Here is a 54405-nt window from a genome sequence, read left to right as displayed (position 1 = left end):
GGGTACTTGTCCAGGGCGTGGCCGAGGCCGACCTTGTGCAGCAGCGCGGCAGCCTGTTCGCGGGCGTCCTTCCTGGCTTTACCGAACAGCCGGCCCAGCAGGCGAGAATGTGGCAGTTCCAGGCCGAGGGCGACGTTGTCGAGCACAGTCAGATGTGGGAACACCGAATAGCGCTGGAACACCACGCCACGGCTGGCATCCGGCTCGGCGGCGAGGGCCTGGCCGTCCAGCAGGATCTGCCCCTTGCTCGCGGTTTCCTGGCCCAGCAGCAGGCGCAGGAAGGTCGACTTGCCACACCCGGACGTACCCACCAGCGTGCAAAACTCACCCTCGGCGACGTGCAGGTTGAGGCCTTCGAGCACCACCTGATCGCCATAGCGCTGCCACACATTATTGACGCTGATAAAGCTCATGCCCGCGCTCCTTCGTACCAGGGGAACGCACGCCGGGTCAGGGCCTTGAGGCCCCAGTCCATCAGCCACGCCAGCAGCGTGATCCACACCACGTAAGGCAGGATCACGTCCATCGCCAGGTAGCGTCGTACCAGGAAGATCCGGTAGCCCAAACCGTCGGTGGAGGCGATGGCTTCGGCGGCGATCAAAAACAACCACGCCGAGCCGAGCATCAGCCGCAGCGAGATCAACAGGCGCGGCAGCAATTGCGGCAATACCACACGCAGCATCAGGGTCCAGGTGGAGGCGCCGAGGGTCTGCGCCTTCACCAGCAGCTCGAGCGGAATTTCCCGCGCGCGCTGTTCCAGGTCTCGGGCCAGGCAGGGGGTGACGCCGATGACGATCAGCATCACCTTGGACAATTCCCCCAGCCCGAACACGATGAACAGAATCGGCAGGATCGCCAGCGGCGGCACCATCGACAGCACCGTCAGCAACGGTGACAACGGCGCGCCAAACAGCGGCAGCGTGCCGGCGGCGATCCCCAGGCACAGGCCGGCGAGGGCGCTGATCCCCAGACCGATGGCGAGGCGCCGCAGGCTGGCAGCGCTGTCCTGCCACAGCACGTATTCGCCGGTGCGGGTGTCGGCGTTGAAGGCCAGGCGCTTTACCGCGTCAAGCATTTGCCCGGCACCGGGCAGCAGCTTGTCGTTGGGGTTGTCCGCCAGGCGCTCGGCCGAGCCCACGAAGTAGGCGAACAGCAGCAGGGCGAACGGCAGCAGCACCAGCAACAGGCGGCTGGAACGGTCCGGGTGACGGTTGATCAGGCGCATGGCCGGGTCCTCTTACAGCTTGCCGTCGGCGGCCATCTGTACGTAGCTGGGGTCGAACTGCAGCTTGAGGTTGGCCTTGTCGCCGCTGGTCACACCGTTGGCGAAGCGCATGCCCACGGCGCTGCTGTCCTTGGCGCCTTCACCCAGCAGGCCGTGTTTAAACGAGAACTCGGCGACTTTGCCCATGGTGGCGGGCAACTGTGGGCTGGTGGCGAAGGCCAGGGCTTCCTGGGGCGTGGCGAACAACTGGGTGGTGTCCAGTTGCGACTGGAAGCCCGCAAGGTCAGTGCCAGAGGCCTTGGCCATATGTTCGAGGGCTGCGGTGCTGGCGGGGCCCTTGGCGTTCATCAGCGCGACCACTTCGAACCAGGCGCCGGTCAGCGCTTTGCCCAGCTTGGGGTTGTCTTTGAGGACCTGGGTGTTGACCACCATCATGTCCATGATTTCGCCGGGTACTTTGCTCGAGTCGAACACTTGGCTCACCCCAGGCTTGGCCTTGATCTCCGAGAGCATCGGGTTCCAGGTGGTGACGGCCTGGACCTGGTCGGTGTTGAAGGCCGCCGCGATGTCGGCATCGGAGGTGTTGACCACCTTCAGGTCTTTTTCCGTCAAGTCCGCCGACTCCAGCGCGCGGGCCAGCAGGTAGTGAGACACCGAGAGTTCCACCAGGTTGACGTTCATGCCCTTGAGGTCGGCCACGGTCTTGCCGGTGCCCTTGATTACCACGCCGTCGTTGCCGTTGGAGAAGTCGCTGACCACCAGCGCGGTGCTGTCCACGCCACCGGCGGCGGGGATGGTCAGGGCGTCCATGTTGGTCATGGTGCAGCCGTCGAACTGGCCGGCGGTGTACTGGTTGATGGATTCGACGTAGTCATTGAGCTGCACCATGTCGATGGTGATGCCGTACTTCTTCGCCCACTTGTCGAGGATGCCTTGGCTGCCGGCGTACTCCCATGGCATCCAGCCGGCGTAGATCGTCCAGCACACGCTGAAGTGGTTTTTCGTGGCGGCTTGGGCCTGGACGCTCAGCACGGCGGCAAAGACGGCGGCGAGCAGGGCGGGTAAACGGATTGAGGGCATGGGGCTTCTCCAGTTGATCAAGGGCGAGCAGGAGCAACGCGGCACCGTGAACGGTGGCTTGTCTCCCGGGCTTTTATCCCGCCGTGTAACCTCAACTGGAGGTCGCCAACTCTCGGACCAGCCACTCGCTTTCGGCGAGCCGGAACCCTAGTCGGCCATTGCAAATTGTGGTGCCGCGAACCTGTTATCAATCCTGCACGCAATAGACGAAGCGAGAGTCGTGCCAAGTGGCTTCGATGCCCGGCGGTTCAGCCGGGCGAGCGGGAGAGGAGGGTGTAGACGAGGGCGGTGTGCGCCACGCAGGTGCGCCGGCGCACTGTGATGAGGCGCTTACAGCTGGAACTTGCTGACCAGCATAGTGAACGAGGTGGCCAGGCGCGACAGGTCCTGGCTGGAGGCGTTGGTCTGGTGGGCACCGGCGGCGGTCTGGGTCGACAGGTCCTGAATGTTGAGCAGGTTGCGATCCACTTCGCGGGCCACCTGGGCCTGTTCCTCGGACGCCGAGGCGATCACCAGGTTGCGCTCGTTGATACTGGCCACGCTGGCGGTGATGCGCTCCAGCGCCTGGCCGGCGTTTTGCGCCAGGGTCTGGGTGTTGTTGGCCCAGTTCAGGCTCTTGTTCATGGCGGCCACGGCGCCATCGGCGCCTGCCTGCACTTCACCGATCATTTTCTCGATGTCGACCGTGGAGGTCTGGGTGCGATGGGCCAGCGCGCGCACCTCATCGGCCACCACCGCAAAACCGCGACCTTGCTCACCGGCACGGGCGGCTTCGATGGCGGCATTGAGGGCCAGCAGGTTGGTCTGGTCGGCAATGCCGCGGATCACATCAATCACCTTGCCGATTTCGCGCACCTGGTTGGCGAGGTCAGCGACCGATTGGGTCGAATCGTTGATCTCCACCACCATCGACGACATGCCCGACACTGCCTGCTCCACCTGCTGGCGGCCGTCCTCGGCTTCGGCGGTGGCCTGGCGCGACGCCTCGGAGGTCGACACGGCGTTGCTCGCCACTTCGTCGACCGCTGCGGTCATCTGGTTGACGGCGGTGGCCGCTTGCTGGATTTCGTCGTTCTGGCGGGTCAGGCCACGGGTGCTTTCATCGGTGACCGCGCTCAGCTCTTCGGCTGCCGACGCGAGCTGGTCGGAGGCATTGGCGATCTCCATCAGCGTGCTTTTCAGGCCGCCCTGCATATCGGACAACGCCATCAGCAGTTGCCCGGCTTCGTCGGTGCGGTCGGTCGTGATGGCTTGGGTCAGGTCACCCTTGGCAATGCGCTGTGCGTTCTCAACCGCTTGTGCGATAGGACGGGTGATCAGGCGCGTGATCAGCACACCGATGATAATCGCAATGATGAAGGCCAGGACAATGCCGCTGATCATCCAGGTCAATGCGCTGCTGCGAAGGTCCTCGGCGGCGAGGGCGCCTTCCTTGATCTGGCGGTTATTGGACTCGATCATCACACGGATCAACTCGCGCGCCTGGCGGAACAGTTCATTGTTGGTGCTGTTGAGCTGGGCACGGGCCTGCTCGACCTGGCCACTGTCGAGCATCGACATGATGCGTTCGGAGCTGCTGGTGTAAGTTGGCCAGATCTGGTCGAGCTTGTCGCCTGCTGCCCGTTCGTCGTCTTCCTGAGGCGTGGCGCGGTAGGTGGCGTAGGCGCTCTGGCTGCGTTTGAGTTCGTTGGCGATGTCCTGGCGTACACGGTCGCGGTCTTGTTGGGATACGTCGCCGTTGCTCGCATCCATCAAACGGTACAAACCACGGTTGTGGGCGACCAGGCTGTTGAGGGTGGCGGCCGTGGTGCTGACGGACACCAGGTTATTGGAGAACGTCAGTTCCAATGCATTGGCGAGGCGGACCACGCTTTTGATACCCAGCAGGCCGACCCCGAGGGTGACCAGTGCACACAATAGAAATGAAAGCAGCAGTTTGGTTGAGATTTTCATGGCTCGGATCCGGCGAAAGTGGCGAAGGGCGCACGTTAGAGCCTCCCTGGCTTATGCGATGTCATAGTGACATCATCGCAATCGGGAAAGTTTCGAGCCAGAAAAATTTACTGAATCGATAAACCTGGGGGTTGTTAAGTGCTATACCGCAGTGCGTCTGACGGGATGTGGCTGCCCTTGGCATTGATGTATCAAGTTGTTACCAAAACGCACCAGATTCGGTTTTTGATGTCAGATGTTTCGTCATTCAGTGAAAGCTGAATGCCGCCCCCCAGCGTCGCTGGAGGTGCTCTTCCGCGGTCCAGGAGGCCGCCATGTATCGACGACTGCTGCTCAGCGCTTTACTCGGTCTGACCCTTTGCGCTTGTGTGCCCTACTACGATGGAGGCCAGAGCTACTACCGTTCCGAGGTCTACACCTCACCGGCGCCGGCTTATTACTATGGCGGCGGCACGGCGTATCAATATCGCCGTGATTACTACCCGTCGCCGCGTTACTACGCTCCGGCACCGCGTTACTACTCGGCACCGCGTTATTACCAGCCGGCGCCTCGCTATTACCCGTCAGGGCCAAGGGCCGGTTACCGGCCTTACCCGAACCAGGGCTGGGGGGATCGTTGGAACAATGGCGGGCATGGACGCGGTGGTGATCATGACCGTGGAGGTGGCCGTGGCGGTCACCGTTGACCGGCCTGTATGACAAGCGGCGCATGAAGCGCCGCTTTTTTATGGGCGCAAAACCTCAGTAATCGGACAAGTCCGCCAGCGGGTGCCGGCCTTCCCACGCCTTGGTGAAGTGCGCCTGCACCACGGCGTCCGGGACCGTATTGATGTCTGGCCAATGCCAATGGGGCTTCTGGTCCTTGTCGATCAACCGCGCGCGCACCCCCTCGCTGAATTCCGGATGGCGGCAGCAGTTCAGGCTCAGGGTGTATTCCATCTGGAACACCTCGGCCAGGGACAGGTGGCGGGCCCGCTGGATCTGTTCCCACACCAGGTGCGCGGTCAGCGGGCAGCCTTCGCTCAATGTCTTGCCGGCGCGATTGAACAGTGGGTCCGCGTGGTCACGCAGCGGGCTCAAGGCGCGCCAGGCGCTGCGCACATCGCCGACGTCCAGCCATTCGTCGATCTGTGCCCGGCGCGGCAGCCATTGCGCCTCGGGTTGCTGGGCCACGGCTTCCTGGGCCATGGCCTTGAGCAGGCTGTTGAGCTGTATCGCGGTCTGCTCCTGCCAGTTCAGTTGCAGCAGGCCATCGAGCAACTCGTCTTGTTGATCGTCACGCAGGAAACGGTCGGCCAGGCCCAGGTCCAGGGCGTCACGGCCGTTGATATGGGCGCCGGTGAGGCCAAGGAATAAGCCCAGCTTGCCGGGCAGGCGCGACAGGAACCAGCTGGCGCCCACGTCCGGGTACAGCCCGATGCTGATCTCGGGCATGGCCAGGCGGCTGCTCGGCGTGACAATCCGTATGGCCGCGCTTTGCAGCAGGCCCATGCCTCCGCCCAGCACGTAACCGTGGCCCCAGCAGATCAGCGGCTTAGGGTAAGTGTGCAAGCGGTAGTCGAGGCGGTATTCCGCGGCAAAAAACTGTGCGGCCAGGGCCGGCACTTCACCCGGCTGCTCGCGGCAGGCTTGGGCCAGGCTGCGCACTTCGCCGCCGGCGCAAAAGGCCTTGGGCCCGTTGCCACGCAGCAGCACACAGACGATGGCCGGGTCTTTGGCCCAGGCCTCCAGGCGATCTGTCAGGGCCAGGATCATCGGCAAAGAGAGGGCGTTGAGGGACTTTTCAGCGTCGAGGCTGGCGATGCCGACGCGGGCGCCGCCACTGCCGGTCAGTTCTTCGAAGTGCAGATTCATCGTGACCTCAATCGAGAAGGTGAAGGATCAGTATGATCGCTTCGTGGGAAAGTGCCGGTGGTGTGTCAGATCAATTGACAAGCAGGGCCGGCTTTCCTAGGGTTCGCCTCATTCTTTTCTACAAGACATTTCAACTATGACCGAAGGCGACCGTATCAAACTCGAACCCAGCTGGAAACACGCCCTGCGTGATGAGTTCGATAAGCCCTACATGGGCCAGTTACGCGAGTTCCTGCGCCAGGAACATGCCGCCGGCAAAGAGATCTACCCGCCCGGCCCGCTGATCTTCAATGCGCTTAACTCAACGCCGCTGGACAAGGTCAAGGTGGTGATCCTCGGCCAGGACCCGTACCACGGCCCCGGCCAGGCCCACGGCCTGTGCTTCTCGGTACAACCGGGCGTGCCGGCGCCGCCGTCCCTGGTCAATATCTACAAAGAGCTCAAGCGCGACCTGAACATCGACATCCCCAACCACGGCTGCCTGCAGAGCTGGGCCGACCAGGGCGTATTGCTGCTCAACACCACCATGACCGTGGAACGCGCCAACGCCAATGCCCATGCGGGCAAGGGCTGGCAATTCTTTACCGATCGGATTATCGAAGTGGTCAGCGAACACCAGCCGCATTTGGTGTTCCTGTTGTGGGGCGCCCATGCCCAGGGCAAGCAGAAGCTGGTCGATGCCACCAAGCATTTGGTGCTGACGTCGGTGCATCCGTCGCCGTTGTCGGCGTATCGCGGGTTCCTGGGGTGCGGGCATTTCAGCCGCACCAACAAGTTTCTTGAGCAGAACGGCGAGACGCCGATTGAGTGGCGGTTGCCGCCGCTCTAAGGCCAGGCACATTCAAATGTGGGAGGGACAAGCCCCCCACAGGTTGAACTGTGCCGAAGGTTTAGATTTTTTCCGGCTGACGGTTCCAATGCCGAAACAACGGCTCCGCCAGAAACAGCACAAACAACAAGCGCATCACCTGCATCGCCGTCACCAACGGCACCGACAGTTGCAGGGTCTCGGCCGTAAGGCTCATCTCGGCAATCCCGCCGGGCATCATGCCCAGGGTCAGCGAGCGCAGGTCCAGGTGGGTGAGGGCGCTCAAGCCCACCGCCGCCAACGTTGCCAACGCCATGGTCAAGGCCGTGCCGATCAAGGTGCGGCCCATGAACGACGGTGCTCGACGAAAGAACTGCCGGTTGAAGTGGCAGCCCAACCCGCTGCCGATCAACCACTGGCCGATCTGGCTGCCGCCTTCGGGCAGGCCGATATGCAGGTCCCACACCACGCTGGCCGTCGCACTGACCAGCAAGGGGCCGAACAACCACGGGTTAGGCTGGCGCAAGCGCTGCCAGCCCCAGGCCACCAGTGCACCGAGTGGAAACAGCAGCGCCAGCCACGCCCAACTGACAGGCGCCGGATGAAACTGCGGCGCACCGCCGCCCAACAGATACTTGAAGATCGCCGGCACACACAGCACCACCACCAGCACGCGCAGACTTTGCCCAGCCGCGACACGGCTGAGTACCGCGCCATTGCGCGAGCCGAGGTTGACCATTTCCCCGGAACCGCCCGGCATGCTCGAGAAGAACGCGGTGGCGCGGTCTTCACCACTGCGGCGCATCAACCACACGCCCACCACGCTCGACAGGCTGGTGACCAGCGCCCCGAAGAAAATCAGGCCGAAGTGGCTCATCACCTGTTCGATCACCACCGGGGTGAAGTGCAGGCCGATGCCGATGCCCACCACCCATTGGCCGCATTTGCGCCCGCCGGGAATCTCCGCTAACTGCCAGGGCGTTAGGCAACGCACGAGGATGATCGCCAGTAAGGAGCCGACCATGTACGGCAAAGGCCAGCCAACCAGGCTGGCCAGGTAACCGCCGGCCAGGCCGACCAGCGGTGTTCCCCACCAATGTTTAAAGATGACCTCAGACATCGGCCACGGCACGACGCTGTTGGGCACGTTTACGCCAGATACGCAGCAACGGTACAAACAGCATGATGGCGGTCAGCACCCAGACGCCAAAGGTAATCGGGCTCGACCACAGGATTTCCAGCGCACCGTTGGAGATCGACAGCGCACGGCGCAGGTTTTGTTCCATCAGCCCACCGAGGATAAAGCCCAGCAGCACCGGCGACAGCGGGAAGTCCAGCTTGCGCAGGATGTAGCCGAAGATGCCGATACCGACCATCAGGAACAGGTCGAAGGTGGTGGCGTGCACCGCGTACACACCGATCGCGGTGATGATCGCGATCACCGGCACCAGCGCCCAGTTCGGCACGGCGAGGATGCGCGTGAAGATGCGGATCATCGGGATGTTGAGGATCACCAGCATGATGTTGGCGATAAACAACGAGGCGATCAGGCCCCAGACGATGTCCGGTTGCTGTTGGAACAGCAGCGGGCCGGGGGTGATGTTGTACAGCGACAGGGCGCCGATCATCACGGCGGTGGTGCCCGACCCGGGAACGCCGAGGGTCAGCATCGGTACCAGGGCACCGCAGGCGGACGCGCCGATGGCGGTTTCCGGTGCAGCCAGGCCGCGCATGTCGCCCTGGCCGAATTTGCCGCTGGCACCGGCCAGGCGTTTCTCGGTCATGTAGGCCACGGCCGAGGCCAGGGTCGCGCCCGCGCCGGGCAGCACGCCCATGATGAAACCGAGCAGGCCGCAACGAATGTTCACCACGAACACCGAACCTGCTTCCTTCAGGTTGAACATCATCCGCCCGGTGGCCTTTACCGCTTCCTGGCCACGGTGGGTTTTTTCCAGCAGCAACAGGATCTCGCTGATGGAGAACAAGCCCAGCACCAACACCACAAACTGGATGCCGTCGGTGAGGTGGATGTTATCGCCGGTGAACCGGTACACGCCGCTGTTGGCGTCGATGCCCACGGCGGAAAGGAACAGGCCGATCAGCGCCGCCACAAAGGTCTTCAACGGTTTGTCACCGGCCATGCCGCCCAGGCAGACAATCGCGAACACCATCAGCACGAAATATTCCGCCGGGCCGAAGGCAATCGCCCATTTGGCCAGCAGCGGCGCGAACAGCACCATGCCGCAGGTGGCGATAAACGCGCCGATGAACGAACTCCACGCGGACAACGACAGCGCCACACCGGCCAGGCCTTTGCGGGCCATCGGGTAGCCGTCGAGGGTGGTCATCACGGTGGAGGCTTCGCCCGGGATATTCAGCAGGATCGAGCTGATACGCCCGCCGTATTCGCAGCCCAGGTACACGGCGGCCAGCAGGATCAGCGCCGATTCCGGCGGCAGGCCCAGGGCGAACGCGATGGGGATCAACAGCGCCACGCCGTTGATCGGGCCCAGGCCCGGCAACAGCCCGACCACGGTGCCGATCAAGGTGCCGCACAGGGCGGTCACCAGGTTGTAGGGGGACAGTGCAACGCCGAAGCCCTGGCCCAAATAGCCGAAAGTATCCATATCAGTTCTCCAGAACGTCGAGCAGGCCGAGGGGCAGCGGAACATCCATGACTTTATCGAACAGCAGATAAAGACCGATGGCCATCAGGCTGACGATCACCACACTGGGCACCCAGCGGCCGCCATACAGGCGCGCCATGGGGATGCCGATCAGCATGCTGCTGAGGATGAAACCCAGGGGCTCGAAGGTGCCGGCAAACACGATCAACAGCGCCACGCAGATGCTGATCTTGACCAGTGTCTGGCGGTCGAGCGCGGGTTCTTCTTCGGTGTGCTTGGTGGGTTGCGGGCGGAACAGCATGTAGATCAGCGCCAGGCTCATCAGCCCGAGCATCAGCAATGGGTAGGCCCGAGGCCCCACGGGCTCGTAGGAAAACGCCGCCTGATACGGCCAGGCCATCAGTGCCAGGCCGGCGCAGGCCAGCAACAGCACAGCGGCAAAAACGCGTTGTAAGAGCATAGGAAACTCCAAGGCCCCTCTTGTAGGAGCGAGCTTGCTCGCGAAAAACGTCAACGATAACGCGTGCTGTCTGGATGCACGTGGATGTCCTTGGGTTCTTCGCGAGCAAGCTCGCTCCTACAGGGGCATTACACAAAAGAGGGGCGATTACTGGATCAGGCCGAACTCTTTGGCCAGCACTTTGTAGTCAGCCACCTGTTTCTTCACGTAGGTGTCCAGCTCCGGGCCAGTCATGGCGAACGGGAACAGCTCGCGCTGGTCACGCAGCTTGGCGAACTCGTCGGAGGCCAGCAGTTTATCGAAGGCCTCCTTCCACCAGGCGTAGTCGGCATCGCTGACTTTTGGCCCGAGGTAGAAGCCACGCACCACCGGCCAGACGATGTCGTAGCCTTGCTCTTTGGCGGTCGGAATATTCTTCATTTCCGGCTCGTCCAGGCGCTCCTCGGAGAACACCGCCAGCAGGCGCATGTCACCGCTGAGGATGTGCGGCATGGAGTCGGAGATGTCGGTACTGCCGACCTGGATATGCCCGCCGAGCAGGGCGGTGGCGATTTCACCTCCGCCTTCGAGCGCCACATAGCGCAGCTCGCGCGGGTTGATCCCGGCGGCCTTGGCGATCAGGGCGGTTTGCATCCAGTCCTGGCTGCCCACGGTGCCGCCGGAACCGATCACCACGCTGCCCGGATCTTTCTTCAGGGCTTTAACCAGGTCGTCGAGGGTCTTGTAGGGCGAATCGGCTTTAACGGCGATGGCACCGTAGCTGGTACCCACGGCGGCCAGCCAGCGTACGGCGCTCTCATCGAAGCGCCCGAACTTGCCCTGGGCCAGGTTCAGCAGCGAACCGCTGGACCAGGCCACCAACGTACCGCCGTCCGCAGGACGCTGGGCCACCACGGCGTTATAGGCCACCGCGCCCACGCCGCCCGGCATGTAGGTCACGCGCATTGGTTTGCTCAGCAGTTTCTCGTTGACCAGCGCGCTTTGCGCCAGTTTGCAGGTCAGGTCAAAACCACCGCCGGGGGAGGCCGGGGCGATGCATTCCGGGCGCTTGGGTTCGTCGGCGGCCAGCAGTTGGCCGGCGAACAGCATGCAGCCGGCGGCGAGGGCCAATTTACGCAATGAAGGGGTCATGGTGATCTCCGTCTTTGTTGTTATGAGTGGCTTACCAGAGCGCAACGCTGTAGCTGACCAGCAGGCGCATTTCATCCGCATCACGGGCTGAATAGTTGGAACGGTAGGTGGCATTGCGCAGACGCACGGCGACATTCTTGAATGTGCCGCTTTGCACCACGTACTTGATCTCGCTGTTGCGCTCCCATTCCTTGCCGGTGTCGCCGTTCCTGAGCTTGATATTGTCACCCGAGAGGTAACGGCTCATGAAACTCAGGCCGGGAATGCCCAGCTTGGCGAAGTCGTAGTCGTAGCGCGCCTGCCAGGAGCGCTCTTCGGCGCCGGCAAAGTCGTTGATCTGCACGAAGTTGACCAGGTACGGGTCGCTGCCATCCACATAGGGAAAGGCGCTGTCGCCGGACATATGCTGGTAGCCGGCGCTGAGCTTATGGCCATTGAGGGCATAGCTGAACAGGCCGTTGAGGGAGGTGTTGTCGATCTTGCCGCCACGGGCTGCGCCTGCGTCATCGCTGATCGCCAGGCGCAGGTCGGTGGCGAAGGTGCCGGGGCCCATCGGGCGTGCGGCGACCAGGCCGAGGAAGTGCTGGCGGTACACGTCGTCGAGTTGGGCGAAGTGGTAGCTGCCGGTGATCTTGTCGGCGAACTTGTAGTCGACCCCGCCGAAGTTGAAATGCTTGCCGGTGGCACCGCTGAGGAAGCGGCTGTTCTTGTTATTGAGGGCGATGTCTTCGTAGTTGCTGTCGTCGCGGTCCTTGGCTTTGTCGAGACGGCCGCCGGTGAAGACCAGGTTCTTGAATTCCTTGGAGGTGATCAGGCCACCGTTGAAGGTCTGCGGCAGGATACGACCGTCGTTGGGCTTGAGGATCGGCAGCTCGGGCATCAGCGAACCGATCTTCAGCTCGGTAGCGGAAATCTTCACTTTGCCGGTCAGGCCCAGCTTGGAGTACTCGTTGGCGGCGCGGCCATCGTCGTGGGTAGGCAGCAGGCCGGTGCCGGTGCGGTCGGGGCTGGAGTCGAGCTTGACCCCGAGCATGCCCAGCGCATCCACGCCAAAGCCGACGGTGCCGTCTGTGTAGCCCGATTGCAGGTTGAGCATGAAGCCCTGGGCCCACTCGTCGCGCTTGGACTGCTGGGCGCTGGTGCCGTCGCGAAAGTCGCGGTTGAAGTACATGTTGCGGGTTTCCAGGGTCGCGCTGCTGTCTTCGAAGAAGGCAGCCTGGCCAAGCGGCGAAAAGCCGGCAAGGGCAGCGGCACTGGCAAGGGCGGTGTGGGTCAGGCGGGAAATACGAACAGGCGGGCAAGCCTGGGGCTGTGTCGACAGCATCGTGGTGCACTCCGTTATTGTTCTTATTTTGGCGAAAACGCTTCGAGGCGTTTTTCGGGCGCGACCCATCAGGTCGCTCGGCAGGCATGACCTACCGTGGCTGGATGCTAAAGGGCGAAGCTTTCACTAACCTTTCAGCTGTCTTTCAATGTTTTCAGGCTTCACAGGGCAGTCGGCGCCTGTAAACTGCCCGGCAAAGCGTGGCGCCGACCACGTCCGAATAAGGTGGAAATCCATGCGTGTCCTTCTGGTTGAAGACCATCTGCAACTCGCCGAAAGCGTCGCCCAAGCGCTCAAGAGCACAGGTTTGACCGTCGACGTATTGCATGACGGCGTGGCCGCCGACCTGGCCTTGAGCAGCGAGGATTACGCGGTGGCCATCCTCGATGTGGGCCTGCCGCGCATGGACGGTTTCGAGGTACTGGCGCGCTTGCGGGCGCGTGGGAAAAACCTGCCGGTGCTGATGTTGACCGCGCGCAGCGATGTGAAGGACCGCGTGCATGGCCTGAACCTGGGCGCCGATGACTACCTGGCCAAACCGTTCGAACTGACCGAGCTGGAAGCCCGGGTCAAGGCGCTGCTGCGCCGCAGTGTGTTGGGCGGCGAGCGTCAGCAGGCGTGTGGTGTGCTGGTTTATGACCTCGACACCCGTCGTTTCACCGTGGGCGGCGAGTTGATGACGTTGACCTCCCGCGAGCAAGCCGTGCTTGAAGCGCTGATTGCCCGCCCAGGCCGGGTGATGAGCAAGGAGCAACTGGCTTCACAGGTGTTCGGCCTGGACGAAGAGGCCAGCCCCGACGCCATCGAAATCTACGTGCACCGCCTGCGCAAGAAGCTCGATGGCCAACCCATCGCCATCGTGACGTTCCGCGGTCTCGGCTACCTGCTGGAAGCCCGCGATGCATAAGCCCAGCAGCCTGCGCTGGCGCCTGCTGTGGAACCTGGCGCTGCTGCTGGTGCTGTTGATGCTCGCCAGTGGCATGAGCGCCTACTGGAACGGTCGCGAAGCGGCCGACACCGCCTATGACCGCACGTTGCTGGCCTCGGCGCGTACCATTGCCGCCGGCCTGACCCAGGTGGACGGCACCCTCAGCGCCAACGTGCCCTATGTCGCCCTCGACACCTTTGCCTACGACAGCGCCGGGCGCATCTATTACCAGGTCAATGACATTGATCAGAAGCTGATTTCCGGCTACGAAAACCTCCCCGGCCCGCCCCCCGGCACTCCGCGCACCGACGACTACCCGGCGCTGGCGCGCTTCTACAACGCCAAGTACCAGGGCCAGGAAGTGCGGGTGGTCAGCCTGCTCAAGGCGGTCTCCGAACCGAACATGAACGGCATGGCGGAAATCCGCGTGGCCGAAACCGATGAGGCACGGGTGAGCATGGCCCGCAGCCTGATGGCCGACACCTTGCTGCGCCTGGGCATGCTCGCCATCGGTGCCTTGTTGCTGGTGTGGTTTGCCGTCAGCGCCGCATTGCGCCCGCTGGAGCGCCTGCGCACCGCGGTGGAAGAGCGCCAGCCCGACGACTTGCGGCCGTTGCCGTTGGTGGAAGTGCAGCATGAGTTCGGCCCGCTGGTGCGTTCCCTCAACCACTTCACCGAACGCCTGCGCGGCCAGTTCGAGCGTCAGGCGCAGTTTATTGCCGATGCATCCCATGAACTGCGTACCCCGTTGGCGGCGCTCAAGGCACGCCTGGAGCTGGGCCTGCGTGCCGAAGACCCCGCGACCTGGCGCAGTACCCTGGAAACCGCCGCCCAAGGCACCGATCGGTTGACCCACCTGGCCAATCAGTTGCTGTCCCTGGCGCGCATCGAAAACGGTGCCCGGGCGATTGCCGAAGGCGGCGCGCAGTTGCTCGACCTCAGCCAATTGGCCCGTGAGCTGGGCATGGCCATGGCGCCGTTGGCCCATGCGCGTGGCGTGGCACTGGCGCTGGAGGCGGATGAACCGGTGTGGTTGCGTGGCGAGCCGACGCTGCTCAACGAACTGTTGAGCAACCTGGTGGACAACGCCCTGGCGCATACGCCACCGGGCGGCAACGTGATCCTGCGGGTCACGGCGCCGGCGGTACTGGAGGTGGAAGATGATGGCCCAGGTATTCCGCAGGAGGAGCGCGACCGGGTGTTCGAGCGCTTCTACCGCCGTAGCCAGCAAGGCATGGGCTCAGGCCTGGGGTTGGCGATCGTGGGCGAAATCTGTCGTGCGCATCTGGCCCAGATCAGCCTGCATGACGGCGAGCACGCGGGGTTGAAGGTGCGTGTGAGTTTTATCGCCGGTTGATCAATCGAACATGGCGCGCGCTTCATCCAGCTCTGCGCGCAGTTTTTCGCTGTAGGGATCAACCCGCAGTTTTTTCATCGCAGGCACGCTGGAGACGTCCACCTTGGCCAGGGGGTGATCGGTGCCGTGATGGCAATACAGCATGGCAATCTGCACCACGTCGATGTAGTCGAGGCAGGCTGAGTCCCGGTCCAGGTTCAGGTACTGGCCCGGCAGTTTCGCCAGCATTTCCGGGAAGTCCCAACCACTCAGCAACTTGTCGCCCAGCACCGGGTGGATGCTGTCGATCACGTGGTTGAGGCTGACCGGATCTGACAACAGCTCGTAGTGGTCTTCGGCGTAGGTCAGGATCGGCAGCACGCCGATCTGGTGCACCAGGCCGCCCAGCGCTGCCTGGTCCGGCTTGAGCTGGCTGTGGTTGCGGCACAGGGCGTAGCTGACGCCCGCCACTTCCAGGCTGCGGCGCCACACATCGCGCATTTTCTGTTCGACCACTTCGGAACGGGCGTGGAAGATCTGTTCCATCACCAGGCCGATGGCCAGGTTGCTGCTGTAGTTGGTGCCCAGCCGGGTGATGGCGGTGTGCAGGTCGGTGACTTCCTGGGTGGCGCGCAACAGCGGGCTGTTGACCACTTTGATCAGGCGCGCCGACAACGCAGTGTCGCGGCCGATCACTTTACTCAAGTGGCTGATGCTGATTTCCGGGTCTTCAGCGGCCTGACGGATGTTCAGGGCCACTTCCGGCAATGTCGGCAGAACCAGGTCATCGTTGTCGATGGCCTTAACCAACGCCTGTTGGACTTTTTCCGCCAGTTTGTTCATTCATGCTCTCTAGGGTGTTGCAGGAAAATACGGCGACTAACGCTGGATCTCACGATCGCGGTCAAGGGTGTAAGGCAGGTCAAGCAGTTGCAAACCGGGGCCTTCCAGCGTGCCTAGGTGCACATCGCCACTATCGGCAGCTTCGGCTTGCAATACCGCCAGAAGTTCAATCACCTGGTCAGCTTTTGCTGCAATCACCACTTCGCCGATCGAGCTGTTGTGGCTGGGGGAAAACAACGGGGTGCCTGGCTCGGGCATTTCAGCCGCGTTCAGGCTCAAGCGGTACAGGCGACGCTTGAGTTTGCCCAGGTACTGCATGCGCGCGACGATTTCCTGGCCGGTGTAGCAGCCTTTCTTGAAGCTGACGCCGCCCACGGCCTGCAGGTTGAGCATCTGCGGGATGAACAGTTCGCGGGTCTGGGGCATGACCTGGCCGATACCGGCGCGGATCTGGCCCAGTAGCCAGTGATTCAAGTCGGTTTGTGTCAACTGTGCGGCCAATTGGCCGCGCACGCCGTCGGCTTGCTCGGCAGGTACCCAGAGTTCGGCGCGGGCGGGAGACACGCGGACGGCGATCAGGTGTTCGGTACGGGCAACGCTGTCCGTTTCGGTGGGCAGCTCAAGGCCAAGGCCGGTCAGTGCCTGATCGCCATCGATCACACCGAAACGCACCCAGGCGGCGCTTTCGTCGGTGAGCTTGGACTTGGAGAACACCGCATATTTCTTCAGGTCCGCCAGTTGCGGTTCGAGCAGCTCGGTGGCCATGGCCAGGAGTACGCCGTCGCCCTGCAACAGGATGCGGAAGCTCGACTGCATGCGGCCTTTTTGTGTGCAGCGCGCACCGAGGCTGGCCTGGGTGTCGCTCAGGTAATTGAGGTTGCAGGTGAGTTGTCCCTGCAGGAACTTGGCAGCGTCGGAGCCGCGGACGGCGAGAACGCCTTCGTGGGACAGGGGGCAGAAGAAAGCAGAGTCAGCCATGGGTCATCGCAGGTCAAAAAGTCATGGGTGCATCATAGAGGGGCGCCCGGCAAATGGATAGTTTCCGTAGGGGCGACCAAAGCCGACTGTTCCGGTGCCGTCGGGCCTGTATACTTGCGCTCTATTTGAGGAGCGCTCCATGGTCGAAGATGTAGAAATCAATCGTCTCTACTGGCACAGCCGTCGTGGCATGCTTGAGCTTGATGTGTTGCTGGTGCCTTTTACCAAAGAGGTGTATGCGACGCTCAATAAGGAAGATCGCGATCTCTACGTCAGGCTGCTGACTTGCGAAGATCAGGACATGTTCGGCTGGTTCATGGAGCGGGCCGAATCCGAAGATCCTGAACTGCAGCGCATGGTCCGGATGATCCTGGATCGTGTCCAGCCCAAGTAATCGTTTCGAATGCCGCTGGCAGGCCTCACGGCTGCTGCTGGCGGCGTATCTCCTTGCCCAGCTGTTCGCGCTGGGTGCGCTGATGGTCCTCGACTCTCCCTTTGCTGTCCTCGGCGTGCTGGCGTGCCTGGCCCATGCTGCCTGGGTATTGCCGCGTTATGTCCTGCTGACTCACCGTTCGTCGATTCGTGGCCTGCGACGGGATGAAGAGGGCTGGCAATTATTCAGCAGTGAGCGCGGCTGGCATCGCGTGCAGCTGCGGCCCGACAGCCTGGCGTTGCCGCTGATTGTGGTGTTGCGCTATCGCGTACCGGGGGAATGGCGGGTGCGCTCGGTCTGCGTGCCGACGGATTCGCAGGCCGCCGATGTGCACCGGCGCCTGCGGGTTCGCTTGAAGTTCAGCCGCCGTAGGTGGTTGGCACCAGAATAGTGTCGCGGGCCTCGGGCAACATCTGCGGGTAGTCGAGGGTGTAGTGCAGGCCCCGGCTTTCCTTGCGTTCCATGGCTGAACGGATCATCAACTCCGCGACTTGGGCAAGGTTGCGCAGTTCGATCAGGTCACGGCTGACCTTATAGTTGCTGTAGAACTCATCAATCTCATCCAGCAGCAGTCGCACCCGGTGTTGCGCCCGTTGCAGGCGCTTGTTGGTGCGCACGATCCCCACGTAATCCCACATGAAGCGCCGCAGCTCGTCCCAGTTGTGGGCGATGATCACGTCTTCGTCCGAATCGGTAACCTGGCTGGCATCCCAGCGGGGCAGGGCGGCCGGCACCGGGATGCGCGGCAGTTGTTCGAGAATGTCGGCTGCGGCCGAGCGGGCGTAGACGAAGCATTCGAGCAGTGAGTTGCTGGCCATGCGGTTGGCGCCGTGCAGGCCGGTGAAGCTGGTTTCGCCAATCGCGTACAGGCCGGGTACATCGGTACGCCCATGTTGGTCGACCATCACACCGCCGCAGGTGTAGTGCGCCGCCGGTACCACCGGGATCGGCCCTTTGGTGATGTCGATGTTGAACGCCAGGCAGCGCTCGTAGACGGTCGGGAAGTGGGTCTTGATGAACGCTTCGGGCTTGTGGCTGATGTCCAGGTAGACGCAGTCGATGCCCAGGCGCTTCATTTCATGGTCGATGGCGCGGGCGACAATATCCCGTGGAGCCAGCTCGGCGCGCGGGTCGAAACGCTGCATGAAGCGCTCACCGTTCGGCAGCTTGAGGTGTGCACCTTCGCCGCGCAGGGCTTCGGTGATCAGGAAGCTCTTGGCCTGTGGGTGATACAGGCAGGTGGGGTGGAACTGGTTGAATTCCAGGTTGGCCACCCGGCAGCCCGAGCGCCATGCCATGGCAATGCCGTCGCCGCAGGCGCCGTCGGGGTTGCTGGTATAGAGGTAGACCTTGGCGGCGCCGCCTGAGGCGAGGATGGTGAAGCGCGCACCATAAGTATCCACTTCGCCGCTGGCGCGGTTGAGCACATAGGCGCCGAGGCAGCGTTCGCCCGGCAGGCCCAGGCGCTTTTCGGTGATCAGGTCGACAGCGACGCGTTGTTCCAGCAGTTCGATGTTGGGGCGTTGGCGGGCCTGGTCGAGCAAGGTCCTGAAGATCGCGGCACCGGTGGCATCGGCGGCGTGGATGATACGCCGATGGCTGTGGCCGCCTTCGCGGGTCAGATGGAACTCGAAGCCGCCGTCATCGCTGCCTGCGTGTTCGTCGCGGGTGAAGGGCACGCCCTGGTCGATCAGCCATTGGATTGCCTCGCGGCTATGCTCGACGGTGAAGCGCACCGCGTCTTCGTTGCACAGGCCACCGCCGGCGTTGAGGGTGTCTTCAACGTGGGATTGCACCGTATCGGTGTCGTCCAGCACCGCGGCGACACCGCCCTGGGCCCAGAATGTCGAACCGTTGGCCAGGTCGCCTTTGCTCAGGACGGCAATGCGCAGGTGGCTGGGAAGGGTCAGCGCAAGGCTCAAGCCGGCCGCGCCGCTACCGATCACCAGGACATCGTGTTGAAACTGTTGGCTCATTTGAAGGATTCCGCAAAAAGCGATCCACAGGGCTGGCGCAAACAGGACGCCTGGATCGGCGAATCAAAGGGTCACACGGGCCACTAGTATATAGAGGGGGGGAGCGGCACAATAGCCGGGCATTCGTGGCAATGTGAGATTACGGTGCACGGCTCGGGTAAAATCGGCAGGTTATTGAGGTGGGAACTTTTTGCATAAGCCTCGACTCAATAGCAGGTTGCCCGAAAGCTGGGAAACGTTGAGTTTATTGGCCCGTCGGGAGCATTGGACGCGTCAGAAAACCGACGACAAGATTATTCGCGCAGCCGGCGTTGCCCGCGCTGCGTTTTTCGTGTGTGCCAAATCAGTGCGTGCCGGAAACTTGCTTGAAGGGGGAGAACTTTTGCGAAAAGTCCGAGTCTATGTTTGCAAGCCTGATCGTTTAGTTATGCAAGCCTCCTTCAAGTACAACGAGGAGTGTTCATGCTAACCCAGGAAGAGGATCAGCAGCTGGTCGAGCGCGTTCAACGCGGTGACAAGCGAGCATTTGATCTGCTAGTGCTGAAATACCAGCACAAAATTCTCGGGTTGATCGTGCGGTTTGTGCACGACACCCATGAAGCGCAGGACGTTGCACAGGAAGCCTTTATCAAGGCGTACCGTGCACTGGGCAATTTCCGCGGTGATAGTGCGTTTTACACGTGGCTCTACCGCATCGCCATCAACACGGCGAAGAACTATCTGGTGTCTCGCGGACGCCGCCCGCCGGATAGTGATGTAAGTTCAGAAGATGCAGAATTTTACGATGGTGATCACGGCCTCAAAGATCTCGAGTCGCCGGAGCGTGCATTGCTGCGCGACGAGATCGAAGGCACCGTTCATCGCACAATTCAGCAACTGCCAGAAGATTTGCGTACGGCGTTAACTTTACGTGAATTCGATGGTCTGAGTTACGAAGACATTGCGAGCGTCATGCAGTGTCCGGTGGGGACTGTAAGGTCACGGATTTTCCGGGCCCGGGAAGCCATCGATAAAGCCTTGCAACCGTTGTTGCAGGAAAACTAAAGACAGCGGCGACAGCCAAGAGAGGAACCGCCATGAGTCGTGATGCCCTGCAGGAATCGCTGTCCGCAGTGATGGATAACGAAGCGGATGAACTGGAACTTCGTCGAGTGCTCAACGCATTTGATGATGCCGAAACCCGTGATACCTGGTCTCGTTACCAAGTCGCTCGGGCGGTGATGCACAAGGATCTTCTAATCCCTCGTCTGGATATTGCTGCGGCCGTTTCTGCCGCGCTGGCTGATGAAGCCGTTCCGGCAAAAGCTGCTCGTGGCCCTTGGCGCAGCCTGGGTCGCCTGGCAGTGGCTGCCTCGGTGACTGTTGCAGTGCTGGCCGGTGTTCGCCTGTACAACCAGGACGAAATCGCCGGGGCCGAACTGGCCCAGCAGACTCAGCAACCGGTCATGGCCGGTCCGCAAGTCAAAGGCCCAGCGGTACTGGCCGGCTACAAGGAAAGCTCCGACACCACCGGCCCTATGGCCAACGGTGTGCTGCAAGGGCAATCCGGCTGGCAGGACCAGCGTCTTCCAGGCTACCTGCGCCAACACGCACAGGAATCCGCCTTGAAAGGCACTGAAAGCGCTCTGCCATACGCTCGCGCTGCAAGCCTGGAAAACCGCTGATCCGTTAAGGAGCCCTATGCGCGCCATACCGCTCCTTACGTTATTGCTCAGTGGTTGGTTTGCACTCCCCGCCCATGCCGACGAAGCCCAAGACTGGCTGACTCGACTTGGGCGTGCAGAGCAGCAGCAAAGTTTCCAAGGTACGTTTGTCTACGAACGTAATGGCAGTTTTTCTACCCACGACATCTGGCATCGCGCCCAGAATGGCCAGGTCCGTGAGCGGCTCTTGCAGCTTGATGGTTCTGCCCAGGAAGTCGTTCGCGTAGATGGCCGCACTCAGTGCGTCAGCGGCACTCTTGTCGCCGGCCTGGGCAATTCGCGTGATGCGCCCTCGCGCGCCCTCGATCCGCAAAGACTCAATCAATTCTACGAACTGGCCGTTATCGGAAAGTCTCGCGTGGCCGGTCGTAATGCAGTGATTGTGTCTATTACACCCCGTGATCAATACCGCTACGGTTTTGAGCTGCACCTTGATCGTGAAACCGCGCTGCCGCTCAAGTCCTTGTTGCTGAATGATCAAGGGCAGTTGCTGGAGCGCTTTCAGTTCACTCGATTGGACACCTCCACCACGCCTAATGATCGCGACTTGCAGCCTAGCGGCGAATGCACCTCCATCGCCGTCGGCGATACCAAGGCAGCGGCCGTAGAGGCCACCGAGGCGTGGCACTTGGAGTGGTTGCCGCCAGGCTTTCAGCTGACCAATAGCAGTGCCCGCAAGGATCCCCATACCAAGGCCACGGTCGACAGCCTGATGTATGAAGATGGACTGGCGCGCTTCTCGGTGTTTCTCGAACCGATCAGCGATGTGAGCGTGACCGAGACTCGCACCCAATTAGGCCCTACGGTTGCTGTATCTCGTCGCTTGAATACGGTAGATGGCGAAATGATGGTGACTGTGGTCGGCGAAATACCTATTGGCACTGCCGAACGCATCGCACTGTCGGTGCGCGGTGAAAAAAAGGCCACCCCCAAGCCGTGAGTCGTTAATCCTATGTTCATCCAGATCTTTCACGGTACGTCCATGCCAGGTTGGCTGCCGAGAGCATGAAATGTCTGGATCAGCATTTTCACTTGCAAAAATCTCCCATGTTTTTTATAGGTCAGGGCTTGTTGGCCCTGGCCTTGTTTAGTTCGCGGAACAAAGATGTCGTTCGCAGTTTTCGGCGTTTCTTGAACCCTGTCGCTCAACCCTGCTCGTCGTAACGGGAGCTGTATGTCGATACCACGTTTGAAGTCTTACCTATCCATAGTCGCCACGGTATTGGTGCTGGGTCAGGCCGTGCCCGCGCAAGCGGTCGAGTTGCCTGACTTCACCCAATTGGTTGAGCAAGCCTCGCCTGCCGTGGTGAACATCAGTACCACCCAGAAGCTGCCGGATCGCAAAGTCTCCAACCAGCAGATGCCTGACCTGGAAGGCCTGCCGCCGATGCTGCGCGAGTTCTTCGAGCGTGGCATGCCACAACCTCGTACTCCGCGTGGCGGCGGTGGTCAGCGTGAAGCGCAGTCCCTGGGTTCGGGCTTCATCATCTCGCCAGATGGCTACATCCTCACCAATAACCATGTGATTGCCGACGCCGACGAGATCCTTGTGCGCCTGGCTGATCGCAGTGAGCTGAAAGCCAAATTGGTCGGCACCGATCCGCGTTCCGACGTGGCCTTGCTGAAGATCGAGGGCAAGGACCTGCCGGTGCTGAAGCTGGGCAAGTCCCAGGACCTGAAGGCGGGGCAGTGGGTGGTAGCCATAGGCTCGCCGTTTGGTTTTGACCATACCGTTACCCAGGGTATCGTCAGTGCCATTGGTCGCAGCCTGCCGAACGAGAACTATGTGCCGTTCATCCAGACCGACGTGCCGATCAACCCGGGCAACTCCGGTGGCCCGTTGTTCAACCTGGCGGGCGAAGTGGTGGGGATCAACTCGCAGATCTACACCCGTTCCGGTGGCTTCATGGGGGTCTCGTTCGCCATTCCTATCGACGTGGCCATGGATGTTTCCAATCAGCTGAAAAGTGGTGGCAAGGTCAGCCGTGGCTGGTTGGGTGTGGTCATCCAGGAAGTGAACAAGGACCTGGCTGAATCCTTCGGCCTCGACAAGCCGGCGGGCGCCCTGGTCGCGCAAATCCAGGATGACGGCCCGGCTGCCAAAGGCGGTCTGCAAGTGGGCGACGTGATCCTGAGCATGAACGGTCAACCGATCGTTATGTCGGCCGACCTGCCGCACCTGGTTGGCGCACTCAAGGCCGGCAGCAAGGCCAAGCTGGAAGTGATTCGTGATGGCAAGCGCCAGAATGTCGAGCTGACCGTGGGTGCGATCCCTGAAGAGGGCGCGACCCTGGATGCCCTGGGTAACACCAAACCGGGCGCCGAGCGCAGCAGCAATCGCCTGGGCATTGCGGTGGCCGAGCTGACTGACGAGCAGAAGAAAGCCTTCGATCTCAAGAGCGGCGTGGTGATCAAGGAAGTGCAGGACGGCCCGGCAGCGTTGATCGGCCTGCAGCCTGGCGACGTGATCACTCACCTGAACAATCAGGCGATTGAGACTACCAAGCAGTTCACCGACATCGCCAAGGCGTTGCCGAAGAACCGCTCGGTATCGATGCGCGTGCTTCGCCAGGGGCGTGCCAGCTTCATTACCTTCAAGCTGGCCGAGTAACCCACCCGGCCAATAAAAAGCCCCGCCTTCGTTTTACGAGGGCGGGGCTTTTTTGTGGGCGATGGGTTTAGCCCATCATGCCTTTAACCAGGCGCTCCTGTTCGATCAACTCACGCTGACGTGCATCGATACGTGACGACAACGGGAAATTGCTGCCGGCGCGACGTTTGGCAAAGTCCAACTGCTGAATCGCCTGCTGGAAGTCGCCCACCAAAGCAAAGTATTCGGCGCGAGCCTGATGCAGGCCGATGATATTGCCCGACAAGCCACGGGTCTCGGCGACCTGGTACCACACATCCGGATCGTCCGGGCGAGACTTGAGCAAGCCATCCAGGGCCTTTTCCGCATCGGCGGTGCGATTCTGTTTAAGCAGCAGATCTACCCGAATCTGATTCAGCGGGTAGTTGCCGGGGTATTGGGTCAGCATCCGATCCGTGCGTTGCTGGGCATCGGGCAGGTGGTTGTTGTCGATGTCCAACTGGATTTGCGCCAGGTTGTAGGTGATGTCGTTGGGCGCCTTGGCCAGCAAGGGTTGCAGGCTTTCCCTTGCCTGCTTGAACTGGGAGGCTTTGATCTGGGCGATGGCCAGGCCATAGCGCGCCACGTCGTTTTTAGGATTTTCGTCCAGTTGCGCCTGGAAGCGCTTGGCGGCGAGTCCGGAGGTGTCTTCGTATTGCAACTGTACCCGCGCGCGAATCAATTGGTAGCGCAGGCTGTCTTCCTTGCCGCCGGCCTTGGCTTGTTCCGCGCGGTTGCGGGTGTCGGCGATACGCGATTCGGTCACCGGGTGAGTCAGCAGGAATTCCGGCGGCTTGGCGTCGAAGCGATACTGACGCATCAGGCGTTCGAACATGGTTGGCATGGAGCGCGGGTCGTAGCCGGCTTTCTCCAGGTTGACGATGCCGATACGGTCCGCCTCCTGTTCATTCTGGCGAGAGAATCGTCGTTGTTCCTGGATGGCCGCGGCCTGTGTGCCGGCGATTGCGGCGATCCCGGCATCCCCGGCACCGGCGGCGGCCGCAATGATGCCGCCGAGGAGGGCGGCCATCATCGGGATCTGCATGCGCTGCTGCGCCTCGACACCACGGGCGAAGTGACGCTGGGACAAGTGAGCCAGTTCGTGGGCCAGCACCGACGCGTATTCCCCTTCGGTCTGGGCATTGAGAAACAGGCCGCCGTTCACGCCGACGATACCGCCGGGTGCGGCGAAGGCGTTCAGTTGCGGGCTGTTGATCAGGATGAATTCCAGGCGCCGGTCATTCACCTGGCTGGTTTCCACCAGCTTGTACACGCTGGTTTCGACGTAATCCTTGAGCTGCGGGTCGTTCAACTGCGAGACCTGGCCCCGTAGGTAGGCCAGCCAGGCGCGGCCCAGCTGATATTCCTGTTGCGGCGAGACAATGGCAGAACTGGCGTCGCCAAGTGACGGCAGGTCGTCAGCGAAGCCTGGGGAGGCCAGCAGGCAAGCCAGCGTCAGCAGGGTAGGGCGCAAAAAAGTCATGCACAGAGCCTTTCGACAAAGAGCTTACTGTAGCCGGACACTGAGCTTCGGACCAGATATTCTAAGCACCCCGAATGCGTGCCCGGAGTAAAACCATGACCGACGCTGTAGCCTTTGATGCCGAACTCGATGCCAGCGGCCTCAATTGCCCGTTGCCTCTGCTCAAGGCCAAGCTGGAACTCAATCGATTGGCCAGTGGCGCTGTGCTCAAGGTGATCGCCACCGACGCAGGTTCCCAGCGTGATTTTCGTACCTTCGCCAAGCTGGCCGGCCATACCCTGCTGCATGAAGAAGACGCCGCCGGTGTGTACCGTTACTGGTTGCGCAAGGCCTGAACCGTTTGCCCCTACCACCCGAGGTTGATTGATGTTCAAAGTGTTACGAGACTGGATCCAGCGCTACTTCTCCGATGAAGAAGCCGTGGTGCTGGCGGTCCTGCTGTTTCTGGCCTTTACGGCCGTACTCACCTTGGGAGGCATGCTGGCGCCGGTACTGGCGGGGATGGTGCTGGCTTACCTGATGCAGGGCCTGGTCACCACCCTGGAGCGTTTACGCTTGCCGGGCGGCGCAGCTGTGGGCCTGGTATTTGCCTTGTTCATGGGGCTGCTGGTGGTGTTTATTGTCGTGGTGTTACCGCTGCTGTGGCACCAACTGATCACGTTGTTCAACGAGTTGCCGGGCATGCTCGCCAAGTGGCAGTCGCTGTTGCTGCTGCTGCCGGAGCGCTACCCGCATCTGGTGTCGGACGAGCAAGTGCTGCAGGCGATAGAAGTGGCACGGGGCGAAATCGGAAAGTTCGGGCAATGGGCGCTGACCTTTTCCCTGTCCAGCCTGCCGCTGCTGGTCAACATCATGATCTACCTGGTGCTCGTACCGATCCTGGTGTTCTTCTTCCTCAAGGACCGCGCCATGATCGGGCGTTGGGTGAGCGGCTATCTGCCGCGCGAACGAGCGCTGATCACCCGGGTGGCCGAAGAAATGAACCGACAGATCGCCAACTACATTCGTGGCAAGGTCATCGAGATCATTATCTGCGGGGGCGTTACCTACATTGCGTTTATCGCACTGGACCTCAACTACGCCGCCTTGCTGGCACTGCTGGTGGGGATTTCGGTGGTGGTGCCGTATGTCGGTGCCGTGGTGGTGACGGTGCCGGTGACCTTGATCGCCTTGTTCCAGTGGGGCTGGAGCGACCAGTTCATCTACTTGATGGCGGTCTACGGCATCATCCAGACCCTGGATGGCAACGTGCTGGTGCCGCTGCTGTTCTCGGAGGCGGTCAACCTGCACCCGGTGGCGATCATCTGTGCAGTGCTGTTGTTTGGTGGACTGTGGGGATTCTGGGGGGTGTTCTTTGCGATTCCCCTGGCGACGCTGTTCAAGGCCGTGCTGGATGCGTGGCCGCGGCAGGAGCCGGTGGTGGCACCTTTGTTGTAAGGGTAGGCGCGAATCACTGCTTCATCGCTGCAGTGATCCGCGCTACAGATCAGGCCTTGTTCAATGCCTGGGCTGCGGCCAGAACGGCGTCCACATGGCCCGGCACTTTCACGCCGCGCCATTCCTGGCGCAGCACACCGTCCTTGTCGATCAGGAAGGTGCTGCGATCCACACCCAGGTATTCCTTGCCGTACAGCTTCTTCAGCTTGATGACGTCGAACAGTTGGCAGACCGCCTCATCCTTGTCGCTGATCAGCTCGAACGGGAATTCCTGCTTGCCCTTGAAGTTCTCATGGGACTTCACGCTGTCGCGCGACACGCCAAACACTTCGGTGTTGGCGGCCTTGAATGCTGCGTACTGGTCACGGAAACCCTGGCCTTCGGTGGTGCAGCCCGGGGTGCTGTCCTTCGGGTAGAAGTAGATCACCACTTGCTTGCCCTTGAGGGCGGCAAGGCTGAAGGTCTGGCCGCTGGTGGCCTGGGCTTCGAAATCGGCGACCGGTTTATCGATGACTACCGCCATGATGACTTCCTTACATTGGGTTCTGTGGGCGCCACGGCTCGATCAGCGCGTCGAGGTTCAGGGCATCGGCGAAATCCAGGAACTGGTCGCGCAGCCAACTGATCTGCACGCCGGCCGGCAGGGTCACGGTGAAGGTGGCGTTGAGCATGGTGCCGCCGGTTTGCGGGGCCTGGTAGGTGTCGCAGGTCAGGTTCTCCAGTTCGACGTTATGGTCGATGAAGAACTGGCACAGCTCATTGACGATGTCCGAGCGGTAGGCCGAGCTGACATACGCCACATAAGGAAGCGCCTGCGGGCGATTTTCCAGGGCGGCGCTGCGCACCACGTTGACGGTGAAGTCGTGCTTCTTGGCCAGGCCCGGCAGGCCGGTCTCCAGGCGCGCCAGGGCATCCCAGGTGCCGGAAATCTGCAGGACCAGCGCACTGCACTCGCCATGGCGGGTCAGGCGGGAGGTCACCACGGCACAGCGGTTTTCATGGCTGGCGCGGCACAGGACGTTGGTCAGCTCCATGGGGTTGGCGCCGAGGGCACTGATAACAAGGAATTGTTCGCGAACTGTGGGGGTGGACATGCAGCCTTCCTAAAACGATGAGCGGTCGATACTGTGAGGGCTGTATCGATCAAAGCATGAAGGGTAGCGAAAAGCGTCGCCAAGGGATAGGAGGTGGCGTTTTCATTGCGTGATCCGCCTGATTTTGCCCAGCCTCAACCCGTGCTTTGGCCCAATGATGGCATTGCCCGTCGTTTAGTTGCGCCAGAACGCATCCTCAGGCGGTACTTCGCTTGTACAAGCATCTTGGCGCCAGTACCATTACGGCTCTCTTTTTCCGGCAGGAGCGGTTGCATGATTGCGGGCAGTATGGTGGCACTGGTCACACCCATGGATGCACAAGGTCATCTCGACTGGGACAGCCTGGGCAAACTGGTGGACTTCCACCTGCAAGAAGGCACCAACGCCATCGTGGCGGTCGGCACCACAGGTGAATCGGCCACCCTCGATGTGGAAGAACACATCCAAGTGATCGAATTCGTGGTCAAGCGTGTCGCGGGGCGTATTGCCGTGATCGCCGGCACGGGCGCCAACTCGACGCGCGAAGCCATCGAGCTGACCCGAAACGCCAAGAAAGCCGGCGCCGACGCTTGCCTGCTGGTGACCCCGTACTACAACAAGCCGACCCAGGAAGGCCTGTACCAGCACTTCCGCACCATTGCCGAAGCCGTCGACATCCCGCAGATCCTCTATAACGTGCCGGGTCGTACCGCGTGCGACATGAAGGCCGAGACCGTGATCCGCCTCTCTACCGTGCCGAACATCATCGGCATCAAGGAAGCCACCGGCGACCTGCAGCGCGCCAAGGACATCCTGGCCGGGGTGAGCAGCGACTTCCTGCTGTATTCCGGTGACGACGCCACGGCTGTCGAGCTGATCCTGCTGGGCGGCAAGGGCAATATCTCCGTGACCGCCAACGTGGCCCCGCGCGCCATGAGCGACCTGTGTGCCGCCGCCATCGCCGGCGACGCCGTGACCGCCCGTGCGATCCACGAGAAGCTGATGCCGCTCAACAAGACACTGTTTATCGAATCCAACCCTATTCCCGTGAAGTGGGCGCTGTTCGAGATGGGCCTGATGCCGGACGGTATCCGTCTGCCGCTCACCCGCCTCAGCGAAGCCTGTCACGAACCGCTGCGACAGGCCCTGCGCCAGTCCGGCGTCCTGGTTTAATTGAGGAAGCACTACGCATGAAGCGATTGGCCGGACTTTCCGCACTTGCCTTGATTATCTCCAGCACCAGTGGCTGCGGTTGGATCTGGGGCCCGGAAGGCTACTTCCGTGACCGCGGCAGCGATTACCTGGAAGCACAAGCAACCAAACCGATGCAACTGCCGCCGGACGTCAACGTCGCCAAGCGCCTTGACCCGTTGCTGCCGATTCCACGCAACGTTGCCGACGACACCACCAAGGGTGAATACGTCGTGCCACGTCCACAGCCGATCTCGGCCGTGGCGGATGCCAGCGACTACAGCCTGCAGAAGAGCGGTGATTCGCGTTGGATCGTGGCGCAGCGTCCACCTGCCGAAGTCTGGCCGGTAGCGGTGCAGTTCTTCCAGGACAACGGTTTCCGCATCGACGAGCAGCGCCCGCAGACCGGTGAATTCACCACGGCATGGCAGCAAGGCAGCGAGCTGTCCGCCACTATGGCCAAGCGCCTGCAGGCCGGCGGTGTCGCCGCCGACAGCGAAGCCCGTGTGCGTGTGCGCATCGAGCCGGGCGTGCAGCGCAACACCAGTGAAGTCTACGTGGTCAGCGCCGAGCGTCCTGCCGGCAGCACCGCCAACGTCGACTTCACCAACCGCTCGGTCAACACCGGTGTCGACTCGGCATTGGTCGACGAGATGCTGGCCAGCATGAGCCGTATCTCCGAGAAGGGCGGTTCCGTTTCCCTGCTCGCCGCCCGTGATTACGACACCCCGAGCCGCGTCAGCCTCACCGAGGACGGCAGCGGCAACGTGGTGCTGAACCTGGGTGAAGACCTGGATCGCGCCTGGGCCAGCGTCGGCCGCGCGTTGGAGCAAGGCCCTTGGCGTGTTGAAGACATCAACCGCAGCCTGGGCCTGTACTACATCAACGTGGCTGAAAAGGCCGAGCGCAAAGACGAAGAGCCTGGTTTCTTCGGCAAACTGTTCGGCAGCAAGCCGACCAAGGAAGAAATCGAAACCCGCGCCGAGCGTTATCAGGTGCGTTTGAGCAAGGTTGGCGAGACTGTGCAGGTCACCGTCGAGAAGAACATCAACACCGTGGCGCCGGCTGAAACGGCGCGCAAAGTGTTGGGCGTGATTCAGGACAACCTGGGCTGATCCGATGCGTTTTGCCGTTCTCGGCAGCGGTAGCCAAGGGAACGGCACGCTGGTCGCCCATGACGACACGTACGTGCTGGTGGATTGTGGTTTCTCGTTAAAGGAAACCGAGCGGCGCCTGCTGCGCCTGGGGGTTCACCCCTCGCAGCTGAGCGCGATTCTGGTGACCCACGAACATGCCGACCACGTGCATGGCGTGGGTTTGCTGTCTCGGCGCTACAATCTTCCGGTGTACCTCAGTCGCGGCACACTGCGCGGGATGCGCAAACCTATAGAACCCGCAGGTTTCCTGGCCGGTGGCGAGCAGCTGCAAATCGGTGCCCTGAGCATCGATGTGATTGCCGTGGCGCACGACGCCCAGGAACCGACGCAGTATGTATTCAGTGACGGAGAGCGGCGTTTCGGCGTGCTCACCGACCTGGGCTCCTACTGCGCCAAGGTACTGGACGGATACCGGAACCTCGATGCCTTGATGATCGAGTCCAACCACTGCCGGGACCTGTTGGCTCGCGGTCACTATCCGTACTTTCTCAAGCAACGGGTCGGCGGCGAACTGGGACATTTGAACAACCATCAGGCGGCGTACCTGGTGTATGAGTTGGGCTGGCAAGACCTGCAACACCTGGTCCTGGCCCACTTGAGCAGCAAGAACAACCTGCCGACGCTTGCCCGGCAATGTTTTGTCGACACCCTCGGGTGCGACCCGGACTGGCTGCAACTGGCCGATCAAGATTCAGGGCTCGACTGGCGACATATCGCCTAGCCCACCTCACTCAAAGCGGAGCCCATCATGGAAAAACGTGAAGAACTCTACCGCGGCAAAGCCAAGTCGGTTTACAAGACCGACGACGCCAACCGCCTGATCCTGCTGTTTCGCAACGACACCTCGGCGTTCGACGGCAAGCGCATCGAACAACTTGATCGCAAGGGCATGGTGAACAACAAGTTCAACGCCTTCATCATGCAGAAACTCGAAGCGGCCGGTATTCCGACCCAATTCGACCAACTGCTGGGCGACAACGAGTGCCTGGTGAAGAAGCTCGACATGATCCCGGTGGAATGCGTCGTGCGTAACTACGCCGCCGGCAGCCTGGTCAAGCGCCTGGGCGTGGAAGAGGGCCTCAAGCTCAATCCTTACACGTTCGAACTGTTCCTGAAGGACGACGCCAAGGGCGACCCGTTCATCAACGAATCCCACGTCGTGGCATTCGGCTGGGGCACCGCCGAGCAACTGGCACGCATGAAGGAGTTGTCCCTCAAGGTCAACGACGTGCTGAGCAAGCTGTTCGACGACGCAGGCCTGCTGCTGGTGGACTTCAAGCTGGAATTCGGCGTGTTCCACGACGGCTCCATCGTCCTGGGCGACGAATTCAGCCCGGACGGTTGCCGCCTGTGGGACAAGGACACCAAGAAGAAGATGGACAAGGACCGCTTCCGCCAAGGCCTCGGTGATGTGATCGAAGCCTACGAAGAAGTCGCCAAGCGTCTCGGCGTACCGCTTTAATCGACGCAAGCATCTGATAGCACGGAAAAAAATCGCTTCTGCGCTTTGCTTCCACGAAACAGGCTGTTATGATGCGCGCCGTTGGAGAGATGCCAGAGTGGCCGAATGGGACGGATTCGAAATCCGTTGTACCTTCACCGGTACCTAGGGTTCGAATCCCTATCTCTCCGCCATTACATAGAAAAAGCCCCGTAGCTGAATAAGCTACGGGGCTTTTTCGTTTCTGAGATTTGAGAGCAAGCTACTCGTTCCGAGCAGCAAACAGGGCCGCAGTGGTTGTTTCCAGCAGGCACAACCAACCGTATTCCATCTTCAAGCATGCCTTACTGGCTTGATCAGGCTTTCTGCTGGAATTCCAAACATCTCATGCAGCTTCCAAATCATTGGCAAGGTCAGCGCTCGTTTTCCATTCAGCACTTCATAAACACGATTCTGGCGGCCAATGGCGGGAATAAGATCAGCCGCTGACAGGCCAGACTGTTCCATTCTGAAGCGAATGGCATCGATTGGGTTGGGCAGGTCCATGGGAAAGTGTTTGGCTTCATAGGCCTCGATCAGCGTGATCATTACGTCAAAGTAATCACCTTCCGGGGTGCCGGGTTCTGGTTCGTTGTCGAACAGCGCAGAGACAGACTTGAGTGCGTCCTTGTAATCCTGTTCGGTGTGGATAGGTCGGATGTTCATGGGTTACTCCGTTTCGACGGTATCGGCGTCAATTGCGTCGTACTGCTTATGTGTACCGACAAACTTGATGTAGACAGCGCCATAGCGATAGGCCACGGCGACCACGAGCCTGTAGTCGTTACCTTTGATGTTGAAGACGACCCTTCGACTTTTGAGAATGCTAGCGCTGCGAAAGTGTTCCTTGATGTCAGCCGGGTTTGACCAGTCGGCGTTTTTTACTTCGTCTATCCAGGCCAGGAACGGTTGCTCCGAATCCGGGTACTTGTGCCAAAAGGTTTTGAGTTGACTGAGTGCGACTATTCTCATGGGAAAATCCTAGTCCCGCCTTGGGACTTTTGCAAGTGGGCACATGGGAACAAGCAGTTTTCCAGACGGGTGTCATGGGCTCTCAAGGCATTTCTCCACATAAGGCATTCCCCTTGTAACCGTGCATGATCGGTCCCAGGAACATGAAAGGACCACAGGCATATAAGGGCGAGGGAGCGGGATGTGAGCGGCACACGGGGAGCTTCAGGGGTATTGGAACTACAGCCCAAAGCGTCACGCCGCACCATGCTCGTTCAGGCGGGTTCTGTTGAGGGGTGGTGCGTACGTTTTTCTGTTCAGGAAGTGAAAGTTGTGCGCCGATGCAGCCGTATAGGCAAGAAATCAGTGCCAGAGTAATGACGGCTTTTTCCATGTCAGACCTGCTGGTGGGGTAATCCTTTGATGTTCCCAGTATTGTCGTTGGTGGGCGCCGTGCTCGTCGATACTGCAAATAACTCACTGATATTTATAACTTCCCATTTCCTGGGTGTACGTCCCTCAAGTCTTTATCCAAACGGCCGAAACACTCTCGTACGACATCGTATCCCCAATAAGAGAGTCCCCCCTAATGTCCCTTCGCAGCCTGTCCATCGCCCGCCGTGCGGGTCTGGGTTTTGCCCTGATTGCTTTGCTCGTGGCCCTGCTGGGTTTTTTTGCACTGTCGAACATGGCAAGCATCCGCGCCAGCGCGGTGCAGGTGGAAAGCGGGCTGGTGCCGAAGATGCGACTGGTGGCGGACATTCGTGAAATCATGCTGCGCATTCGTACGATCTCTTTGCGCATGGCCCTGGACCCGAACCCGGCGAGCATCCCGCAATACCGTAGCCAGATGGACACTCGCAGCCAGGACCTGAGCAAACGGCTGGCCGACCTCGATGCAGTGATCGACACCCCCGAAGTACGCACGCTCTATGACCAGTTCCAGGTCTCGCTGCGCCAATACCAGCAAGGGCTGGCGCAGTCGTTCATCCTCGCCGACAAGCAGCAGGGCGCCGAACTCAACAAGCTGTTGCTGGTGGATATGAAAACCGTGGTCGATGGCTCCGGGGCCCAACTCAATGCCCTGGCCGACTACTACAACGCCCAGATCAACCAGCAAGGCCAGGCGGCCGAGTCGCAGTACGGCCGTTCGCGCACCATGGTGTTCGGCTTTGTGATCGTGGCCGGGTTGAGCACCGTGCTGCTGGCCTGGTTGCTCACGCGCAGCATTGTCGGCCCGCTCAGTCATGCCGTACGGGCTGCCGAGAACGTTGCCCAAGGTGACCTGACCCAAACGGTGGACGTGAGCGGCGACGACGAAGTGACGCGCCTGCTCGTGGCACTCAAGACCATGCAGGCCAACCTGCGCGGGACCTTGCAACTGATTCGCCAGTCGGCCGGGCAGATGGCGTCATCGGCCACCGACCTCAACGGCATCACCGACCAGAGCAGCCGCAGCCTGCAAAAGCAGACCGCTGAAATCGAGCAGGCCGCCACCGCCGTCAACGAGATGACCTCGGCGGCGGATGAGGTGGCGCGCAATGCGGTGTCCACCTCCGAGTCCACTCGCCTTTCCAATGAAACCGCGCGCGAAGGCCAGCACCGTGTGGGTGAAACGGTCAGCGCCATTCAAGCCCTGAGCACCAACATCGGCGAAACCTCGACCCTGGTGCAGAACCTCGCCGAGCAATCGCGGGATATCGGCAAGGTGCTCGATGTGATCCGCTCCATCGCCGAGCAGACCAACTTGCTGGCACTCAACGCCGCGATCGAGGCGGCGCGGGCCGGTGAGTCCGGGCGCGGCTTTGCGGTGGTGGCTGACGAAGTCCGTGCACTGGCCCACCGTACCCAGCAATCGACCCTGGAAATCGACCAGATGGTGACCGCGATGCGCACGGGGTCCAACGAGGCGTTGAGCTCGATGCAGTCGAGCACCCAGCGAGCCACCGACACCCTCGCCCTGGCTGAGGGGGCGGGGGGCGCATTGAGCCAGATCACCGACTCCATCGACCAGATCCACCAGCGCAACCTGGTCATCGCCAGCGCCGCCGAGGAGCAGGCCCAGGTGGCCAAGGAAGTCGATCGCAACATCGTCAATATTCGCGACCTGTCTGCGCAATCCTCTTCCGGCGCCGGGCAGATCAATGGATCAAGCCGCGAACTGGCGCAATTGGCGGTCTCGCTGAACGAGGCGGTTGCGCGGTTTCAGCTGTAGTGCAGCGCGCTTATTCCTGCGCGATAACGGGCTGGGGCGGGGTCAGCTCCAGCACGCGATCACGCCCACCTTCGGCCAGCAGATAAGTCCCATGCCCGGTCGGCACAATCGACTGTGGCGCCTTCAAGAACGACAAAATCGTCTGCTGGCGCCCCTGTTTATCGATCAGCAACAACCGCGCGCGGTGGGTGGCGTCTTCGTTGATCCATAACCCGCGCTCATCGCACATCAAAAAGGTCGGCTGGTTCAGCTTGGCCAGTACCACCGGGTCGCTGCCGTCTTCGGTCAGCTCACGGACCATGCCTTCTTTCTTCTTCGTGTAGAGCATGCGGCCATCGGTGCAGCGGATGATCGATTCGCCCTCGTCGAGGCCTTTGCGAACGACGCTTAAGGTCTGGTCGCTCCAGCGATAACGCAGGATGCGCCCCTCGTCGCGACGGTCCTCCATGGCATAGAGGTAGTCACCGTCGTCCCACAGGCCTTGCACGTTTTCGCCCCTGAACAATTCGGTGACGGTACCGTCCTTGAGGAAGCTGACGGGGGAGTCGAGTGCTTCTTGGCTGAACACCCAGCCGCCACGGGTGGCGAACATACCGTCGGGTTTGGACAGGTTGCCCACCACCACTTCGCGTGTTCCGTCCGGATGAATGCGCACGATGCTGCCCTTGGCGTCGTCGAGCTCCAGGCTGACCACCAGCGCGCCGTCCGGCAACGGCATCAGCGAGGCGGCTTTTGGCACGTCGCGGTGTACGACCTGAACGCTCCAGCCGGCAGCGGCGCTCACCGGGTAGAAGCTTTGCCAGGTGAAGAAACCCAGCGCGGCGAGGCAAGGCAGGCCCACCAGGCAGGCCGCCCATTTCAGCGCGCGGTGAAGCGTTTTTCTGTCAGATGCCTTGCTCATTGAACTCTCAGTCGAAAAGGGGCGGCTAGCAGGCACTTGTTTTTTCAAGGCTGGTTGGCCTGCCATTGTTTATAGAGTTTGCGGGCGACTTCCATTCGCGCGATCAGGATCACCAGGTAAATCATCCATGCCATCGACACGAGCACCAGCGAGAACAGCAGCCCGCGTTGTTGGCCCAGGCCTTCTCGTACGTATTTGTTGTAGGTCTTGTCGAGGAAGAATGAGCAAATGATGTCGAGTTTATCTTCCGGTAATCCTGGGCGCAGGAACGCCTGGAGCGACTCGGACGAGCGACAGTGCTCGACCTTGAGGACGGTGTCAGACCAGATACCGAACTTCACGTTATCTTCCGATAAATAGAACGAGGGGGCATCCGGGGCGTTTTTGAGGGACACCATCAGATACTTGGATTCAATCAGCGGAACCGCAATGGCTACGCCCGCCAGAAGCGCGATGGCAAGAAAGAAAAAGCAGTTGATACGCCACTGTGCGAACCGCTTGGTGATGAAGCTCAGTGCTGTAAAGTCGCTCCACTCGATGTAGCGCTTCACGCGACCGAAGTCGCGTGGGGTGAAGTCATTGCTGTACATCCAATCCTCAGCCAAGTCGGCCTCGCGCAGCGTATTGGCGGGGATGTTGAATTCATAGCGATAATATTCCAGCTCGCGCAAGTCCTTGCGCATGCGTTCAAAACGGTCTGTTTCGAAGCGCGTTTTGCCACCAAAAAACCGCCATATCCAATCCCGTAGAAACAGCAGCGATCCAGAGCGCCGGTAGATAAATATCAACAGCCCCGCGATAGCGAGAAAGGTGAAAGCCCCGCTGAAGACGGCGAAATGCTCCACATACCAGGTCAGCGGTGTGCTTTTTACGATCGGTTCGGCCATGCCTGGGTCCTTAGTCATAGAGTCGAACGCGGGATTCTAGGGAACCCGAGCAACCGTGTCTTTACGTCAGGAAAAACAAGAAGCAACTGACTGGCCTCTCGGAAACAGGCTAAGCCTCAGCGGCAGTTTTTCTGGCAGTTCTACTCCATAGCTTCCCACTGGCGCTTGTACGATATTGCTCTACATCCCGCTATTCACGATGGGCACCAGCAACGTCGCGTCCATGCGCATGGGCAACGTCACCATTGCGATGGGGGCTTGAAGGAACAAGCGCCGCGGGCGGACTTTGCCGCCAGCGGCGCTGGAATTGGAGCGGTGGGCGCGGGAGATACCGTTTCGGTCAGCGCGCCACCGAGTCCAGGCCGGTGGATTGCACCACCGGTTGTGCCTGGGGCGAGGCCAGGAACTGCAACAGCGCCCTGGCCTGCGCAGGGTGTTCGGCATTGACCGGAATGCCCGCCGCAAAGCGCGTCACCGATTGCACGTCTTCCGGGATCTTGCCGACGTACGTCACACCCGCCACCGGCAATAACTCCGCCACCTGCTGCAAGCCCACTTCGTAATCGCCCTTGGCGACCTGTTCGGCCACCGGCAGGCGTTCGATCATGGTGCCTTTGGCGGGCATGCCGAGCTTCTTGAACAGCTCTTTCTCGACATACACACCGCTGGCGCTGTCCGAATACGCCACGGACTTGGCCTTGCTCAGTACGGCCTTGAGTTCGGCATCGGTGCCGATCGCGGGTTTGGTCGCACCTGCCTTCACCACCAGGCCGATGCGCGAATCCGCCAGTTCCACGCGGGACGCCGGGTCGACCTTGCCTTGTTTGATCAAGTCATCCAGGGCATAACCGACCATGATCACCACGTCGGCATGTTCGCCACGGGCCAGACGGTTGGGAATCGCTTCCGGCGCCTTGCCCATGGAGGGGCCGAGGACGGTATCGAGGGTGTCGCCGCTGTACTGCGCGTATTGCGGGCCCAGCAGTTTATAGGCGGCGGTGAAGCCACCGGAGGTCATCACCTTGAGTTCCTCGGCCTGGGCCGTCAGCGCCAGTGCGCCGAGGGCCAGGGCCGTCAGGGTCTTGAACAAAGGCCCCATCACGCCGCCCCCTGCATCACCTGCCCGCGTGCGTTGGCGCGACGATACAGCGCCAGGGTCGAACACAGCGCGCACAACGCAGCGAACATCATCCAGTAGGCCGGCGAGGCCTTGTCTTCGGTGATGTGGATGAACCAGGTGGAGATCGCCGGGGTAAACCCACCGAAGATCGCGGTCGCCAGGCTGTAGGCCAGGGAGAAGCCCGCCACGCGCACTTCCACCGGCATGATTTCCGTGAGCGCCGGGATCATCGCGCCGTTGTACATGCCGTACAGGAACGAGAACCACAGCAGCGTCTCCAGCATATGGGCGAAGCTCGGTGCATTCACCACGTAGGACAGTGCCGGATAAGCCGTGAGCACCGTCAACGCGGTCATGGCGATCAGCACCGGCTTGCGGCCGAAGCGGTCGCTCAGGGTGCCGCCGATCGGCAGCCAGACAAAGTTCGACACCGCCACCAGCAAGGTCACCAGCAGCGCGTCGGAGGTGCTCAGTTGCAGCACGGTCTTGCCGAAGGTCGGCGCGTACACGGTGATCAGGTAGAACGCGGTGGTGGTCATGGCCACCATCAGCATGCCGCCGATGACCACGGTCCAGTTTTTCACCAGTGTGGCCAGCACCTCGCGCATGGTCGGGCGATGCTTGCGGTTGGCGAATTCTTCGGTTTCCTGCAGGTTACGGCGCAGCACAAAGATGAACGGGATGATCACGCAACCAATGGCGAACGGAATGCGCCAGCCCCAGTCGGCAACCACCGCCGGTTCCATCCACACGTTCAAGCCATAGCCCAGGGCGGCGGCGACCACGATGGAGATCTGTTGGCTGCCGGATTGCCAGCTGGTGTAGAACCCCTTGCGGCCTGGGGTGGCCATTTCAGACAGGTATACCGACACACCGCCCAGCTCCGCGCCGGCCGAGAAACCTTGCAACAGGCGACCCAGCAGCACCAGCAGCGGCGCCCACAGGCCAATGGTGTGATAACCCGGCACCAGCACGATCAACAGCGTGCCGCTGGCCATGATCGACAAGGTCACGATCAACCCTTTGCGGCGACCGACGTCATCGATATAAGCGCCGAGGATGATGGCGCCCAGTGGGCGCATCAGGAAGCCCGCGCCGAACACGGCGAAGGTCATCATTAATGAGGCAAATTCATTGGCGGCAGGGAAGAACGCGGCAGCAATGTAGGTGGCGTAGAAGCCGAACAGAAAGAAGTCGAACTGTTCAAGGAAGTTGCCCGAAGTAACGCGGAATACCGCACCTACTTTCGAACGGGCAGAATCGGGCCGGGAAGGGCTAGTCATGGTTTTGTGTCTCCAGCGTTCTTTTAAGTGCTTGTTTCGCGTAAGACCGAGGATAGTGGCTGACACATTTAGAAATGAAAAGTGAAAAATATGGATTGATTAATGTCTGTTGGTTATGAATTTGCGCGCCTTTCAAAGATCCCGCTCTGTTCTATGCTGGAAGGTATGACCCATTCTTACGGAAGGGAGATGGCTATGGGCAATGAACCGAAGCGCCAAGATGAGCCGGAGCATGAGCAACCCCGGCGACATGAAGAGGAAAAACCCCAGACCTGGAAGCACCCGGACGACGGCACTGAGCTGTCCGAGCGGGATCAGGAGCGTCCGCTCAAGCCCTGATCAATGTTCGGCCGGGGCTAAAAAGCACCCTTGACGGGCCATGAACTGCCTCCACGAAGGGCTCTCCGTGGGGGCGGGTGTTACCTGGGTCGGGGTTTCGAATTCCGCCAGCGCGGCGCCGGTATCGGCATTGATCACCTTAACGCGACACCACCCACTGTCGGCGTCGGCAATCCCGCCTTTGAGCAAGTAGCGCTCTTGGGCGGCGAACTGGGTGTTGAACTCAATCACACAGCGCCGGCCGGCGCTTGCCAGGCCCGACACGATCAAGTGCAGCGGTTGGTCGGCGGCGATGTCCACGTAACCGTCGGGGCGCGAAGTACTGCTGTGCACCGCAAACAGTGCGGTTTCCTTACTCGGCGTTCCCACCCTGCCTTGCAGGCATTCATGATCCGTCGAAACGCTGACAGACAGCCATTCGTTGTAGCTGGCGTGGGTGCTCAACTCACTTTTGAGCTGTGCTCGCGGGCCTTCGAGCGGTGCCTTGTAGGGCGTCATGGCGGTACATCCGGCCAGTAACAGCGGTAGTGCGATGTTGCGGATGTTTATCAAGGCAATAGCATCCAGTTCAAAGAGGGGGCTATGAAACCAGCAACGAAACAGGAAAACCCGAAGCCAGCATCAGGTACGCCACCACTGCCGCCAGGCACAGGCCGACAAACACCCGCAATAAGGTGCGGACGGTGGGGCGGGTGACAAAGCGGATAAGCCAGAGGCAGAACCCGGCCACCAGAATGGGCAGGCCAAAAATGACCAGCACGGTAGTGTTCCTGCGACGTTCGAGCGCTGTTTATAGTCCCAAAGCCGCGTGATGAACAGTGTGCACATAGACGCGGCCGGCCCGGCTTTCTAAACTGCGGCTTGTCTTGGGCTAGGGGCAGGCGCCGATGAATCGCAATGAATTACGCAAGGCCGACATCAACCTGATGGTGGTCTTCGAAGCACTGATGCTCGAGCGCAATGTGACGCGAGTGGCCGAGAAGCTGTTTCTCGGCCAGCCGACCATCAGTTCGGCCCTCAACCGTCTGCGTACCTTGTTCAACGACCCGCTGTTCATTCGCGTCGGCCATCGCATGGAACCTACCGCGCGCGCCGAGGAAATCATCCAGCACCTGTCGCCCGCCCTGGACTCACTGTCGTCGGCCTTGAGCCTGACCCACGATTTCGACCCGTCCGTCAGCACCATGACCTTTCGCATCGGACTGTCCGACGACGTCGAGTTCGGCCTGTTGCCACCGTTGCTGCGCGCCTTGCGCCAGGAAGCGCCGCAGGTGGTGTTCGTGGTGCAGCACGTGGACTATTGGCGGATTCCCGATCTGCTGGCGTCCGGCGATATTACCGTCGGCATCACCCAGACCCGTGGCCTGCCGGCGAATGCCAAGCGCAAGTTGCTGCGCCACATTCGTCCGCGACTGCTGCGCGCCGATGCCTCGGACACCCCGCTGACCCTCGATGAATATTGCTCGCGCCCCCATGTGCTGGTGTCCCACACCGCCAACGTGTCCGGGTTTGCCGATGAGTGGCTGGCGGAAATCGGCCGCAAGCGCCATGTGGTGTTGTCGGTGCCGCAATACAGCGCATTGCCCGCGCTGCTGGCCGGGACCGACTTGATTGCCAGCCTGCCGGACTACACGGCCGAGGCCATGGCGGTGTCGGGCAACCTGTTCTGCGAGCCGTTTCCGTTCGAGACGCCGACCCTGGATTTGTCCATGGTCTGGCTCAGTCATGTGGACACCGACCCGGCCGAACGCTGGGTGCGTTCGCGGCTGGAAGCGTTCATGAGCGATCGGGGCCAGGCGAACAAGGCCTGAGGCTTTTATCCGTGCTATATCTACAGACTTTCCTACGAATGACTCGGAGTCATCCATGCCACACCTGCACTTGGAATACACCGCCAACCTGACAAGCCTGGCCGTCGAGAAAACCCTGTTGCGGCTCAACAATGTGCTGATGGCGTCCGGGCAGTTCGGTTCCGAGTTCGATATCAAAAGCCGCGCTGTGAAGCTCGAGAGTTTTCAGGTGGGCACCTCCCTCAACCCACGCGGTTTCATCGCGGTGAAGCTGTCACTGCTCAGCGGGCGGTCGCCGCAGGTCAAGCAACAATTGTCGCAAAGCCTGCTGGCAGCGTTGCAGGATCTGGGCGACTGGCCGGCGGATCTACAGGTTCAGCTCAGCGTCCAGCTGGTCGACATGGATCGCGACTCCTACAGCAAAGTCGCCATCGGCTAATCCTCGCCACAGAAGTTAGAGTAATCCCTGATCCGCACACACCTTCACCACCTGTTCACGAAACCAGGTATTGGCACTGTCCTGTTCACTGCTTTCATTCCACTGCATATCCAGGGTGAACCCCGGCAATCCGTTGGGGGCCTCGCAGTGGCCGAACACCGTCGCCGGTGCCAGCAGTTTCTGCACGCGGCGCGGCAGGGTGACGATGAAGTCGGTGCCGGTGATCATCTTCAGCGCCGCGCTGTAGCTGTTGGCGCGGGCGATCACCTGGCGCTTGTGGGCCTGGCGCGCCAGCCAGCCGTCGATCATGTTGGTGTCGGAGGTCCATGGCGTGGGGAACACGTGGCGCCGCTCGACGAACGATTGCAGGCTGAATGCCGGCTCGCGCGGTGCCGAGCGTTTATCGAAGACGCACACCAGATCGTCCTCCAGCAGCATCTGGGTCTTGAAGTCTTTATGGGCGCGGTGAAAGTGCGGTCCGAAGCAGATCACCAGATCCAGACGGCCCTCGCGCAGGTCGTCGGCGGGGATGTCGGCTTCCAGTTTCTGCACATTGACGATCACCGGCAGGTCGGCGCGGTCGAAATGCTTCAACAGGCGCGGCAGGATCAGTTGTTCGAAGTACTCCGGCGCGCAGACATTGAAGGTCACGGCCTTCTGGGTCGGGTCGAAGGCCTGGCCACCGGCATGGCACAGGTTGATGCTTTCGAGGATCCTCTGCACATGGGCGTACATGGTGGTGGCCTTGTACGTAGGCCGCATGCCCGCCCGCGTGTTGATAAACAGCTCGTCTTCAAAACTGGTCCGCAGTTTCTTCAGGCTGTAGCTCACGGTGGACTGGCTGACGAACAGCGTTTCTGACACGTCGGTAACGCTGCTCTGGTCATAGACGGCGATAAACACCATCAAGTCCTGCATATCGAGTTTTCTGAGCAAGTTACTGTTTAACATCGGTTTCGTCCGTAAACCCCATGTACCGAAGTCAGTACAAGACAGCGCGAAAGCTTAACGGAACGGCCGTGCCAATAGAAAGCTCTGTAGGGCGTTTCAATGTTTTGCGTGGGACAAATACTGTTTGCAACACGACGTCAGTGAATATGTTCTGCGTAATGCCTTGGGTTGAAGCGCGTGACGATCAGCAGCATCACCACGACCACCGCCGTCAACGACCACCAGGCCCATTCGAAGCTGCCCAGCTGGTCACGGATCATCCCGGCGATCAGCGGCGACAGGCCGGCAATCAGGTAGCCGATGCCCTGCACGAATGCGGTAAGGCTCCCCGCGCGACGCGGGTTGTCGAGGTGGTCGAGGGACAGGATCAGGCTCATCGGGAACAACCCGCCGATACCCAGCCCCAGCAGGCACGGCCACAGCAAACTGAGGTGTTGCGGGCTGAGGATCAGGCCGCAGAACCCGAGGATGATCAGCCCCAGCAACACCGCCACCACCCCGCGTTTATCCCGGCGGCGGTTGGCGATGGCCGGCGTGACCAGGCCGGACACCACCTCCATCGCGGTCAGGAAACCCAGCAACAAACCGGCATTCTGTTCGCTCCAGCCTTGCTCCACGTAGTACGGCGCCAGCCACGCCAGCACGCAGGTGTAGGACGCCGTACCGAGGCCGAAAAAGATCGCCAGCAACCAGGCGCGGCCGTTGCCGAAAAACGATTCCTGAGGGCCGGCGGCGGCTTGGGGCAACGGTGGCAACACCGAGCGCTGGGCGTACCAGAACACCAGGGCCAGCAGCGCCAGAAACGCCCAGATCGCCAGGCCGATGCGCCAGCTGCCGGTCTGCACCTGCACGAAGGGGGAGAACGCTGCCGCCAGCGCCGCGCCGCCCATGATAGCGGTGACGTAGAGGCCCATGAACAACGACACGTTTTCGCTGAACCGCGACTTGATCAGCGCCGGCATCAACGCCTGGATCATGGCGATGCCCACACCGGCGGCAATCGCGCTGACGATCAATTCCAGAGCCGAATCCAGGAACAGCCGCGACAACGTCGCCACGCCAATCACCAGCAGTGACAGCACAATGCTGCGGTGCTCGCCAAAACGCTTGGCCAGGCCCATGCCAAAGAACATCGCCAGGCCCATGGCCATGACCGGCAACATGGTCAGCAACGCCGCGCTGCTGAAACTCAACGGCACCTCGCCGCGAATCGACGACAACAACGGCCCCACGGCGGCCATCGACGGCCGCAGGTTAAGGGCGACCAGCACGACGCTGATCATCAGCCACACGGCGGTGGTGGGTTTTGCCTGAACGTTTTCCATGGGCCTGCCTTGAATGAACAAGGGCGAATCAGGCCACGCATGGGGGAGGGGGGCAAATGAGAAAGTCGCAGGGGCTATCTAAAAATTGCGGTTAACTGAAACACCGCAAGTCAAAGTGTGAGAGCGGGCAAGCCCGCTCACCACAGTTACAGTGTTCCTCCTTAACTGACTGGCATTAGGTGCAAGCTCCCTCCCATATTTGTTCTGCGTCGTCAGATAGACCGGATCACATGTTTGATCTCCTGAAACGCCGCCAGGCCCCACGGCCCCAGCTCACGGCCGATACTGCTCTGCTTGTAACCACCCCACGCCGTCTGCGGGAAGATCACCTGCGGTGCGTTGATCCACACCAACCCGGCCTGCAAGGCATTCGCCACGCGTTCGGTGGTCTCGACGCTACGGCTGACCACGCTGGCCACCAGGCCGAAATCGCTGTCGTTGGCCAGGGCAATGGCCTCTTCCTCAGTGGCAAAAGGTCGTACACACAGCACCGGGCCGAAGATTTCTTCGTTCCACAATGCACTGTCCAATGGCACGTCGGTAAACACGGTTGGGCGAATGAAGTAGCCCTTCGCCAGGTTCGCCGGGCGTTCGCCGCCACACACCAATCGCGCGCCAGCCTCAATGCCCCGTTGGATATGCCCCAGCACCCGCTGATACTGCACGCGGTTGATCAACGCGCCCATTTCCACGTCGTCGGCAAATGGGTCGGCGACGCGAATTGCTTCAGCCCGTGCCTGCAAGCGTTGCAGGAATTCATCCGCCAGGCTGTCGGCCACCAGCACGCGGCTGGTGGCGGAACACATTTGCCCAGCGTTGAAAAAACCACCGCCACACGCCAGCTCCACCGCCAGGTCGAGGTCGGCATCCGCCAGTACCAGCAGCGAAGATTTACCGCCTAATTCCAGGCTCACGCCCTTGATGGTTTCCGCTGCACGTTGCATCACCTGCACCCCCACGGCGTTGCTGCCGGTGAAGGAAATCTTCGCCACGCGACGGTCTGCCGCCAGCGGTGCACCAACGGCCAAGCCGGTGCCGCAGACCAGGTTGAACACCCCCGCCGGGCAGCCCGCGTCAGCGATGATTTGCGCCAACTGCAACTCCGCCAAGGGCGTGACTTCCGAGGGCTTGAGCACCACGCAGCAACCGGCGGCAAGGGCCGGGGCGAGTTTCCAGGCGGTGGTGACCATCGGGAAATTCCACGGCACGATCAACCCCACCACGCCGCACGGCTCACGGCGCAGGCGCGCGCTGAAGTCATCGCTGGGCAGCGCCACCGGGCGATCCTGTCCGGCGTCCATGTCGTCGGCGATACCGGCGTAGTACTCGAACGTGGCGATCACGTCGTCCACATCGATGCCGGCTTCAAACAGCGGCTTGCCGTTGTTGCTCGATTGCAGGTGCATCAACTGTTCGCGCTGCGCGCTGACGCCTTGGGCGATTTTGCGCAGCAGGCTGGCGCGATCACGGCCGCTACTTTTCGACCAGTCGATAAAGGCCGCGCTGGCTGCATCCACGGCCTCGGTCACGGCCTGCCCATCGCCGACGCTGACACGGGCCAGGGTCGCCTCGGTGGCCGGGTTGATCACCTCCAGCACGTCATGGCCGGCACGCCATGCGCCGTCGATATACACACCGTTCATTACTGCGCTCATACCGCTGGCTCCTGCATCCATAGGTCCTGGTCGATCTCAATCAGCGTCGGCCCCGGGCGATCGGCGGCGGCGCGCAAGGCGTTGCGCAGCTGTGCAACGCTGTGAGCGCTGTCGGCAGCACTGCCGAGGGCCTTGGCCACGCCGATAAAATCCGGGGTGTAGATGTCTACGCCGACCGGTTCGATGGCGCGGTTGAGCATGTATTTCTTGATCTCTTCATATCCCTGGTTATTCCACAGCAGCACGATGATCGGCGTGCGCGCTTCCACTGCGCTGGCCAGTTCCGGCAGGGTGAATTGCAGCCCGCCGTCACCAATCAAACACACCACCGGTTGCCCATCGCCACGGCCCAACCAGGCGCCGATGGCGGCCGGCAGGGCGTAGCCCAAGGTGCCGTAGCCGGTGGAGGAATTGAACCAGCGGCGCGGGTGATCGAGGTTCAGGGTCAGGTTGCCGCTGTACACCGGTTGGGTCGAATCGCCCACCAGCACGGCGCCCGGCAGTGCCTCCAGCACCGTATTGAGGAACAGGGTTTGCGCGCGGGTGGCGGCGTCCCAGGTGGGGGCCAGTTCGGCCCACAACCGGGCGACGCGCTGAGCGCCCCAGTCGATGTGGCGGGGGCCCAGCGGCGTGCGGTTCAAGTCGGCCAGCAAGGCATCGGCGGCGATCCTTGCGTCGGCCACCAAGGCGAGATGCGGCGGGTAGTTGCGCACGGTCTGGTCGGGGTCGATATCAATGCGTAGCAGCGCGCCGGGTATCTCGAAGCCACCGGCGAAGGTCACGTCGTAGTCGGTCTCGGCCAGCTCGGTGCCGATGGCCAGCACCACATCGGCCTCGGCCACCAGCGCGCGGGTAGCGACCAGGGACTGAGTCGAGCCGATCAGCAGCGGATGCTCGGAAGGCAGCATGCCCTTCGCATTGATGGTCAGGGCCACCGGCGCGCCGAGGGCTTCGGCCAGGCGGGTCAATTCGGCGGCCGCCTCAATCGCGCCGCCACCGGCCAGGATCAGCGGGCGTTTAGCGGCGGCGAGCAACTGGCTCATCTGCTTGACCGCCGCCGGTGCCGCACCGGCACGGGCGATGCTGACCGGTTGACTGCCGAGCAGTGCATCGGCGTTTTCCACCAGCACATCCAATGGAATCTCGATATGCACCGGGCGCGGCCTGCCGGCCTGGAACAACGCAAACGCCCGCGCCAGCACGGCGGGCAACTCCGCTGCCGACATCAAGGTATGGGAGAACGCCGCCACGCCGGCCATCATCGCGCCCTGGTTCGGCAGCTCATGCAACTTGCCGCGCCCGCCGCCCAACTGGCTGCGCGATTGCACGCTGGAAATCACCAGCATCGGGATCGAGTCGGCGTAGGCCTGGCCCATGGCGGTGGTGATATTGGTCATGCCCGGGCCGGTGATGATGAAACACACGCCCGGTTTGCCACGGGTGCGCGCGTAGCCGTCGGCCATAAAGCCGGCGCCCTGTTCGTGGCGCGGGGTGACGTGGCGGATGCTCGAGCGGGCCAGGCCGCGATACAGCTCCACGGTGTGCACGCCGGGAATACCAAACACCTGGTCCACGCCGTAGCTTTCCAGGAGGTTGACCAATACTTCGCCACAGGTCGCCATAGGTGTCGCTCTTGTTATGGATTCGTGGCGGTATTGGAACGGCTGGCCCGTAGCGGCAACAATCGATAAAAAGTCATACTAGCCATGTCCTCACGTCATGGCTGCGCCCTTATGAAACGCCTTCCGCCCCTGCCCGCGCTGCATACCTTCTGGGTCACGGCCCAGTGCTGCAACTTCACCCGCGCCGCCGAGCAACTGCATATCACACAAGGTGCGGTGAGCCGGCAGATCGCCGGGCTGGAGAGCCATTTGGGCTACGCCTTGTTCCAGCGCCAGGCACGGGGGTTGAGCCTGACCGAAGAAGGTCGCGAGTGGTCGCAACGGGTGCAGCAGGTGTTTGGCCTGCTCGGTGACGCGGTGGAGCAGATCGGCAATCGCCGCCATACCCTGCAAATCAAGGCCTCCACCTGCGTAATGCGCTGGTTGTTGCCGCGCCTGATGCAATGGCAGCGGGAGCGCCCGGACGTTCCGGTGGAACTCACCACCACCGTGGCCTACAGCGTGGATTTTCGTCGCGAGCAATTCGACGCGGCGGTGATCTATGCACCCATCGCCGAGCAATCGGCCGAGGCGCGGCATTTGTTCGATGAGCAACTCACCCCGGTCTGCGCACCGGCGCTGCTCGCCGGTTTGCACACCCCGGCGGACTTGCAGCAACAGGTGCTGTTGCACCCCACGCGGGATGAGCGCGATTGGGCGCGCTGGCTCCAGGCGGCGGATACGCGGTTGAGCAACGTGAGCCAGGGGCATCATTTCGAGACGTTGGACTTGGCGATGAACGTGGCCTCCCAGGGCTCCGGGGTGGCGATGGGCGACAGTGCGTTGATGGGCGAGGATCTCAAGGCGGGGCGCTTGGCGATGCCGTTTGAACTGCGGGTACCGACGGGGAAGGGGTACTACCTGGTGTATCCGCCGGGGACGGTGCCGTCGGCAGGGCTTGAAGCGCTGATGGATTGGTTAGTGAGCCAGGCGCAGCAGTCGTAGGCGCTGAAGATCCAAATGTGGGAGGGGGCTTGCTCCCGATAGCGGTGTGTCAGTCAAAGAGGCTCCAACTGAACTACCGCTATCGGGAGCAAGCCCCCTCCCACAGGTGTCAGTAACCGACGGTGAAGCGCTGGCGCGAGTGCTTCGGTGTTTCCACTTCATCGAGCATGGCGATGGCGTAGTCGGCAAAGCTGATCGAGCTGCTACCGTCACTGCTCACCAGCAAGTCATCCTGGCCCAGACGGAATTTACCGGTGCGCTGGGTGCCATCGAACAAGGCCGACGGCGACAGGAACGTCCAATCCAGGTCCTTTTCCTGACGCAGCACGTCGAGAAACGCGGCCCCTGCACTGGCTTCGGCTTTGTATTCCGCCGGGAAGCCCTCGCTGTCGATTACACGCCCGCCACCGAGCAGCAACGAACCGGCGCCGCCCACCACCAGCAGGCGTTTCACCCCGGCTTTTTTTACCGGGCCGATCACGGCGCTGGCGGGCAGGGTGGCGAAATGTGCCGCGCTGATCACCACATCGCTGCCGCTGATGGCTTGTTCCAGGGCATTGGCATCCAGTGCATCAACCTGCTTGACGGTGACGCCGGGGCGTACAGCCAGCTTGTCGGTGTTACGCGCGATAGCCACCACGCTATGCCCACGACGCAGGGCTTCTTCCAGCAATTGGCTGCCGGCACGGCCGGTGGCCCCAATGATTGCGATCTTGCTCATGATGTTCTCCAGTACGGTCAGGGTTTAAAGGCATTCACCACTTCATTTCGCCCTTGGCGACTTTGGCGCTCAGTTCCAGCGAGCTTTCGTCGGCGAGGGTGGGGTAGCGCTTTTTCATGGCCGCGATCAGGGCGGCGGCGTCCTTGGCCTTGGCGGTTTCTACGTCGAAGGCCTTGATGTAGTCGGCAGTAAAGGCCACGGCTTGCGGTGACGGCGTGCCCAGGTAGTGGCCAGGAATCACCGTGCGTGGCTTCAACTGTTCGATGCGTTGCAGGGTCGCAAGCCAGTCTTTATGGGATTGCGCGCTTTGGGTGTCGGCCATCCACAGGTGAATGTTTTGCGCGACCACCACGCCCCCGACCACGGCCTTGATCGACGGGATCCACACGAAGCTGCGGTCCGGCTGCGGGCCATCCAGGCCGATCACCTCCAGCTGCTGCCCTTCAAGGGTCAGGCTGTGGCCTTGCAGCACCTGGGGCACGATGGTTTTGCCCGGTTTGTCGGCACCCATTTTCGGGCCCCAGAACTCAAGTTTGCCGGCCACGGTGGCGTTGATATGGTCCACCACCGGTTGCGGCGCCAGCACCTTGGCGTCGGGGAACGCGGCCGTCAGGGTGTCGAGGCCGAAGTAGTAATCCGGGTCGCCATGGCTGATGTAGATGGTGGTCAGGTGTTTGCCGCTGGCGCGGATCTTCTGCACCAGTTGCTCGGCCTGGCCCTTGCCGAATTGCGCGTCCACCAGGATCGCGTCTTTGGCACCGCTGACCAGCACCGAGCTGACCGGGAAGATCGCCGCCTCGCCCGGGTTGTAGACATCCAGGGTCAGGTCGGCCGCCGCTGCATGGCCGGCAAACGCCAAGGCAGCGGTGAAGGTCAAGCGCTTGAGGGTTGAGAACATCGGGCAGCTCCAGCAGTGGATTCAAAGGATGCACAGAGCTTAGTTGCACTAAACCGAACTAAAAATGCGATGCTGGGACATAGTTTGTTTCTGAAATCGGGCAAATCATGGATCGTCTTCAAGCAATGCGCGTGTTTGTCACGGTGGTGGACCTGGGCAGTCAGTCCGCCGCCGCCGACCATCTGGACCTGTCGCGCCCGGTGGTGTCGCGTTACCTGGCCGAGCTGGAAGACTGGGTCGGCGCGCGCCTGTTGCACCGCACCACGCGCAAACTCAGCCTCACGGCGGCCGGTGGCGAAACCCTGCCACGCTGTCGGCAACTCCTGGAGTTGTGCGGTGATATGCAGGCCGCCGTCAGTGAGCCTGATAAGGCGCCCCGTGGCCTGTTGCGCCTGAGTGTCAGCACCTCGTTTGGCCAGGCGCAATTGGCCGAGGCCATTGCCGAGTACGTCAAGCGCTATCCCCTGGTGACCATTGACCTGCAAATGCTCGACCGCACGGTGAACCTGGTGGACGAGCGCATCGACCTGGCCATCCGCACCAGCAACGACCTGGACCCCAACCTGATCGCCCGGCGCCTGACAGTCTGTCGCTCCGTGGTGTGCGCAACCCCGGCCTACCTGTTGGAGCACCCGGCGCCGCAGAAAGTCGAGGACCTGGCCCGGCACAACTGCCTGACCCATTCGTACTTCGGCAAAAGCCTGTGGCATTTCGAGGAGCACGGCGAGCACGTCTCGGTGCCGGTGCACGGCAATATCACCGCTAACGAAGCCAGTACGTTGTTACGCGTGACGCTGGCCGGCGCGGGTGTGGCGATGCTGCCCAGCTACCAGGCCGGCGATCACATCCGCCGTGGTGAACTGGTACGTCTGCTACCCGAGGCCGAACCCCGGCAGATGAACATCTACGCGGTCTATGCGTCACGCAAACACATGCCTTCGGCGCTGCGCAGCCTGCTGGATTTCCTGGTGGTGAGGTTCCCCGAGGAGCCGGTGTGGGATAGGTGTCTTTAGGGCGACATAACCCTGTTGAATGTCGCCCAATAATGGCAACTCGCCCTGGTTGACCTATGCTTTAAACAGCACCCTGTAGATCCGCTCAGAGGTCTGTGCCATGAGCATTAAAACCCGCAAATACCTGATGATTTTCTTCCTCTGCGCCTTGGCGACCGGCCTGTATGGCACCGCCGCCTACCGCGTGGAGCAGACCCGGATGCAGCCGACCTTTGCGATCAGCTGCCATCAGGACCAATGCGTTCCCCACACCGGCAGTTTCAGTGCACTCAGGTAGACGGCTGTTCGGCCTTGAGTTGCTCGCGAAACGCCTTGGGTGAGAACCCGACCCGTCGGCGGAACAGCCGAGAGAAGTTGGTCGGGTCGGAAAAACCCAGTACTTCCGACATTTCGTTGATGGTCATGCTGGTGTAGGTCAGCAGGCGCTTGGCCTCGAGTAATTGACGGTCATGCATGATCTGCAAGGCAGGCTGCCCGCCCAGTTCCCGACACGTCCCATTCAGGTGTGAGACCGAGATACCCAGTTTGTGGGCCAGATCCTCAATCTTCGGGTGTTCCCGATAGTGCTGTTCAACCAATTGCGTAAAGCGCCGGAAATACTCGCGGCCCCTTGGCGCGCGCGGGTGGCGACGCTGGATGGCCTGGCGGCTGATCCACACCAGCAGCACACTGACCAGCGCGTGCATCAGCATGTCCCGGGCCGGTTGGTCGTCGGCGTATTCGTCCTGCAGGCGGGCGAACTGGCTGTTGAGGTAATCACTGTCCTTGCCCGCCGGGTAGCTGCCCAGGGGCTGCAAACCGCCTGCCGTTGCGCCCAGTTGGGCTTGCAAGTGGCTGACCAGGGGTGCCGCCAGGGTGACTACATAGCCTTCGACATCTTCGGCAAAGCGAAACCCATGCACGCACAACGGCGGCAATACCTGCAGCGTGGCTTCGTTGAGGGTGGTGCGCTGGCCTTCGATTTCCAACTCGGCCTGGCCTTTGTGCACGTACAGCAGTTGGCACAGATCCGCGTGCCGGTGGGGCTGGATTTCCCACTGGTATTCCCGACTGCGCCGGGAAATGGTTTCGCAGTGCAACAAATCGGGGGTCGGCCATTGCTGGCTTTCTCCGTAAAGCTTGAAGACCGGAATCGCGGTGTTGGTCATGGTTTCAATCCGATACTCAGGACAGTGGTGCGGTAATCGCCCAAATTGGCAAAAAGCGCAGGTTTTGTCGCAGTTTTCACCTTCTTATACTGCGCACTCAAGTGAAAACTGTCAGCCACAAGATCAATGACAACTCTTTCACTCGATCCGTTCGGGTGGAACTTGCGGGCGATAAAAATAATGAAAACCCTGAAAACCCAAGTCGCCATTATCGGCGCCGGTCCCTCCGGACTGTTGCTCGGCCAGCTGTTGCACAACGCCGGTATCCAGACCCTGATCCTGGAGCGCCAGAGTGCCGACTACGTACAAGGCCGTATCCGCGCCGGGGTGCTGGAACAAGGCATGGTCAACCTGCTGCGCGAGGCGGGCGTGAGCCAGCGCATGGATGCCGAAGGCCTGGTACATGATGGCTTCGAGCTGGCGCTGGACGGTCAACTGACCCACATCGACCTCAAGGCGCTGACCGGCGGCCAATCGGTGATGATCTACGGCCAGACCGAAGTCACCCGCGACCTCATGGCCGCCCGCGCCGCCGCTGGCGCCACCACGCTGTATGAAGCGCGCGACGTGCAGCCCCATGATCTTAAAAGTGATCGACCCTGGCTGACGTTCGAGCATCAGGGCCAGGCGTTTCGCCTGGAGTGCGACTACATCGCCGGTTGTGATGGGTTCCACGGTGTGGCGCGCCAGTCGATCCCGGCTGAATCGCTGAAGGTGTTCGAGCGTGTCTACCCCTTCGGTTGGCTGGGCATCCTTGCCGACACCCCGCCGGTGCACGCGGAACTGGTGTACGCCAAGCATTCACGGGGCTTTGCGCTGTGCAGCATGCGTTCACCGACGCGCAGCCGCTATTACCTGCAAGTGCCGGCCGAGGAGCCGGTAGGCGAATGGTCGGACGAACGCTTCTGGGCGGAACTGAAAACCCGGCTGCCCAACGCTTTGGCTGAACAACTGGTCACCGGCCCCTCCATCGAAAAAAGCATCGCGCCCCTGCGCAGTTTTGTGGTGGAACCGATGCAGTACGGGCGCCTGTTCCTGCTCGGCGATGCGGCCCATATCGTGCCGCCCACCGGGGCCAAGGGCTTGAACCTGGCGGCCAGCGACGTGAGCACCCTGTTCCGGATTTTGCTCAAGGTGTATGGCGAGGGGCGCGTGGACTTGCTCGAACGTTATTCCGCCATTTGCCTGCGCCGGGTGTGGAAGGCCGAACGGTTTTCCTGGTGGATGACCTCGATGTTGCATCAATTCCCTGAGTCCGACGGATTCAGCCAGCGCATTGCCCAGAGCGAGCTGGAGTACTTCATCCACTCCGAAGCCGGGCGCCAGACCATCGCGGAAAATTACGTCGGACTTCCTTACGAGCCTATCGAATAGCCTGCTATCGTATCGAGCATTCCCGCGGGCTGCCTTTTCCCGCGGGCCCTGCTCGAAGGTTCTGCCGTGACTCAGCTCAATCAGCCCGCGCCACCGCTCCCCGCGGTGCGCAGTATTCTCGCCTCGTTGATGATGGCGATCTTCCTCGGTGCCCTGGACCAGACCATTGTCGCCGTGTCCATGCCCGCCATCTCCGCGCAATTCCACGACGTCAACCTGCTGGCCTGGGTCATCTCCGGTTATATGGTGGCGATGACGGTGGCGGTGCCGATCTACGGCAAGCTCGGCGACCTCTACGGGCGGCGGCCGATGATGCTGATCGGCATGGGGCTGTTTACCGTTGCTTCGTTGTTCTGCGGTATGGCCCAGAGCATGGAGCAACTGGTGCTGGCGCGGGTGCTGCAGGGCATCGGCGCCGGCGGAATGATCTCGGTGAGCCAGGCGATCATCGGCGACATCATCCCGCCCCGTGAGCGCGGGCGCTATCAGGGCTATTTCAGCAGCATGTACGCAGTGGCCAGCGTGGCCGGGCCGGTGTTGGGCGGCTACATGACCGAGTATTTATCCTGGCGCTGGGTGTTCCTGATCAACCTGCCGCTGGGCGCCGGTGCCTGGTACGTGGCCCATCGCACCCTGGTGGGGCTGCCGGCGCCGCAACGCAAGCCGATCATCGATTACCTCGGCACGGTGCTGATGATCATCGGCCTCACCGCCTTGCTGTTGGGCATTACCGAAATCGGCCAGGGCCATCATTGGCGTGACAGCCAGGTGTTGGGGCTGCTGGCCTGTGCCCTGGTGGCATTGACCCTGTTCGTCTGGCACGAGCGCCGCGCCCGCGAGCCGTTGCTGCCGATGCACCTGTTTGCCAACCGCAGTGCGGTGCTGTGCTGGTGCACGATTTTCTTCACCAGCTTCCAGGCGATTTCCCTGACGGTGCTGATGCCCTTGCGCTTTCAGACAGTGACCGGCGGCGGAGCCGACAGCGCCGCCTTGCATTTGCTGCCCCTGGCGATGGGCCTGCCCATCGGCGCCTATTGCGCCGGGCGCATGACCTCGGTGACAGGGCGTTACAAACCGATGATTCTCAGCGGCGCGCTGTTAAGCCCGCTGGCGATCCTGGGCATGGCCTACAGTGCGCCCCAGGATATGCTGCTGACCGGCGTATTCATGTTGCTGTGCGGGATCGCCGCCGGCATGCAGTTTCCCACCTCCCTGGTGGGGGCGCAGAACTCGGTGGAGCAACGGGACATCGGCGTTGCTACCAGCACCACCAACCTGTTCCGCTCCCTGGGCGGCGCGGTGGGGGTGGCGTGCATGTCGGCGTTGCTGCTGGCGTTGTTGCAGGACTCCAGCTTCGCCCATCTGGCCAGCGGTGCGCTGGTGGCCGAAGGCGGTTCCGGCAACGTGCTGCTTGACGGCCTGAACGCCGCGCCAGGCCCGGCGCAGGATGCCCTGCGCGGGGAGCTGGGGGTGACGTTCCGGCATTTGCTGCTGGTGAGTGCGGGGGTGTCGCTGCTGGGGTTGGCGGCGGCGATCGCGATGCCCAATCGCGTGCTGCGCGGGCGGGAAGACAAAACCCGCTGACTGACACAATAGAGACCTAATGTGGGAGGGGGCTTGCCCCGGAGGCCATGGGTATCTACACAACTTTTCAGCCCCTGACAAATCTCCTTGTGGCGA

General features: G+C 61.5%; 56 protein-coding genes, 1 tRNA gene, 1 pseudogene and 1 riboswitch (1 of these 59 cut by a window edge). Of the genes and pseudogenes, 27 read left to right on the top strand and 31 right to left on the bottom strand.

From position 1 onward, the window contains the following. The 4 genes from BFQ01_RS30615 to BFQ01_RS30600 all read right to left on the bottom strand — a co-directional run. On the bottom strand, nucleotides 1–413 hold the 5' portion of the coding sequence (locus BFQ01_RS30615; protein WP_065928225.1) for an ABC transporter ATP-binding protein. Its footprint begins 352 nt before the window's first position; only the first 413 of its 765 coding nucleotides appear in the window; it begins with the start codon at nucleotides 411–413; its stop codon lies beyond the left edge, outside the window. Further along, nucleotides 410–1225 carry an ABC transporter permease gene (locus BFQ01_RS30610; RefSeq protein WP_065928224.1) on the bottom strand — a complete coding sequence of 272 codons (816 nt, stop codon included), beginning with the start codon at nucleotides 1223–1225 and terminating at the stop codon, nucleotides 410–412. Before BFQ01_RS30610 ends, BFQ01_RS30615 begins: the two co-directional genes overlap by 4 nt. A gap of 12 nt (nucleotides 1226–1237) precedes the next feature. Next, nucleotides 1238–2305 carry a putative urea ABC transporter substrate-binding protein gene (locus tag BFQ01_RS30605; protein ID WP_065928223.1) on the bottom strand — a complete coding sequence of 356 codons (1068 nt, stop codon included), beginning with the start codon at nucleotides 2303–2305 and terminating at the stop codon, nucleotides 1238–1240. Nucleotides 2306–2365: 60 nt separating this feature from the next. Continuing rightward, nucleotides 2366–2467: riboswitch (guanidine-I (ykkC/yxkD leader) on the bottom strand. 168 nt (nucleotides 2468–2635) lie between these two features. Continuing rightward, nucleotides 2636–4258 (bottom strand): methyl-accepting chemotaxis protein, encoded by a 1623-nt coding sequence (locus BFQ01_RS30600; RefSeq protein ID WP_065928222.1) that lies wholly within the window; start codon nucleotides 4256–4258, stop codon nucleotides 2636–2638. A 314-nt stretch (nucleotides 4259–4572) separates the two neighbouring features. Here BFQ01_RS30600 and BFQ01_RS32030 point away from each other — a divergent pair, with 314 nt between their 5' ends. Further along, nucleotides 4573–4944, top strand: a complete 372-nt coding sequence (locus BFQ01_RS32030; RefSeq protein ID WP_074844425.1) for a hypothetical protein — start codon at nucleotides 4573–4575, stop codon at nucleotides 4942–4944. Nucleotides 4945–4999: 55 nt separating this feature from the next. On the opposite strand, the gene BFQ01_RS30595 is transcribed toward BFQ01_RS32030, so the two are convergent. Next, a complete protein-coding gene (locus tag BFQ01_RS30595; protein WP_065928221.1) occupies nucleotides 5000–6112 on the bottom strand; it encodes an enoyl-CoA hydratase/isomerase family protein in 1113 nt (370 codons plus the stop codon). Between the two features lie 136 nt (nucleotides 6113–6248). Here BFQ01_RS30595 and ung point away from each other — a divergent pair, with 136 nt between their 5' ends. After that, nucleotides 6249–6941, top strand: a complete 693-nt coding sequence (gene ung / locus BFQ01_RS30590; protein WP_027604331.1) for a uracil-DNA glycosylase — start codon at nucleotides 6249–6251, stop codon at nucleotides 6939–6941. 61 nt (nucleotides 6942–7002) lie between these two features. Here the strand turns inward: ung and BFQ01_RS30585 are convergent, their stop codons facing one another. The 5 genes from BFQ01_RS30585 to BFQ01_RS30565 all read right to left on the bottom strand — a co-directional run bounded on the left by BFQ01_RS30585 (nucleotide 7003) and on the right by BFQ01_RS30565 (nucleotide 12462). Then, the gene (locus BFQ01_RS30585; protein WP_065928293.1) at nucleotides 7003–8040 is read right to left on the bottom strand and encodes an AbrB family transcriptional regulator; all 1038 of its coding nucleotides are present in this window, start codon (nucleotides 8038–8040) and stop codon (nucleotides 7003–7005) included. Beyond that, complete coding sequence (locus tag BFQ01_RS30580; RefSeq protein WP_032888527.1) at nucleotides 8033–9547, bottom strand: tripartite tricarboxylate transporter permease; 1515 nt, start codon at nucleotides 9545–9547, stop codon at nucleotides 8033–8035. The genes BFQ01_RS30585 and BFQ01_RS30580 overlap by 8 nt, the downstream gene beginning before the upstream one ends. 1 nt (nucleotide 9548) lies before the next feature. Next, on the bottom strand, nucleotides 9549–10007 hold the full coding sequence (locus BFQ01_RS30575) for a tripartite tricarboxylate transporter TctB family protein (protein ID WP_065928220.1): 459 nt from the start codon (nucleotides 10005–10007) through the stop codon (nucleotides 9549–9551). Nucleotides 10008–10154: 147 nt separating this feature from the next. Next, nucleotides 10155–11138, bottom strand: a complete 984-nt coding sequence (locus tag BFQ01_RS30570; protein ID WP_027604327.1) for a Bug family tripartite tricarboxylate transporter substrate binding protein — start codon at nucleotides 11136–11138, stop codon at nucleotides 10155–10157. A 31-nt stretch (nucleotides 11139–11169) separates the two neighbouring features. After that, entirely contained in the window at nucleotides 11170–12462 is a 1293-nt protein-coding gene (locus tag BFQ01_RS30565; protein ID WP_065928219.1) for an OprD family porin, read from the bottom strand. A 235-nt stretch (nucleotides 12463–12697) separates the two neighbouring features. On the opposite strand from BFQ01_RS30565, the gene BFQ01_RS30560 reads away from it, so the two are divergent. Together BFQ01_RS30560 and BFQ01_RS30555 are read left to right on the top strand one after the other, a co-directional pair. Further along, entirely contained in the window at nucleotides 12698–13369 is a 672-nt protein-coding gene (locus BFQ01_RS30560; RefSeq protein WP_027604325.1) for a response regulator, read from the top strand. Further along, entirely contained in the window at nucleotides 13362–14747 is a 1386-nt protein-coding gene (locus BFQ01_RS30555; RefSeq protein WP_065928218.1) for a sensor histidine kinase, read from the top strand. Before BFQ01_RS30560 ends, BFQ01_RS30555 begins: the two co-directional genes overlap by 8 nt. On the opposite strand, the gene BFQ01_RS30550 is transcribed toward BFQ01_RS30555, so the two are convergent. Both BFQ01_RS30550 and BFQ01_RS30545 read right to left on the bottom strand, forming a co-directional pair. Then, entirely contained in the window at nucleotides 14748–15569 is an 822-nt protein-coding gene (locus BFQ01_RS30550; RefSeq protein WP_065928217.1) for an HDOD domain-containing protein, read from the bottom strand. A gap of 36 nt (nucleotides 15570–15605) precedes the next feature. Next, nucleotides 15606–16547 carry a CAF17-like 4Fe-4S cluster assembly/insertion protein YgfZ gene (locus BFQ01_RS30545; protein ID WP_065928216.1) on the bottom strand — a complete coding sequence of 314 codons (942 nt, stop codon included), beginning with the start codon at nucleotides 16545–16547 and terminating at the stop codon, nucleotides 15606–15608. Between the two features lie 139 nt (nucleotides 16548–16686). Here BFQ01_RS30545 and BFQ01_RS30540 point away from each other — a divergent pair, with 139 nt between their 5' ends. Next, on the top strand, nucleotides 16687–16941 hold the full coding sequence (locus tag BFQ01_RS30540; protein ID WP_027604321.1) for an FAD assembly factor SdhE: 255 nt from the start codon (nucleotides 16687–16689) through the stop codon (nucleotides 16939–16941). After that, nucleotides 16925–17371: a protein YgfX gene (locus BFQ01_RS30535; protein WP_065928215.1), complete on the top strand. Its 447-nt coding sequence runs from the start codon at nucleotides 16925–16927 to the stop codon at nucleotides 17369–17371. The genes BFQ01_RS30540 and BFQ01_RS30535 overlap by 17 nt, the downstream gene beginning before the upstream one ends. On the opposite strand, the gene nadB is transcribed toward BFQ01_RS30535, so the two are convergent. Beyond that, nucleotides 17340–18956 carry an L-aspartate oxidase gene (gene nadB, locus BFQ01_RS30530; protein ID WP_065928214.1) on the bottom strand — a complete coding sequence of 539 codons (1617 nt, stop codon included), beginning with the start codon at nucleotides 18954–18956 and terminating at the stop codon, nucleotides 17340–17342. The two genes, BFQ01_RS30535 and nadB, sit on opposite strands and share 32 nt — an antisense overlap. Before the next feature lie 462 nt (nucleotides 18957–19418). Between nadB and rpoE the strand changes: the two genes are divergently transcribed. The 4 genes from rpoE to BFQ01_RS30510 all read left to right on the top strand — a co-directional run bounded on the left by rpoE (nucleotide 19419) and on the right by BFQ01_RS30510 (nucleotide 23270). Next, entirely contained in the window at nucleotides 19419–20000 is a 582-nt protein-coding gene (gene rpoE / locus BFQ01_RS30525; RefSeq protein ID WP_003172477.1) for an RNA polymerase sigma factor RpoE, read from the top strand. A 32-nt stretch (nucleotides 20001–20032) separates the two neighbouring features. Further along, complete coding sequence (locus BFQ01_RS30520; protein WP_003172479.1) at nucleotides 20033–20620, top strand: sigma-E factor negative regulatory protein; 588 nt, start codon at nucleotides 20033–20035, stop codon at nucleotides 20618–20620. Nucleotides 20621–20636: 16 nt separating this feature from the next. Then, nucleotides 20637–21599, top strand: a complete 963-nt coding sequence (locus tag BFQ01_RS30515) for a MucB/RseB C-terminal domain-containing protein (RefSeq protein WP_065928213.1) — start codon at nucleotides 20637–20639, stop codon at nucleotides 21597–21599. 234 nt (nucleotides 21600–21833) lie between these two features. After that, complete coding sequence (locus BFQ01_RS30510; RefSeq protein ID WP_065928212.1) at nucleotides 21834–23270, top strand: DegQ family serine endoprotease; 1437 nt, start codon at nucleotides 21834–21836, stop codon at nucleotides 23268–23270. A gap of 67 nt (nucleotides 23271–23337) precedes the next feature. Here the strand turns inward: BFQ01_RS30510 and BFQ01_RS30505 are convergent, their stop codons facing one another. After that, nucleotides 23338–24771 (bottom strand): M48 family metalloprotease, encoded by a 1434-nt coding sequence (locus BFQ01_RS30505; protein WP_027604315.1) that lies wholly within the window; start codon nucleotides 24769–24771, stop codon nucleotides 23338–23340. Nucleotides 24772–24866: 95 nt separating this feature from the next. Between BFQ01_RS30505 and BFQ01_RS30500 the strand changes: the two genes are divergently transcribed. Both BFQ01_RS30500 and BFQ01_RS30495 read left to right on the top strand, forming a co-directional pair. After that, nucleotides 24867–25106, top strand: a complete 240-nt coding sequence (locus BFQ01_RS30500; protein WP_010212198.1) for a sulfurtransferase TusA family protein — start codon at nucleotides 24867–24869, stop codon at nucleotides 25104–25106. Between the two features lie 31 nt (nucleotides 25107–25137). Next, nucleotides 25138–26208, top strand: coding sequence for an AI-2E family transporter (locus BFQ01_RS30495; protein ID WP_032888556.1), 1071 nt, complete (start codon nucleotides 25138–25140; stop codon nucleotides 26206–26208). A 49-nt stretch (nucleotides 26209–26257) separates the two neighbouring features. Here the strand turns inward: BFQ01_RS30495 and BFQ01_RS30490 are convergent, their stop codons facing one another. Together BFQ01_RS30490 and BFQ01_RS30485 are read right to left on the bottom strand one after the other, a co-directional pair. Further along, nucleotides 26258–26731, bottom strand: a complete 474-nt coding sequence (locus BFQ01_RS30490; RefSeq protein ID WP_065928211.1) for a peroxiredoxin — start codon at nucleotides 26729–26731, stop codon at nucleotides 26258–26260. Nucleotides 26732–26741: 10 nt separating this feature from the next. Then, a complete protein-coding gene (locus BFQ01_RS30485) occupies nucleotides 26742–27302 on the bottom strand; it encodes a glycine cleavage system protein R (protein WP_003172487.1) in 561 nt (186 codons plus the stop codon). Between the two features lie 273 nt (nucleotides 27303–27575). On the opposite strand from BFQ01_RS30485, the gene dapA reads away from it, so the two are divergent. The 5 genes from dapA (at nucleotide 27576) to BFQ01_RS30460 (ending at nucleotide 31264) form a co-directional block, all read left to right on the top strand. Next, nucleotides 27576–28454: a 4-hydroxy-tetrahydrodipicolinate synthase gene (gene dapA, locus BFQ01_RS30480; RefSeq protein ID WP_065928210.1), complete on the top strand. Its 879-nt coding sequence runs from the start codon at nucleotides 27576–27578 to the stop codon at nucleotides 28452–28454. A gap of 17 nt (nucleotides 28455–28471) precedes the next feature. Continuing rightward, nucleotides 28472–29587 carry an outer membrane protein assembly factor BamC gene (gene bamC / locus BFQ01_RS30475; RefSeq protein ID WP_027604311.1) on the top strand — a complete coding sequence of 372 codons (1116 nt, stop codon included), beginning with the start codon at nucleotides 28472–28474 and terminating at the stop codon, nucleotides 29585–29587. Between the two features lie 4 nt (nucleotides 29588–29591). After that, nucleotides 29592–30350, top strand: coding sequence for an MBL fold metallo-hydrolase (locus BFQ01_RS30470; protein ID WP_027604310.1), 759 nt, complete (start codon nucleotides 29592–29594; stop codon nucleotides 30348–30350). 27 nt (nucleotides 30351–30377) lie between these two features. Next, complete coding sequence (gene purC, locus BFQ01_RS30465; RefSeq protein ID WP_065928209.1) at nucleotides 30378–31091, top strand: phosphoribosylaminoimidazolesuccinocarboxamide synthase; 714 nt, start codon at nucleotides 30378–30380, stop codon at nucleotides 31089–31091. An 83-nt stretch (nucleotides 31092–31174) separates the two neighbouring features. Next, nucleotides 31175–31264 (top strand) — tRNA-Ser (locus BFQ01_RS30460). Between the two features lie 139 nt (nucleotides 31265–31403). On the opposite strand, the gene BFQ01_RS30455 is transcribed toward BFQ01_RS30460, so the two are convergent. Next, nucleotides 31404–31775 carry a helix-turn-helix domain-containing protein gene (locus BFQ01_RS30455; RefSeq protein ID WP_027604308.1) on the bottom strand — a complete coding sequence of 124 codons (372 nt, stop codon included), beginning with the start codon at nucleotides 31773–31775 and terminating at the stop codon, nucleotides 31404–31406. Between the two features lie 3 nt (nucleotides 31776–31778). After that, complete coding sequence (locus BFQ01_RS30450) at nucleotides 31779–32081, bottom strand: type II toxin-antitoxin system HigB family toxin (protein WP_065928208.1); 303 nt, start codon at nucleotides 32079–32081, stop codon at nucleotides 31779–31781. 568 nt (nucleotides 32082–32649) lie between these two features. Here BFQ01_RS30450 and BFQ01_RS33545 point away from each other — a divergent pair. Continuing rightward, nucleotides 32650–33417: pseudogene (locus tag BFQ01_RS33545) on the top strand (MCP four helix bundle domain-containing protein); the annotation flags it as partial. Beyond that, nucleotides 33412–34275, top strand: a complete 864-nt coding sequence (locus BFQ01_RS33540; protein ID WP_370671287.1) for a methyl-accepting chemotaxis protein — start codon at nucleotides 33412–33414, stop codon at nucleotides 34273–34275. The pseudogene BFQ01_RS33545 and the gene BFQ01_RS33540, both read left to right, overlap by 6 nt. A 10-nt stretch (nucleotides 34276–34285) precedes the next feature. Here BFQ01_RS33540 and BFQ01_RS30440 read toward each other — a convergent pair whose 3' ends face one another. The 4 genes from BFQ01_RS30440 to BFQ01_RS30425 all read right to left on the bottom strand — a co-directional run bounded on the left by BFQ01_RS30440 (nucleotide 34286) and on the right by BFQ01_RS30425 (nucleotide 38466). After that, complete coding sequence (locus BFQ01_RS30440; protein ID WP_256097802.1) at nucleotides 34286–35176, bottom strand: hypothetical protein; 891 nt, start codon at nucleotides 35174–35176, stop codon at nucleotides 34286–34288. Between the two features lie 44 nt (nucleotides 35177–35220). Continuing rightward, nucleotides 35221–36063, bottom strand: coding sequence for a DUF6216 family protein (locus BFQ01_RS30435; protein WP_065928206.1), 843 nt, complete (start codon nucleotides 36061–36063; stop codon nucleotides 35221–35223). Between the two features lie 340 nt (nucleotides 36064–36403). Continuing rightward, nucleotides 36404–37162, bottom strand: a complete 759-nt coding sequence (locus BFQ01_RS30430; protein ID WP_065928205.1) for a substrate-binding domain-containing protein — start codon at nucleotides 37160–37162, stop codon at nucleotides 36404–36406. Beyond that, complete coding sequence (locus BFQ01_RS30425) at nucleotides 37162–38466, bottom strand: MFS transporter (protein ID WP_065928204.1); 1305 nt, start codon at nucleotides 38464–38466, stop codon at nucleotides 37162–37164. The genes BFQ01_RS30430 and BFQ01_RS30425 overlap by 1 nt, the downstream gene beginning before the upstream one ends. Before the next feature lie 195 nt (nucleotides 38467–38661). Here BFQ01_RS30425 and BFQ01_RS32700 point away from each other — a divergent pair, with 195 nt between their 5' ends. Then, on the top strand, nucleotides 38662–38805 hold the full coding sequence (locus BFQ01_RS32700; RefSeq protein WP_162844254.1) for a hypothetical protein: 144 nt from the start codon (nucleotides 38662–38664) through the stop codon (nucleotides 38803–38805). On the opposite strand, the gene BFQ01_RS30415 is transcribed toward BFQ01_RS32700, so the two are convergent. Further along, entirely contained in the window at nucleotides 38806–39303 is a 498-nt protein-coding gene (locus BFQ01_RS30415) for a hypothetical protein (RefSeq protein ID WP_065928202.1), read from the bottom strand. It abuts the gene before it with no gap. A gap of 82 nt (nucleotides 39304–39385) precedes the next feature. Further along, nucleotides 39386–39565 (bottom strand): hypothetical protein, encoded by a 180-nt coding sequence (locus BFQ01_RS30410; protein ID WP_065928201.1) that lies wholly within the window; start codon nucleotides 39563–39565, stop codon nucleotides 39386–39388. A 127-nt stretch (nucleotides 39566–39692) separates the two neighbouring features. Here BFQ01_RS30410 and BFQ01_RS30405 point away from each other — a divergent pair, with 127 nt between their 5' ends. Beyond that, nucleotides 39693–40616 carry a LysR substrate-binding domain-containing protein gene (locus tag BFQ01_RS30405; protein ID WP_065928200.1) on the top strand — a complete coding sequence of 308 codons (924 nt, stop codon included), beginning with the start codon at nucleotides 39693–39695 and terminating at the stop codon, nucleotides 40614–40616. 55 nt (nucleotides 40617–40671) lie between these two features. Then, nucleotides 40672–41034, top strand: coding sequence for a 5-carboxymethyl-2-hydroxymuconate Delta-isomerase (locus BFQ01_RS30400; protein WP_065928199.1), 363 nt, complete (start codon nucleotides 40672–40674; stop codon nucleotides 41032–41034). Nucleotides 41035–41049: 15 nt separating this feature from the next. Here the strand turns inward: BFQ01_RS30400 and BFQ01_RS30395 are convergent, their stop codons facing one another. The 4 genes from BFQ01_RS30395 to BFQ01_RS30380 all read right to left on the bottom strand — a co-directional run bounded on the left by BFQ01_RS30395 (nucleotide 41050) and on the right by BFQ01_RS30380 (nucleotide 46587). Continuing rightward, nucleotides 41050–41985: a LysR family transcriptional regulator gene (locus BFQ01_RS30395; RefSeq protein ID WP_065928198.1), complete on the bottom strand. Its 936-nt coding sequence runs from the start codon at nucleotides 41983–41985 to the stop codon at nucleotides 41050–41052. Between the two features lie 137 nt (nucleotides 41986–42122). Continuing rightward, nucleotides 42123–43310, bottom strand: coding sequence for a cyanate transporter (locus tag BFQ01_RS30390; protein WP_065928197.1), 1188 nt, complete (start codon nucleotides 43308–43310; stop codon nucleotides 42123–42125). 212 nt (nucleotides 43311–43522) lie between these two features. Continuing rightward, entirely contained in the window at nucleotides 43523–44965 is a 1443-nt protein-coding gene (locus BFQ01_RS30385) for an aldehyde dehydrogenase family protein (RefSeq protein ID WP_065928196.1), read from the bottom strand. Further along, nucleotides 44962–46587 (bottom strand): 5-guanidino-2-oxopentanoate decarboxylase, encoded by a 1626-nt coding sequence (locus tag BFQ01_RS30380; protein ID WP_065928195.1) that lies wholly within the window; start codon nucleotides 46585–46587, stop codon nucleotides 44962–44964. Before BFQ01_RS30380 ends, BFQ01_RS30385 begins: the two co-directional genes overlap by 4 nt. A gap of 111 nt (nucleotides 46588–46698) precedes the next feature. On the opposite strand from BFQ01_RS30380, the gene BFQ01_RS30375 reads away from it, so the two are divergent. Next, the gene (locus BFQ01_RS30375; RefSeq protein ID WP_065928194.1) at nucleotides 46699–47571 is read left to right on the top strand and encodes a LysR substrate-binding domain-containing protein; all 873 of its coding nucleotides are present in this window, start codon (nucleotides 46699–46701) and stop codon (nucleotides 47569–47571) included. A 109-nt stretch (nucleotides 47572–47680) separates the two neighbouring features. On the opposite strand, the gene BFQ01_RS30370 is transcribed toward BFQ01_RS30375, so the two are convergent. Next, a complete protein-coding gene (locus BFQ01_RS30370) occupies nucleotides 47681–48292 on the bottom strand; it encodes an NAD(P)-dependent oxidoreductase (protein ID WP_065928193.1) in 612 nt (203 codons plus the stop codon). A 34-nt stretch (nucleotides 48293–48326) separates the two neighbouring features. Next, nucleotides 48327–49190 carry an MBL fold metallo-hydrolase gene (locus tag BFQ01_RS30365; RefSeq protein WP_065928192.1) on the bottom strand — a complete coding sequence of 288 codons (864 nt, stop codon included), beginning with the start codon at nucleotides 49188–49190 and terminating at the stop codon, nucleotides 48327–48329. Between the two features lie 107 nt (nucleotides 49191–49297). Here BFQ01_RS30365 and BFQ01_RS30360 point away from each other — a divergent pair, with 107 nt between their 5' ends. Together BFQ01_RS30360 and BFQ01_RS32695 are read left to right on the top strand one after the other, a co-directional pair. Continuing rightward, complete coding sequence (locus BFQ01_RS30360) at nucleotides 49298–50203, top strand: LysR family transcriptional regulator (RefSeq protein ID WP_065928191.1); 906 nt, start codon at nucleotides 49298–49300, stop codon at nucleotides 50201–50203. Between the two features lie 100 nt (nucleotides 50204–50303). Further along, nucleotides 50304–50480, top strand: coding sequence for a hypothetical protein (locus BFQ01_RS32695; RefSeq protein WP_162844255.1), 177 nt, complete (start codon nucleotides 50304–50306; stop codon nucleotides 50478–50480). Here BFQ01_RS32695 and BFQ01_RS30355 read toward each other — a convergent pair. Further along, nucleotides 50473–51351, bottom strand: coding sequence for a helix-turn-helix domain-containing protein (locus tag BFQ01_RS30355; protein ID WP_065928190.1), 879 nt, complete (start codon nucleotides 51349–51351; stop codon nucleotides 50473–50475). The two genes, BFQ01_RS32695 and BFQ01_RS30355, sit on opposite strands and share 8 nt — an antisense overlap. Before the next feature lie 189 nt (nucleotides 51352–51540). Here BFQ01_RS30355 and pobA point away from each other — a divergent pair, with 189 nt between their 5' ends. Both pobA and BFQ01_RS30345 read left to right on the top strand, forming a co-directional pair. After that, nucleotides 51541–52725: a 4-hydroxybenzoate 3-monooxygenase gene (gene pobA, locus BFQ01_RS30350; RefSeq protein WP_174562733.1), complete on the top strand. Its 1185-nt coding sequence runs from the start codon at nucleotides 51541–51543 to the stop codon at nucleotides 52723–52725. 66 nt (nucleotides 52726–52791) lie between these two features. Further along, nucleotides 52792–54309: an MDR family MFS transporter gene (locus BFQ01_RS30345; RefSeq protein WP_065928188.1), complete on the top strand. Its 1518-nt coding sequence runs from the start codon at nucleotides 52792–52794 to the stop codon at nucleotides 54307–54309. Nucleotides 54310–54405 lie beyond the last annotated feature (96 nt).

The sequence above is a fragment of the Pseudomonas sp. 8 R 14 genome, assembly GCF_900005955.1.
In the GTDB taxonomy this organism is placed as follows: Bacteria; Pseudomonadota; Gammaproteobacteria; order Pseudomonadales; family Pseudomonadaceae; genus Aquipseudomonas; species Aquipseudomonas marginalis.
Note: the sequence above shows the minus strand (reverse complement) of the source record. Positions and strands in the feature narration are given on the sequence as shown.

What these genes read in the sequence shown, in the direction of transcription:
- ung (WP_027604331.1), top strand. Translation starts at nt 6,249, where the DNA reads ATGACCGAAGGCGACCGTATCAAACTCGAACCCAGCTGGAAACACGCC.
- BFQ01_RS30605 (WP_065928223.1), bottom strand. Translation starts at nt 2,305, where the DNA reads ATGCCCTCAATCCGTTTACCCGCCCTGCTCGCCGCCGTCTTTGCCGCC.
- BFQ01_RS32030 (WP_074844425.1), top strand. Translation starts at nt 4,573, where the DNA reads ATGTATCGACGACTGCTGCTCAGCGCTTTACTCGGTCTGACCCTTTGC.
- BFQ01_RS32695 (WP_162844255.1), top strand. Translation starts at nt 50,304, where the DNA reads ATGAGCATTAAAACCCGCAAATACCTGATGATTTTCTTCCTCTGCGCC.
- BFQ01_RS30415 (WP_065928202.1), bottom strand. Translation starts at nt 39,303, where the DNA reads ATGACGCCCTACAAGGCACCGCTCGAAGGCCCGCGAGCACAGCTCAAA.
- BFQ01_RS30360 (WP_065928191.1), top strand. Translation starts at nt 49,298, where the DNA reads ATGGATCGTCTTCAAGCAATGCGCGTGTTTGTCACGGTGGTGGACCTG.
- BFQ01_RS30540 (WP_027604321.1), top strand. Translation starts at nt 16,687, where the DNA reads ATGGTCGAAGATGTAGAAATCAATCGTCTCTACTGGCACAGCCGTCGT.
- BFQ01_RS33540 (WP_370671287.1), top strand. Translation starts at nt 33,412, where the DNA reads ATGCAGGCCAACCTGCGCGGGACCTTGCAACTGATTCGCCAGTCGGCC.
- BFQ01_RS30450 (WP_065928208.1), bottom strand. Translation starts at nt 32,081, where the DNA reads ATGAGAATAGTCGCACTCAGTCAACTCAAAACCTTTTGGCACAAGTAC.
- BFQ01_RS30610 (WP_065928224.1), bottom strand. Translation starts at nt 1,225, where the DNA reads ATGCGCCTGATCAACCGTCACCCGGACCGTTCCAGCCGCCTGTTGCTG.
- BFQ01_RS30565 (WP_065928219.1), bottom strand. Translation starts at nt 12,462, where the DNA reads ATGCTGTCGACACAGCCCCAGGCTTGCCCGCCTGTTCGTATTTCCCGC.
- BFQ01_RS30500 (WP_010212198.1), top strand. Translation starts at nt 24,867, where the DNA reads ATGACCGACGCTGTAGCCTTTGATGCCGAACTCGATGCCAGCGGCCTC.
- BFQ01_RS30520 (WP_003172479.1), top strand. Translation starts at nt 20,033, where the DNA reads ATGAGTCGTGATGCCCTGCAGGAATCGCTGTCCGCAGTGATGGATAAC.
- nadB (WP_065928214.1), bottom strand. Translation starts at nt 18,956, where the DNA reads ATGAGCCAACAGTTTCAACACGATGTCCTGGTGATCGGTAGCGGCGCG.
- BFQ01_RS30440 (WP_256097802.1), bottom strand. Translation starts at nt 35,176, where the DNA reads ATGAGCAAGGCATCTGACAGAAAAACGCTTCACCGCGCGCTGAAATGG.
- BFQ01_RS30485 (WP_003172487.1), bottom strand. Translation starts at nt 27,302, where the DNA reads ATGTCCACCCCCACAGTTCGCGAACAATTCCTTGTTATCAGTGCCCTC.
- BFQ01_RS30430 (WP_065928205.1), bottom strand. Translation starts at nt 37,162, where the DNA reads ATGGGGCCTTTGTTCAAGACCCTGACGGCCCTGGCCCTCGGCGCACTG.
- BFQ01_RS30385 (WP_065928196.1), bottom strand. Translation starts at nt 44,965, where the DNA reads ATGAGCGCAGTAATGAACGGTGTGTATATCGACGGCGCATGGCGTGCC.
- BFQ01_RS30495 (WP_032888556.1), top strand. Translation starts at nt 25,138, where the DNA reads ATGTTCAAAGTGTTACGAGACTGGATCCAGCGCTACTTCTCCGATGAA.
- BFQ01_RS30370 (WP_065928193.1), bottom strand. Translation starts at nt 48,292, where the DNA reads ATGAGCAAGATCGCAATCATTGGGGCCACCGGCCGTGCCGGCAGCCAA.
- BFQ01_RS30355 (WP_065928190.1), bottom strand. Translation starts at nt 51,351, where the DNA reads ATGACCAACACCGCGATTCCGGTCTTCAAGCTTTACGGAGAAAGCCAG.
- BFQ01_RS30395 (WP_065928198.1), bottom strand. Translation starts at nt 41,985, where the DNA reads ATGTTAAACAGTAACTTGCTCAGAAAACTCGATATGCAGGACTTGATG.
- BFQ01_RS30425 (WP_065928204.1), bottom strand. Translation starts at nt 38,466, where the DNA reads ATGACTAGCCCTTCCCGGCCCGATTCTGCCCGTTCGAAAGTAGGTGCG.
- BFQ01_RS30545 (WP_065928216.1), bottom strand. Translation starts at nt 16,547, where the DNA reads ATGGCTGACTCTGCTTTCTTCTGCCCCCTGTCCCACGAAGGCGTTCTC.
- dapA (WP_065928210.1), top strand. Translation starts at nt 27,576, where the DNA reads ATGATTGCGGGCAGTATGGTGGCACTGGTCACACCCATGGATGCACAA.
- BFQ01_RS30490 (WP_065928211.1), bottom strand. Translation starts at nt 26,731, where the DNA reads ATGGCGGTAGTCATCGATAAACCGGTCGCCGATTTCGAAGCCCAGGCC.
- rpoE (WP_003172477.1), top strand. Translation starts at nt 19,419, where the DNA reads ATGCTAACCCAGGAAGAGGATCAGCAGCTGGTCGAGCGCGTTCAACGC.
- BFQ01_RS30435 (WP_065928206.1), bottom strand. Translation starts at nt 36,063, where the DNA reads ATGGCCGAACCGATCGTAAAAAGCACACCGCTGACCTGGTATGTGGAG.
- BFQ01_RS30375 (WP_065928194.1), top strand. Translation starts at nt 46,699, where the DNA reads ATGAAACGCCTTCCGCCCCTGCCCGCGCTGCATACCTTCTGGGTCACG.
- BFQ01_RS30595 (WP_065928221.1), bottom strand. Translation starts at nt 6,112, where the DNA reads ATGAATCTGCACTTCGAAGAACTGACCGGCAGTGGCGGCGCCCGCGTC.
- BFQ01_RS30585 (WP_065928293.1), bottom strand. Translation starts at nt 8,040, where the DNA reads ATGTCTGAGGTCATCTTTAAACATTGGTGGGGAACACCGCTGGTCGGC.
- BFQ01_RS30570 (WP_027604327.1), bottom strand. Translation starts at nt 11,138, where the DNA reads ATGACCCCTTCATTGCGTAAATTGGCCCTCGCCGCCGGCTGCATGCTG.
- BFQ01_RS30470 (WP_027604310.1), top strand. Translation starts at nt 29,592, where the DNA reads ATGCGTTTTGCCGTTCTCGGCAGCGGTAGCCAAGGGAACGGCACGCTG.
- BFQ01_RS30390 (WP_065928197.1), bottom strand. Translation starts at nt 43,310, where the DNA reads ATGGAAAACGTTCAGGCAAAACCCACCACCGCCGTGTGGCTGATGATC.
- BFQ01_RS30555 (WP_065928218.1), top strand. Translation starts at nt 13,362, where the DNA reads ATGCATAAGCCCAGCAGCCTGCGCTGGCGCCTGCTGTGGAACCTGGCG.
- BFQ01_RS30550 (WP_065928217.1), bottom strand. Translation starts at nt 15,569, where the DNA reads ATGAACAAACTGGCGGAAAAAGTCCAACAGGCGTTGGTTAAGGCCATC.
- BFQ01_RS30505 (WP_027604315.1), bottom strand. Translation starts at nt 24,771, where the DNA reads ATGACTTTTTTGCGCCCTACCCTGCTGACGCTGGCTTGCCTGCTGGCC.
- BFQ01_RS30455 (WP_027604308.1), bottom strand. Translation starts at nt 31,775, where the DNA reads ATGAACATCCGACCTATCCACACCGAACAGGATTACAAGGACGCACTC.
- BFQ01_RS30575 (WP_065928220.1), bottom strand. Translation starts at nt 10,007, where the DNA reads ATGCTCTTACAACGCGTTTTTGCCGCTGTGCTGTTGCTGGCCTGCGCC.
- BFQ01_RS30380 (WP_065928195.1), bottom strand. Translation starts at nt 46,587, where the DNA reads ATGGCGACCTGTGGCGAAGTATTGGTCAACCTCCTGGAAAGCTACGGC.
- BFQ01_RS30405 (WP_065928200.1), top strand. Translation starts at nt 39,693, where the DNA reads ATGAATCGCAATGAATTACGCAAGGCCGACATCAACCTGATGGTGGTC.
- BFQ01_RS30365 (WP_065928192.1), bottom strand. Translation starts at nt 49,190, where the DNA reads ATGTTCTCAACCCTCAAGCGCTTGACCTTCACCGCTGCCTTGGCGTTT.
- BFQ01_RS30600 (WP_065928222.1), bottom strand. Translation starts at nt 4,258, where the DNA reads ATGAAAATCTCAACCAAACTGCTGCTTTCATTTCTATTGTGTGCACTG.
- BFQ01_RS30510 (WP_065928212.1), top strand. Translation starts at nt 21,834, where the DNA reads ATGTCGATACCACGTTTGAAGTCTTACCTATCCATAGTCGCCACGGTA.
- bamC (WP_027604311.1), top strand. Translation starts at nt 28,472, where the DNA reads ATGAAGCGATTGGCCGGACTTTCCGCACTTGCCTTGATTATCTCCAGC.
- BFQ01_RS30515 (WP_065928213.1), top strand. Translation starts at nt 20,637, where the DNA reads ATGCGCGCCATACCGCTCCTTACGTTATTGCTCAGTGGTTGGTTTGCA.
- BFQ01_RS30400 (WP_065928199.1), top strand. Translation starts at nt 40,672, where the DNA reads ATGCCACACCTGCACTTGGAATACACCGCCAACCTGACAAGCCTGGCC.
- BFQ01_RS30580 (WP_032888527.1), bottom strand. Translation starts at nt 9,547, where the DNA reads ATGGATACTTTCGGCTATTTGGGCCAGGGCTTCGGCGTTGCACTGTCC.
- BFQ01_RS30560 (WP_027604325.1), top strand. Translation starts at nt 12,698, where the DNA reads ATGCGTGTCCTTCTGGTTGAAGACCATCTGCAACTCGCCGAAAGCGTC.
- BFQ01_RS32700 (WP_162844254.1), top strand. Translation starts at nt 38,662, where the DNA reads ATGGGCAATGAACCGAAGCGCCAAGATGAGCCGGAGCATGAGCAACCC.
- purC (WP_065928209.1), top strand. Translation starts at nt 30,378, where the DNA reads ATGGAAAAACGTGAAGAACTCTACCGCGGCAAAGCCAAGTCGGTTTAC.